We start from the raw sequence: 45,293 nt of genomic DNA on the forward strand, positions 1-45,293 counted from the left end.
AAAATTTTTTGAGCTGTAAGGGCTCAAAATTTTCCAGAATAACTTTTTAACTTACACAGTTAGTGAGACACTACCAAAATTCTTTAAGATTTATTTCCTAAACCGTTTATGAGGTCTAGAATTTACAATCTGCAACCTAATCAACAACAACTACCCTTTCTTCCACATAGGTTCATAATTCAAAACTTCCTGATAAACCGCACAGTTTTCATCATGCGAGCCTTTCAGATAACCGATACTCATAAGGAATTCATTTACAATTTCACCTCCGGTAAATTTGAACGTTTTTTTGAATAATTTCATCCATTCCGGTAAGGTTTTCGGATGATGATGTTCCAGCCATTTTTCAAATGAACCGAATTCTTCCTGTAATCCGATAATGGCCTTTGCATTTTCGATGGCCGCGTTTACTTTTAATTTGTTTCTGATAATCCCCGAATCGGCAAGCAGCCTGTCACGATCAGCTTCGGTATACGCTGCAACTTTTTCAATTTCAAAATTGTCATACGCATTCCGGAAACCTTCTTCTTTCCTTAAAATAGTTTCCCAGCTCAGTCCTGCCTGGTTGATTTCCATAATAAGTCTTCCAAACAGCTCATTGTCATCATGGATCGGGAAACCGTAATAATGATCATGGTATTTTTTGTGAAGTGCTTTCCTGCTTTCAGGCTGCATATTTTCTATGGCTGAACAATAACTCATCCTAACTAATAAATTTACAACAAAGATAAGATGAGTTTGTGACAACTGTCAGTCAGGAGAATAATTAATTTTATTAATTTCGATCAGTTTTACGCAGAATTAACCTGAGCATCTATTAGTCAATAAGAATTTTCTGAGCCTTTCTAGCTAACGCATTTTATAATTTCTCAATATAGTCCAGATATAATGGAATACTTTCTTCAACATAGGCTGCTGAAGGATTTTGTTCCAGTCCATAATATACAAACGGTTCGCAGTAATCTGCTTTTACATATTCAAAAGTAAGCTCAAAGGGTCTCAGCAATTCTTTCAAGGAATATTTATATTTGCTTGTAGCACTGAAATCTTTCTCATCAAGCCCTGCAGATATTGCTAAGGCAATCTTCTTTTCTTTCATTTTATAACCGCTGCGGCTTCCGAAAGCCCAGCCATACAAAAGGACCTCATCAAACCATTTTTTCAGCAATGGCGGACTGCTGAACCAGTACAATGGGAACTGAAATATGATTTTATCATATGACTCAATTAATTTCTGCTCTTTTACCACATCAAATTTCCCATCCGGATAGGTTTTGTATAATTCATGAACTGTATATTTATCCGGAAACTGATTCAATACTTCAACCCATCTTTTATTAATAACAGAAGTTTCCATAGTAGGATGGATAACGATGATTAATGTTTTCATATTTTAAATTCTATTTCAAAAATAATAGATGTAACTTACATTTTCGATATAAGCAACCGATTGTATGGTACTATAAAAAATGTAAGCAATGACTAAAATAAAGGAAACATCGACTAATTTTGCCAACAAGAAAGCCCTTACAGAAGAATGTCCTGAATTGTATGCATCAAAGCTTATTGGTGGGCAGTGGTCACTTGCCATCTGCAGCTATCTTATTAACGGAAAATTGAGATTCGGAGAATTAAGAAAAAATCTGGGAAACATTACCGAGCGAATGCTTACCCTTCAATTGAGAAGGCTGGAAGAAGATAAAATTGTCACACGAACGGTTTATGCTGAAGTGCCTCCCAGAGTGGAATATGAATTAACAGAAATCGGCTATCAATTAAAACCTGTGATAGAAGAACTCGATAAATGGGGAACCATGCATAAGGCCAGTATCAGTAATTCATCCATATAGCAAAACCTCCGAAAATTAATCGGAGATTTTGTTATATGTTTAATAAAATTTAATGTACATTGCTGAGATCTATCTTTTCCTTGCTTTTCCTCTCTTTCACGAAGAGGATAAACGGAATACAGATCAGGAAGACCACTCCGAGATAGAGGAAGACATCCATGTAGGAAAGCACGGTGGCCTGTTTCGTTACGGAGAGATCGAGTATTTTGTAGGCAGCGTTCATCGCGGCGTCAGGCGTCATTCCTTTAGCCATAAAACTTCCTTTCAGGGCCTGCAGCCTTTGCTGCACCGCCAGGTCCGTTTCGTCAAGATGGGAAATCAGGTTGACCCTGTATTTCTGGCTCGCATTTGCAATAAACGTGGTGATCGCTGCGATCCCGAAGGAACCACCCAGCTGCCGCATCATCCCGGTAAAGGCGGCACCCTGTCCGATCTCCTGTCCTTTTAAAGTACTTAAAGAAAGAGAGGTAATCGGGATAAACAATAGTCCAAGACCCGCACCTCTTACAATCAGCATCCAGAAGAAGGCATCTTTTCCGGTATCCGGCGTCAGGATTTTATAGCCCCAGAAACTGTAGATAAAGAAAATAAACAGTCCGAGGGAAACAAGTACCTGTTGTTTTGCCCCTTTAGAAAGCAGCCGCCCGATGATCGGCATCATGAAAGCCGTCGTCAGTGCCGCAGGGATCATCAGAGCTCCCGACTGAAGCGCCGTCCAGCCCAGGATACTCTGCGTGTACAAAGGAACGATAAACGTGGAACCGTATAATCCGAATCCTAAGACAAAGGACATCACGGTACCAATTCTTAAATTGCTGTTTTTTAAAACCCGGAGTTCCACAATCGGATACTTGAAGGTAAGCTCCCTCCAGAGAAATAGGATAAATCCTAACACCGCCGATGTAGTAAGGGCAACGATCCATCCGCTGGCAAACCAGTCTTCTTCGTGTCCTCTTTCAAGAATATACTGCAGCGATCCTACGGTTACCGCAAGTAATGCAATCCCAAGCCAGTCGACGTCGGAAGCCTTCCGTTTTTCGGCATATTTCGGACTTTTTACAAACTGCAGCGTCATTAATGTCGCCGCAATCCCGATCGGGATATTGATGTAGAAAATGTACGGCCAGCTGAAATTATCCACGATGTATCCTCCGAGCGGCGGACCCAATGTAGGACCGATAATTACCCCAAGACCGTAGATGGCCTGTGCCATACTTCTCTTTTCTACCGGATAGGATTCGGTGATAATCGTTTGGGAAGTTACCAAAAGCGCTCCCCCACCTATTCCCTGCATCAGACGGAAAAATACCAGCTCCCAGATATTCGTTGCGTTTCCGCAAAGAAAGGAGAATACGGTAAATATAATGATGGATGCGGCAAAATAATTCCTCCGTCCGAACTGCTGGGAAAGCCAGCTCGTCATCGGTACGATGATGACGTTACCGATCGCATACGCCGTAATCACCCAGCCCACTTCCGAAAGGGTGGCGCCAAGGTTCCCCTTCATTTCATTCAGGGCAACGTTTACAATCGTGGAGTCCACAATTTCCAGCAGCGCACAAAGGATGGCCGTAATCGTAACGATTACCCTTCGGGCTCCATATTCTACTAATGAATCTTGCATAGTTTTTTTGGTATTAAAAAATCAGGAGATCATAAGATCCGGAAATTTCTGATCAGAACAAGCGGCAACGAACTAACTTTATTCTGTTTAAATGAGATTGAATTCAGGGTGAGGTTGATTTTAGAGATATTCCCCTCTTCCTTACTTTAAATCTTAGGTTTAATTTCAGTCATTGAGATCCGGATCTCTTAACCTCTGTCTGTTTTAATGGTATTTTATAAAAGTGAATTGTCAGCATTTCATCCGCATGTTGTCAGTATCTCTTCATCGTTCTTCTACATTCAGACGGAATTCTTTTTCCCGGCCTCTTCATAGCAGCCTGCGCTTCATATTTCTCCTGCATGGCTGATTTTCTTTTCAGACGGTCTCCGCTTCATTCATGTTCCTTCTTCTTCATTTCCAGCAACATAAGGAACCTTCTTCAACAACCGCTTCCCTCTTCATTATCAGTTCTTCGCATCGTTTCCACCTCATCAGCTTATTCTGTTCTCCGACATCTTCATCATCAGTCTGTCTTCTTCAATCATGATCATTCTGACTTTCCTCCGCAAACTGACAATTCACTTATAATGTATTTTATGATAATAAAGGAATTGTCAATGGTTCTTCCATTTCATAGTCAATTTTGCCTCTTCATTTTCTCTTGCGATCAACTTCCTCAGCAGCATTGACAATTCACTTTAAGTTTATTATTTTAAGGAAACTTCTGCTTTCACATTCATTCCTGTTCTTAATCTTTTGGCGACGTTTTTATCAAGATTTACAAAATCGATTTTCACCGGAAGCCGCTGAACTACTTTTACGAAGTTACCGCTGGCATTATCAGGAGGCAGGATAGAGAATGTAGCTCCGGTTGCAGGAGAGAAAGAGCTTACCACTCCGTCAAATTCCTGGTCAGGGAAAGCATCGATTTCTATCTTTACTTTTTGTCCTTCCACCATTTTATCCACCTGGGTTTCCTTGAAGTTGGCCACTACCCATTTCTGGTCGTTTTTTACCAGGGCAAACAGCTGGGAACCGGCCTGTAGAAATTGTCCGGCCTGGATCGGTACTTTTCCGACATATCCGTCTTCAGGAGCTAAAATCACGGTATACGATAAATTTAATCTGGCATTTTCCACATCCACCTCTCTCTGCTTCGCTACGGAACTCGCCACACCGATCTGCTGGGAGCTTGCTGCCGTCTGCGAAGAAGCGATATTCGTCTGCTGGGCGATCTGGTTTCTCTGGTCAATTAAAACCTGCAGCTGTTTGTCGGCCGTCTGTTTTGCAGCCAATGCCTGCTCGTATTGCTGCTCCGTAATAGAATGGTCTTTTACCAGATTTGAATATCTTTTAAGGTCCTGCGACGTTTTCCATACATTTACCCGTGCGGCTTCAATCTGTGCATTGGCCGTAGTAACCGCTGCCTGGGATGAACCGATGTTTTTAGACGTTGCCGTTGTGCTCGCCTGTGCATTGGAAATATTGCTCTTTGCCGTTGCCAAAGCGGCTTCCGCCTGTTCAAGTGCCAGTTTCTGATCTCTGCTGTCCAGAACAATCAGCGTGTCTCCTTTTTTTACAAACTGGTTATCTTTTACCTTCACTTCCGTTACGTATCCGGAAATCTTGGAAATCACCGGGGAAAGGTTGGAGGCAATCTGTGCATCATCGGTTTCTTCGTGAGACTGGCCATAGGTATACGCGTTATATCCGTAGATCCCGCCGCCAATTAAAACAACTGCTAAAATGATAGGAAAGACTAAGCTCTTCTTCTTTTTAGGTTCAGTAGCTGGAGTAGTATTATTTTCCATGTTGGGTATCGTTCTTTATTTATTTAATTGTTAAAGTTCCTGTAGTCTGTAATAGTTTTCGGTAGGCCAGTGCTGCGTCTGCTTTTGCATTGATGACACCCACATTGGCGGCAATCTGTGCGGCATCGGCATCCAGAAGTTCTGTCATGGTGGCCAACCCGTTATCGTATTTGTTTTTTGTAATCCTGTAGTTTTCGTTGGCCTGCTCGGCAGATTTTTCGAAAACGGCAATTCTCTTTTTGGAATAATCGGTATTCTGATACTCCCGGTTCACATCCAACTTGATATTGTCATTCAGCAGTTCATTACTGGCAGCCAGCTGCATTTCTCTCGCCTGCGACTGTTTCAGCGAAGAATTTTCTTTCCATAAATTGGATAAATTATAAGAAATTCCGACACCGACATTCACTGCATTGTAAATGGTTAAAAATTTAGGGATGTCTGCAGCCACATAACCTCCGGTGAAGGCGATCGACGGCAGGTTTTCCGCTTTTGCCGATCTGGTGCCCAAGGCAGCGGCCTGTCTCTGCTTATCCAAAGCCTGAAGATCTTTCCGGTTTTCTCTTGCTTCATTGACGTAAAAATCAACGGGTCTCACTTCGGTACCTTCTTCAATATAATTCTGGTCTACTTCAATTTCCGTACTTTCGGGAAGTCCCAACAGCAGGTCCATATTGATGTTGGCAATATTGTAATTGTTTTTCGCTTCCAGCAATTGCAGCTCGATGTTTGACGTCTGAAGATTGGCCTTCAACCGGTCGTTTCTGGCAATTACCCCATTGTTTTCCAGCTTCAGGAAAGTTTCATCTCTTTTCTGGGAAGCAGAAAGGTTTTCTTCCAATACTTTAATCGACTGGTTGGCTTTGAACAAATTGTTGTATGCCTGGGCGACATTGTAGGCAATCGCCACCTTATCGCTTTCCGTATTTAGTTTTGATGCTTCTACCAGGTATTTGGCCGACTCAATCCCGTACTTTATTCTTCCGCCGCTGTAAATCGGTACACTTAAGTTAGCAGATCCGTAAGCAACCTGATGGATCTCAGGGCCTCCTCCGGCAACGCCCGGTAATTTGATGTTCACATTCGGCTTCAAAGGAAGGTACAGATAACTTCCTGAAACGGAAAGCTCAGGCAGCTGCCTGTTTTTGGCTGCCAGAAGATCTGCCGTTGCTTCTTCTATTTTGGCGGCATCAATTTTCAGGCTTTTGCTGTTTTGGATGCCGAGCTGCACGGCTTCATCCAGGGTGAGGGTTCTTTTTTCCTGGGCATTTGCGTTTGCCATTCCTACAAACAGAGCCAGTGCAAGGATTGAGTTATTTATTTTCTTCATAACCTAAAAGGTCTTTAAGTAAGTATTTAATATGGGTGTTAAGTTCTGTGTAGTATTTTTCATCGAAGACAGCTTCTTCATCGGTATTATTTAGGAACTCCTTATACATTTCCTTGGCATTGAAAGCGTAGAATAAAGTCCCGCTTATAGTTGAATGAAGCAGATAGATCGGAGGGTTTTTGGTAAATATCCCGTTGTTCAGGCCACTTTCCAGTATCTTGGAATACATAGCCAGGAATCCGAGCTTCGCCTGCTTCAGCATATCCACAATATTTGGATTGTCCGTGTGAAGCTGCTCCCGCTGCATGATTCTGTAAAAGCATTTCTGGTGTCGTATCCTTCCTACAAACTGGTCTACGATCTTATTTATTTTTTCCCAATCATTCATGTCGGTTCTTTCCAGAATATCTTTTGAGAAAAATTGTCCTTCATTCATCCTAAACTCCACCAGCTTCTCGTACAGCTTTTCTTTTGAACCGAAATAATAAGAGATCATGGAAATATTTACGTTGGCCGCTTTGGCGATCTCCCGGGTGGAAGTCCCTTCAAAACCTTTTTCTGCAAAAAGCTTTTCGGCGGCAAACAATATATTTTCTTCTTTTGAAATCATCTTAGTTATGTTCTCGTTTTTGACGTTGCAAATTTACGTCCAAATTTGAATAAATCAAACGTTTGATTGAATTTTTAATTTATTTTTAATATTTACTTAAATAAATGACTGGCTTAAAGTAAATTACATATTATTCAAAAAATTAATAAATATGATAGACTACAATTTTCAAGCTCACCTACAGGATTTTTAAGATGGATAAAATAACCAAATCACTAACCTGCTTCATTTAAATTGATCGTGTTAATTATTCCTGATCATAAAATGCTGAAACGTCAATAGATATTACTTAGAAAATAAGGTATATTGAATCGGTTACTTTATGGAAAAATAACGTAAACTCGGAAGAGAAACGGGATTTAAAGGCTGGAAGAGGCAAGCTGAATGCTGGAAGCATCTCCAGTTAAGAAATTTTTGAGAGTGTAAATTCAGGGATATTTTTGTAGAAATGATAGAGGAAAAATCGCTGTCCCCTATTTATCAAAATTTTCCGTTTATGAATTCTTATGAATATATCTTGATAATTTAATCCCTAAGTCTGTCCAGATAATTTTAGGATTGCCATTTCTTGTGAGATGCAGATCAGCCATACTTATTTCTTCAAGAATATTTTCAATATTGGCTCCGCTGATAAATTTTGAAAAGCCGGTCCAGTTGAAGCCGTTGGCATCTATTTTTTTATAGACCAGCCCTTCCGACTGATAATTCTGAAGCAGTGCCAGTCTGAAAATTTCCGAACAGTAATTTAAAAAGTTCTTTTGCTTCTCACGGTTCCAGCCTGCGATTTCCCGTGCCCAAAGAATAATATTCTTCAAAAATTCAGGCTTTTTTTTCACCATAAAAGCATCACGTACCCATTGGATGAAAAGTTTTTCAAATTCATCACTTTTATTTCCGGACTGTAAAAACCGGATGGCATCGTTCAGGTTTCCCTGGGCCTGATGGATAATTTCACCGATGGCATCATCAGAAATAGTAAAATTCTTTTTAAGATACGCTTCTATATCATCATCATTAATCCTGGGAACTTCTACAATCTGGGTTCGGGAAAGAATGGTCGGCAACATATCATTTGTGGATTCTGCCGTTAAAAGAATAACTGTTTTTGCAGGCGGCTCTTCTAAAAATTTCAGGAATTTATTGGAAGCTGCCACGTTCATTTTGTCAGCCCTCCAGACAATCAGAATCTTAGTTCCGCCTTCAAAGCTTTTTAAGGAAAACTTTTGGTTCTGGTCATCAATTTCATCCGCAGATATAAAAAGCTGCTTGTTTTCTGATTCCAAAAAAGCGGTCCAGTCATTATAGCTTGAGTAGGGGAAATTAAGGATCATTTCCCTGAAATCTTCAAATTTATTTTTACTTAAAGAATTTTTGCTATCCGTAAAAACCGGAAAGCTGAAATGCAAATCCAGATGATTGAGGTGCTCTACCTTTGAAGCCGCATGCTCATTTTCAAGGCTCAATACTTCTTTTGCATAAGCTAAGACCATCGGCAGCGTGCCATAGCCTTCTTTTCCTACAAAAAGCTGGGCATGGCTCACCCTGTTTTCGGCAATACTTTCTTTCAGAACTTTTTTCAGGCTTTCCTGTCCGGCGATGTTCTCCCAATTCATGGTTCAAAGATAAAGAAAATTGCGAAAGTTGAAGTTTTCAGAATGTGAATTTTGCGATAGTAGAAATAGCAATTCATTAAATTATCAATTAAAATTAATCGCAGATAAAGAGTTCTTATTTAACAGAATTTATTTTAAAAGACTGGCAGAAAGTCCGATTGGATATGAACTTATTCCTATATTTTCCCCTTAACAAACTTTAACCTCTTATAATTTTTACAATTCATTAATATTTAAGATATTTGCGCATTATTTTAAAAATAAAGAATGAAAAAAATCTTTGTACTATCATTTATATCAGTGGGATATTTCCTAAATGCCCAAAATATAAGTAATTCGCCTTACGCAACTTATGGAATTGGGGATGTAAAGTATGATAATACGATTGAAACCGCCTCAATGGGAGGTATATCAACTGCTTTTATAAGTGATTTTACAAGTAATTTCAACTTTGCAAACCCTGCAAACAATGCTAATTTCGAACTTACCAGTATTAAGCTGGAAGCTACGAATGAGAATAATTACTTTAAAACAGATTATAACAATACGAAGTCTACCAAACATTCTACGTACTTATCCAATATTTCGTTGGCATTCCCTCTTTCTCCAAAACTGAAGATGGGACTTTCCTATCAGCCTTACAGTTCAAAGAGCTACGACATTTTGCATGTCGATGAGCTTAAAAACGGAGATGTAGTATATGCTAATCGATACAACAGATTCAAAGGATCAGGAACATTAAATACCGCCCAGATCGCTTTGGGATATAAAGTGAATGATAAATTCGCATTAGGAGTAAGAGCCAATTATTATTTTGGGAATTTATACGACCTTAATGAACTTGCACAATCCAATGCAGAATTGATTAACGGTTATGAGACCAAAAACAGCATTAAAAATTTCAACTTTACTTTAGGGGCAAGTTACCAGAATCTTAATACAAGTACGGACAGAAAGCTTACCATCGGTGCCACTACTACATTCGGGAATACCAGTAACATGACTACCGATTATGTAAACAGCACTTATTTTTATACTGACGCTTCACAAACGACCAAAGGTAATGAGAGCGTTATAGAGCGTAGAAGCACAAATTCCAAAAACCTTCTGCCGCTACAGGCATCGTTGGGTATAGGATATGGTGAGGAAAACCAGTGGTTCTTATCCGTACAGGGAGATTATAAAAAAGGAGAAAGCATCGCTTATTTCGGTAATTCTCTGGATCTTCAGGATTCTTACAGGATTTCTGCCGGAGGATGGTATTTACCGAATTACAATAACTTCAGAAATTATTTATCAAGAATTGTGTACCGTTATGGTGCGTTCTATGAGAAAGGAAGCTTACAGCTGGCAGGACAAAACATTAATAAGTTTGGTATTTCCGGAGGAGTTCTTCTTCCTTTCAAAAATAGCAGTATTACAAGAATGAGCGGACTTGAAATAGGTGTTGAGCTCGGAAAGAGAGGAACACTTAAAAATAATCTGATCAACCAGAACTATATCAATCTTAAGATCGGTTTCAATTTTGCAGATAAATGGTTCCGAAAGACTTTATATAACTAAAATGTCATTTTTCAGAAACATATCATTATCATATCAAAAAAATATAGCATGCCTTTTTAGTTGTGCTATATTTTTTATCATCACTTCGTGTGAAGAAGATCTTACCAAAAATGCGGATAAGCAGAGCAAGAATTTCCCTTCCCAGATCATCAATAATGCTAATATTATTCAGAGGGATTCAGGTTTTGTAACAATGCGTGCCAAAGCACCGATTATTGAAAAGTATGAGCTGATCGACAGTCCGTATACTGTTGCTAAAAAAGGAATTGACATTCAGTTCTTTGACAAGAAGAAACCGAAAGTCCCCGGAACGATCAAAGCAAAATATGCTAAATTTTACGATTATAAGCAGTTCTATGAAGCCAGAGGCAATGTCAGGATTACCACGAATGAAAATCAAAGGTTTGCCATGCAGAGTGTTTTCTGGGACCAGCGTAAAAAGCGTATTTATACAAAAGACACAGTTTATGTGACTATGGAAGATGGCTCCACGCTGATTGGAGCCCACGGAATGACAGCAAAAGACGATTTCTCAGAATATGTGTTTTACCAGAATTCAGGAGATTTTACAACGTCCAAATTATCCGAAACCAAAAAATAATCCTTCTATGATTTTCCATGCCATCGGCCTGATGTCCGGAACAAGTTTAGACGGTCTGGATATCTGCTTTGCCAGATTTGAAAAACAAGCCGGCTCATGGTATTTTGAGATTATAAAAGCAGAGACCCTTCCTTATCCTGCTCATTGGGAAGAAAAACTCAGGCATGTAATTCATCTTTCTGCTGAAGACCTGCTGGAACTGGATTCAGCGTATGGATTTTATCTGGGAAAAGCCGTACAGCAATTTATTGAAAAACATAATCTTACCCATATCGATGTCATTGCCTCACATGGCCACACCGTTTTTCATCAGCCCCAGAGAAAGTTTACATTGCAGATCGGTGATGGAAGGGCGTTGAAACTGAAAACCGGTTTGCCTGTTATTTATGACTTCCGGAGCCAGGATGTCCTGATGGGCGGGAACGGTGCTCCTCTGGTTCCGATTGGTGATGAATTATTGTTTTCACAGTATGATGCCTGTCTGAATCTCGGAGGCTTCTCCAATATTTCCTTAAAAATAGATAACCAAAGGATTGCTTTTGATATTGCTCCGGTGAATATTGTCCTAAATCACTTGGCCCAAAGACTGGGAAAAGATTTCGACAGCAACGGTAATCTGGCAAGATCCGGTAAAATTAATAAGGAATTATTGTTACAACTCAACAGTATAGCATTTTATCAGCAGCCTCATCCTAAATCCTTAGGCGTTGAATGGTGCAATATGCATATTTTCCCATTATTCGGGACTATTGAAACAGTTGATGCAATAGCCACTTTTACAGAGCATGCCTCGCAGCAGATTGTAAAAATTTTCCATGAAAATAAGTTAAGGAATGTATTCATAACAGGCGGAGGAACCTACAACAGTTTTTTGATTGAGAAAATAAAGTCCCAAAGCAGTACGCAGGTTATTATTCCAGAAAAAGAAATAATAGATTTTAAAGAAGCACTGATTTTTGCATTAATGGGTGCCTTACGCCTTAATGGTGAGATTAATGTACTGGCTTCGGCAACCGGAAGCCTGTATGATCACAGCTCCGGAATTATGGCATAAAAAAAACCTTCAGTGCTGAAGGTTTTTTTTATTATTTATAAGCTTCTATCTTATCCGTCAAAGTATTGATAAAATTCTGAAGCGGCTTCTCCACCATCATTTTAATAAAAGGATTAAACTTTCCTTCAAAAAGCATCTGTACTTCAGTCTGGCTTTCGCTCAGGGGCTTTATGGTTGCTGTTAACGAAAAATCAAGGCTTGAGCTTGCAGATTTCAACACGGCTTTTTCATCAGTCACCTCATCTATTTTTAAAGCAATTTCAGGCATTCCCTGTAATCCGAATTTAAATCCGTCTTCTCTTGTTTCAAACTTCTGAAGACCGTCCGGCATAAAATTTTTATAATTTTCCGGAGATTTCAGGAGCTCTACCAATTCTTTAGATGATTTATTGACAATAATCTTTCGTCCTTCTAAATTCATTTTTTATTTTTGTATTTAAATTCTTAATTATTACAAATGTATAAAGTTTTTGTGAACGAAAAAAAATTATTGCTGTCTAAGCAGTCTGAAAATCTCGAAAAGACGATCGGCTATGAAAATGCCACAACTTTAGAGATTGCACTGGACCTGCTTGAAAATACATCTGTAAAAGAATTAAATGTTTTCGGAGAGAATCTCGATGAAATCTGGAAAGAGTTCAAAGGACTTTTCAGAATTATTGAAGCCGCCGGCGGCGTAGTGAATAATCCTGAAGGTGAAATTCTTTTCATCAGGAGATTAGGGAAATGGGACCTTCCGAAAGGCAAGATGGAAAAAGGGGAATCCCGCGAAGAATCTGCCGTCAGGGAAATTGAAGAAGAAACAGGACTCAGCGATGTAGAACTGGTGCGTTTTATAAATACCACGTTTCACATCTACGTGGAAAGAAATGGTGATAAAGTGTTGAAATGTACCCACTGGTTTGAAATGAATTTCAGCGGTGAGGACACTTCAAAGCCACAGATCGAAGAAGGAATTACCGAAGTAGCCTGGAAAAACACCTCTCAGATCGAGAATGAAGTATTTCCAAGTACGTTCAAAAATATTAAACTGATTATTAAAGAGTTCCGGGATATCAAAACTAAATAAAGTCTATTGATTTTTCCAGAGCAATACCTCTGGAACCCTTCAACAGAACATTTTCAGACCGGATCGCATTCAATTGAATGTATTCTATCAGTTCAGCTGTGTTCTCAAAAGCCGGTGAGATGGAATTGACTTGTTTGAAATTTTCCCCTACCGTGATGATCTGAGTAAAGCCCAGCTCTGCTGCATAGTTAAGGATATTCTGATGCTCTTTTTCACTCTCTTCTCCCAATTCAAGCATATCGCCGATAATGATCGTTGTTGAGCCTTCAAAAGAGATGAAGTTGGCCAGTGAAACAGACATGGAACTCGGGTTGGCGTTATAAGTATCCAGTACTAAAGTTTTGTCTCCTTTTTTCACTATTTGCGAACGCATATTCGTCGGCGTGTAATGTTCAATAGCCTTTTTGATGTTTTCAATATCAATTCCGAAGTGAAGCCCCAGACTTGCCGCTGCACAGAGATTGGTGAAGTTATATTCCCCGGTAAGCTTTGAAATGATTTTTACATTCTGGTATTGTAATCCTACAAAATGGTCTTCCGAAAACAATTCAAATTGGTAATCAGAAGTGTCTTTTCCAAAAGTAATGGTTGGAGAATATCCTTTTGTCTTTTCAACCTGAATAAAATCATTTTCATTAACAAGAACAGTGCGGTGATGAGTAATAAGATAATCATATAATTCAGATTTTCCTTTGATGACTCCCTCAACGCCTCCAAAACCTTCCAAATGTGCTTTTCCGAAATTGGTAATATATCCGAAGTCAGGCTGTGCAATTGTGCAGAGATGTTCTATTTCCTTCTGATGATTGGCACCCATTTCAATTACTGCCATTTCATGTTCTGATCTCACGGAAAGAACGGTTAAGGGGACACCGATATGATTGTTAAGATTTCCCGAGGTATACTGAACATTGAATCTTTCAGACAATACAGCATGGATCAGTTCCTTAGTCGTTGTTTTCCCATTGCTTCCTGTCAATCCAATGATGGGAATCTGAAGCTGTTGCCTGTGGTAAACTGCAAGCTCCTGCAGAAACTCCAATGTAGAAGCAACACAGAAAATATTTTTATCCTGATTTTCAAAATCCTGATTTTCCAGAATAACAGCAAGAGCTCCGCTGTTTATCGCCTGATCAGCCAATGTAGCAGCATCGAAGTTATCTCCGGAAAAAGCAAAAAAGATATCGTTCTTTTCAATTTTTCTGCTGTCAATAGTCACTTTTCCGGACTGTAAAAACAAAGAATAAAACTGTTCTGTATTCATGGTTCAAAAATAGAAAACCTTCCAGAATTCCGGAAGGTTTTTTGAAAATTATTTTGATAATATTATTTATCTTCTTGTTCTATTCTTATCGTTAGCTCTTGCATCCTGGGCAACACGGAATCCAATCCATCCGTATGCTCTGTCCTGGGTTTTATATCTTCTTTGTCCCGGATCTAGCCAATATGCCGTATCCTGCCAAGAACCTCCTTTTACCACTCTGATATCGTTGGAAATCTCAGAAGTTCTTTCTTTCCGGTCTTTCTGCAAGATCACTTTTCCGGCTGCATCTACAATAAATCTTGATTTAGGAGCATTGTACATGTTGTATGAACTCGCAGAGTCAGATGCATTTCTGTAATCCAATGAAGACATTCTGTCACCGTCTCTGTAGTTTCTGTAATCAGCGATGGTTTCTCTTTCAAACTGACCCGGCAGATTTTTATATACCAATCTTCCGTCTGCTAAAGTATCATATTTGATGCTGCCTTCGTCAACCATCTTGTAAGTTCCGTCTCCGTTTCTTACAATAGCTTGAGGCATGTTTCCTCTGTAATAATTGAAGTCACTGAAATCTTCATCAATAATAGGTCTGTAAACATCAGCAGTCCATTCTGAAACATTTCCGTACATTCCGTAGATTCCCAAATCGTTAGAAGGGAACTGTCTTACGTCTGATGTCTGTGCTGCTCCGTCATTCTTCCATCCTGCAATACCAGAATAGTCACCGGCACCCATTTTGAAATTTTCAAGGAACATCCCTCTGCTTTTTCCTTTAGCACCTCTTAATTTTTCAATCTGAGGCTCTTTTCCTAAATATCTGTTATATTCTCTGTTTTTAGCAAGACCTAAAGCTGCATATTCCCATTCCACTTCGGTAGGAAGTCTGAATTTCTGAACCATTGCTGCGTTAGGAGCTCTGTTTGCTGCCAGCAATCTCTGGTTGGTGGTTTTCATACCCGTTTTCTGCTGCATTCTCTTCTCATTGATATAACCCTGCATTTCAGGATCATTCGATTTGAATTTATCCATATTGAACGCAGTTCCACCCTGATTGTTGGATTCATTGATATATAAATCCTTTGCAATGATACCAGCCTGCATTAAGGCTTTCTCATTAGCTCTGTCTGATAACCATTCGCAATATCTGTTAGCCTGAGTCCATGATACTCCCACTACAGGATAATAATCAAATTCAGGAGAACGGAAATACGTCTCGTTGTAATCATTCCTAGATAGTTTGTTGTCCCACAATAAGGTATCCGGCAATGCACCGTTATAGATTTCCTTAAAGCTCGGATCGCTTGGAGGGAATACATACTTCAACCATGTCAGGTATTCGCGGTATTCGTAGTTAGTAATTTCAGTTTCTCCGATGAAGAATGAACTTACCTGCATTCTGCGTGGTGAGTTATTCCAATCGTGCATAACATCATCTTTCACTAATCCCATTGTAAAAGTTCCACCTTCTACATATACCATTCCCGGCCACCCTTTCTGCTTTTGTTGCTTTCCTGCAAAAAACCAACCTTGTTTTTCGTTTGGTTTCCAACCTGTTTTGCTGACAAACTTTTTAGTTCCGCCACCGTTATTGGATCCTCCGCAACTGGTTAATGCAAGTGTAGAACTTAATGCTATTAATGAAAACAACTTTAGTTTTTTCATAGTCGATATAAATATTTTCAAAGTACAAAGAAAAAATAAATTATTCAATAAATCAAGTAAAGAGTTGATTTTTTTGAAAAACGTTAACAAATTAATTTTATTGTATCACAATTTAATTATAAAATTTTCATTTATTTTGTAATTCAGAAATTTCAATCATCAGTATGAAACAAAAAATCTTAATTTTATTCCTAATAAGCTTTGTATCAACACTATGGGCTCAAAGAATCACCATTGAATGGGATGGATCTAAAATTCGAGACTACGGCGACACAAAATTGAATCTTCCCAATTTTAAAAATCAAGGATTTTCATTCAGCCAAAATAATATTTTTATAACAATCAAACAACAAATAGGAGAAAAGCAGGTAAAAGTTTCCAACCCTGTTTGGGAAAATATTTCTTCAAAGGATTTATTTGAAATAAGCAAAGATCTTCTTCCGGATTATGAAATTAAAGATGCGGTATATTATTATCTTGAAGGAGAAAAATATGCAAGCATTAATGTTTCCTTATTTAAGAAAGTAAAGGGACAGATCCAGAGATTGTCTTCATTTGAAATTTCAGAAACCGCTTCAGCAAATAATACAGGAAATTCGTTAAAGGTCGGAACCACTACCAATCCCCTGTCTACCGGGAATTTCTACAAAATAAGAGTAGATAAATCCGGAATATTTAAAATTACCAGACAGTTTCTGCAGGATAACGGCATCAATCCTTCTTCAGTGAACCCTAAAAATTTCAGGATTTACGGAAACGGAGGAATCATGCTTCCGGAATATAACCAGGATGTAAAATACAACGCACTTCAGGAAAATGCCATTCAGGTGGTGGGAGAAGACGACGGTGTATGGAACGACAATGACTATGCGCTTTTCTATGCGCAGGGTCCGAACGGCTATAACCTTTATAATACTTCGAACGGAAACGGTTTTAAAAGGGTTGAGACAAGAACTGATAAAAGTGAGAATGTAAAAAATATTTATGAAGACTATTCTTATTATTATATCAATTTTGATAAAGGTCCGGGGAAAAGAGTTCAACCTGCAGATATAAACCTGCCATCTACTCCACTGATCACAAGATATGATAATTACCAGGTGATTAACAATGACCAGAAAAATCTGATGAAGCTCGGAAGAACCTGGGTGGAAGATGCGCCTTTCATTACAGATAAGACAGTTACCTTTACCACGGCTACGCCGATCCAGAGTGGTGATATTATTAAATACAAAGGCCAGGTGATCGCTTACAAATCCCAGAAGAACACCATAACATTAAATTTCAATAATCAGAATTCTTCTTCACGGTATATTCCGGAGCCCGACCTGAGTTCAACATATGAATTCTATCCGGTCAATTATTTCGGCACAGTTACAGGAGTATCCGGAAACCAGCTTACTTTTAATCTTAAACCTGATATTACAGTAAACCCTAACGGAACATTTTATCCGGATTATTTTGAAGTACAGTATAAAGACAACCTGACTTTTAACGGGTCCCAAATGAATTTCAGGGATTTTTCATTAGTAAGCGGAAGCAATACCACATACGGTTTCAGCCTGTCTAATGCAGCATCTGCAGAACAGATCTGGGATGTTACGGATATTACCAATGCCAGCAGAAGAGTAAATAAAGCGGCAGGAAATACAACTTTTAATTTTGCCTATACAGCTTCCGACCAAAATTTCAATAATGAATTTGTAGCTTTCAGAGCAGATGCAGCTTTCAGTCCTCAGTTTTTAGGAAGAATTAACAATCAGAACCTTTCTGCATTACAGAATGTGGATTACCTTATCATTACGGTTCCTGAAATGATGGGACAGGCACAACGACTGGCCAGTTACCACCAGACAAAAAACAATTATAATGTACAGATTGTAGATACGGATAAAATCTATAATGAATTCGGAAGCGGAAGCAAAGACCTTACAGCGATAAGGGATTTTGTCACAAAGCTGAATACGCCGCTGGGAACTCTGAAATACGTGTTTATTTTAGGAGATACTTCTTTTGATTTTAAAAACAGAATCTCCAATAATTCAAATGTAGTCACCAGCTACCAGAGTGAAAATTCTATGGATGTGGTGAGATCTTTTGTTACGGATGACTATATCGTAATGACAAAACCACAGACCAACCAATACATTGAATCTAATTTACCCGATCTTCCCGTAGGAAGGCTTCCTGCAGCCAATGTAACGGAAGCATCCAATATGATTGATAAGACACTTGCATACTATAACAGTTTAGCGGGACAGTCTACCCCTTTCGGAGAATGGAAGATGAAACTGGATTTTGTAGTGGATGACGATAATGATACCGGGACACCATTCCATACGATCATGAACAATTCTCTGGTCAATGTATTTGAGCAAAATAATCAGAATCTGAAAGAATACAATGTAAGAAAACTTTACCTTGATGCCTTTCCGGCACAAAGTACCGCAGGAGGAAAGAGATATCCACAGGTCAATCAGGCAATTTCCAATGATATTGGGAACAGCCTTTATTTATTTTACTTCGGACACGGAGGGATCAACGGATGGGCACAGGAAAGAGTTTTAACATTATCTGAAGTTCAAAATGCCAATAACTTCACCAATGTATACAGCAGATTCCCGTTTGTATCGACCATTACCTGTGAATTTACCCTTTGGGACGAACCGGGTACTTCTTCAGCAGGGGAACAGTTTATCAAGCTGAAACAGGGAGGCCCTGCAACCATGATTACTTCAAGCCGTGCCATTGATGTAGGTTACGGTATTGATTTTACCAATACATATACCCAGAATATCTTTAAACTTACCAGTGATGATTTTGAAACCTTAGGATATGCTCACCTGAATGCAAAAAAACAAAGAGGGGCTTCCTCGGAACATTTAAAAGTAAACTTCCTGGGAGATCCTGCCATGAAGCTAAGCCGACCTAAACGATTACTGATAATCGATGGGATTGAAAGCCCCGTGCCGGGACTGATCAGAGGATTGGATTTCGTAAAGGTGAAAGGCCATATTAACAATCCGAACGGAACCGTTAACACCACCTTCAACGGGAGAGTTGTTATTAATATTTTCGATAAAAGGTTTAATAAAAATACTTTGAATAATGACGGAGACCTGACTCCGGTTCTTCAATACACTGAAGAAGGAAGTGCCATTGTAAAGGCATCGGGAACTGCCGTAAATGGTGTATTTACTGTAGAATTCTATGTTCCTAAAGATATTAATTATGCGGTTGGAACAGGAAGGATTTTAGGATATGCGGATAATAAAGCGACCGACGTATTTAATAATCAGGCCGTACAGGTAGGCGATATTAATCCTAACGGGATTAATGACAATGAGCCGCCGAAAGTAAAATTATATATGAATAATACCAACTTTGCAGAAGGCGGTATTACGGATCAGAATCCGATGCTGCTGGCTTGTGTTACGGATGATACGGGAATTAATTCTACAGGATCAGGTATCGGTCATGATATCACAGTATATTTAGACGGACAGATTATCAACACTGTTGTCCTGAATGATTTTTATTCATCGGGTGAAGGAAACGGATGCCTGAGCCCGAGTCTGGCAGACTATCAGAAAGGGAATGTAACCTACCCTTTCAGGAATCTGGCAGTCGGTCAGCACCAGTTAACATTTAAAGTTTGGGATATAAACAATAATTCCACGACTGCTACGTTAAACTTTGAAGTTAAGGATGAAGCCGATCAGCATCTGGTTATCAATAGACCCCTTAACTGGCCAAATCCTTTCACTAATAAAACATATGTTCAGTTTGAGCATAATTGTGATGATATTCTTGATGTGAATGTTCAGATTTATACGCTAACAGGAAAACTGGTAAGAACTTTATCTCAGCCGGTAGTTGCAGAACCGTTCCTACAGGGCTTCAGAACGCCACGCCAGGCTATAGAATGGGACGGAAGAGATGATTTTGGGTCTACTGTTGCAAAAGGTACGTATATTTTTAAGATATTTGCAAAAAGTCAGAATCAAGAAAAATGCAAAGGAAGCGCTACAGCTGTAGAAAAAATGGTACTTTTGAAATAATTTTAAAACAATAACAATAATAATATCAACAAAAAACTGATAATATATAAAAGACAACATATGAATTTAACTACTAAACTGCTTTTAGGGATTGGGTTAGGTGCTGGTTTTTTAGGCTATTCTCAAGATTTAGGCCTTGTGAGACCGGTATTGACCGGAGCCCCTTTCTTAAGAATCGCACCGGATGCCAGAGCCGGAGGTATGGGTGACCAGGGTGTCGTTACCTCTCCTGATGCTTTTTCACAATTCTGGAATGCTGCGAAATATCCTTTTAGCAGAACAAGTTCTTCCGTGGGGTTAAACTACACTCCATACATGGGAAAACTTACCAATGATGTATTTTTACTATATGGAGCGTTCCATAAATTTTTAGGGCAGGAAGAAAGATCCACCATCTCTGCGAGTATCTATTACTTCAATATGGGTGAAGTGGACTTAACTCAGTTAGTAGGAAATGAAGTAGCTTCCATGGGTACTTCAAAGCCAAATGAATTCTCCATTGACGTTGCTTATGGTCTTAAGCTTTCAGATTCTTATTCCATGGCGGTTACCGGTAGATTTATCCGTTCGGATTTAGCCGGCGGGTTCAATACAGATACTACATTAAAGCCCGCCAATTCTTTCGCAGTAGATGTTTCAGGATATTACACATCTCCTAAATTTTCCAGCTTCGGAAATATGGACGGTAAACTGAATGCCGGTTTCGCTATTCAAAACCTTGGTCCTAAACTGGACTATACCGGAAATGAAGAATCAAGATCCTATCTTCCAACGATGGCAAGATTAGGGGTTGGATATGATATGTATCTTGATGATATGAACAAAGTAGGTTTAAGTGTTGAAGGTTCTAAAATTTTGGTTCCAGGATCTGAATTTATAGGAAATGATCCTAATACAAGACAACCTATGTATGCAATACCTAATGTGGGTCCTATCGCAGGAATAGGAAAATCATTCAAGAATCCGAATTCCATTATGTACAGCGGTGCTCTTGAATATTCTTATGACAATGCATTTGCAGTAAGAGGAGGTTATTTCCATGAAAGTGAAGAGCAGGGCGCAAGACAGTTTGCAACGGCTGGTATCGGATTGAAATACCGTTCATTCGGACTTGACATTTCTTATCTGATCAATATGTCTAAAATCAATACGGCTTTGGATAACACCTTACGTTTCGGTCTTACATGGAACATCGGTGATGAAACCTCTAACGTAGATTATTAAAACTATTGTGAGCACCAGCTTGCAATAAAAAATTATAAGGTAAATTATATTACCGTTAAAAAGTCTCATTTTTATGGGACTTTTTATTTTTGTAACTTACATCCTAGCCCCGATAGTAATGGAAATCCTTTTGTTTGCAAAACAAAAGATTGTAATGGATAGCGGGAAACAGCTTCATAAAATCAACGTCTATGACTATCATTTTTACCATATAATATATTCATAAATTATTTAAAAATAGATACGGCATTTTCATTTATCAATAATTATTTTTGTACAATGAACTATTCTGCAGAGCTTAAAAAATTCGTGACCAGCCAGTATGTATATTCTGCCATCAGGATTACGCTGGCCACCGTTCTGCCATGTCTTGTTCTCGCCCATTTCGGCATTCTTAAAGAATATTTTCTTTTCCCCCTCGGTACCAGCTTCGTGGCGCTGACCGACCAACCGGGCCCTTTCATCAGGAGAAGAAATGCCCTGACTTTTGCCATTATCTGCTTTGTCTTTGTTGCGACGATTGCCAGCCTGGTGATGCACCTGAAAATACTTGTCTTTGCTGAAATCATCGTCTTCGGGATGTTTTTTTCTTTGATAGGAGTGTACGGACAGAGGCTGGCGGCTGTAGGCTCACTGTCTCTGGTGGTTATGGCGATCTTTATTGACGGACACCTTACAGGAGCCGATATCTTCAAAAGCCTTCTGATTTTTGCTTCCGGCTGCATCTGGTTTCTGCTGATCTTTTTAATTGTCACAACCATTCAGCCTTATAAGCTGGCCAGCCAGATGATCGGTGAAAATTATCTTCAGCTGGCAGAATTTTTAAAAATAAAAGCCAATCATTACCAGAAAAACCCTGATTTTGATAAACTGACCACACAGGTTATTGCCAAGCAGATCGAAATAAAAAACCTTCAGGAAGAAACCCGGGAAACTGTATTTAAAACCCGGACGATCGTTAATGAATCAACCACGACCAGCCGATTACTGATGCTGATGTTTCTGAATTCACTGGATCTTCATGAGAAGCTGATGACCTCGGAAAGTGATTATCAGAAATTACAGCAAAGCTTCGGAGATACCATGATCCTGGTAACGGTTCATGACTACCTGAATCTGCTGGCTGAAGAAATCACCAACATCGGTATTTCTCTTCAGATAGGAACAAGAGCAAAGCCGCTTTTTGATCTCGAAAATGAACTGGGAAATCTCAACCGACATTATTTCGATCTCAGAAACAAGCATATTTCTCCTGATACCTTAGAGGACTTTATGGTTCTTCGACAGATCCTGATGCGCATCAATGAAATCACTAAAGAAATCAATGAAATTTACAAGGTCTTCTCACAAAATATAAAGTTGGCAAAAAGCCTTTCTACAGGACTGGATCTGAAGAAATTCATGCCGAATGAAGAAAAGCTGAATTTCGGAGTTTTGAGAAATAACATTTCTTTTTCCTCCTCTCATTTCCGGCATGCTTTACGGATTACCATTGCACTGCTTATCGGGTATACGTTTTCCTTATTCCAGCTTTTGGGTATTGGGCATACCTATTGGATTTTAATTACCATTGTTGCCATTTTAAAGCCCGCCTACTCCATTACTAAGAAAAGGAACCTGCTGAGGCTGTACGGAACCATTGCCGGAGCGGTGATTGCCTATGGAATTTTACATTATATCCATGTCAATGAAGCCTTGTTCACCATTCTCCTGTTAAGCATGATTATGTGTTTCAGCTTTCTGAAAGGAAAATATTTCTGGGCCGTCCTCTTTATGACCATTTATGTATTCCTGAGCTTTAATTTCCTGAGCCCCGGAAAAGTAAATATCATCTTCAGGGACAGAATTGTCGATACGGCCATAGCTGCCGTGCTCACATCAGTAGTAGCTTATATCGTACTTCCGGTCTGGGAGCACACCCAGAATCTGGACCTGATGAAAAAATCTGCGGAATCGAACTTAATATATTTTCAAAGCGTGATTTCCAAATTTCTGGAGGAACATTTCGACCTTGAGGAATATAAGGTGAAGCGGAAAAATGCCATTATATCATTAGCCAATCTTTCGGATAATTTTCAGAGAATGATTTCCGAACCTAAAAACCAGCAGAAAAAACTGGAAGTGGTACACCAGTTTGTGGCTACTTCCCACCTGATGACAGCCTATACTGCTTCTCTTTCCCAATATGTGAAAGATGATGAAAAATATCCTGAAATTGATGCCGAAGGCTGGAGCCGGAAAATTGAGGCAGAAATGCAGAAGGTTGTCAATCTTCTGAACGGTGATAAAATTACGGAAACATTAAATATGGAAAGCCGTATCGAGCCGGAAGATTCTTCTCTTGATGATCTTATTTTAAAAAGAAAGACAGAGCTGATCGAAAATGAAGGCTATGATGTAAGAGATCCTGATAAAATTTCACACGTTACCGAACTTAAAAATATCCATGACGTGCTGGAACTGATTTATGATGTGGCCAAAGAGCAGAGAAAAGTAATCGAAAAATACAAAAGCGAATCAAAGAGCCAGGAAATCATGGAACCTACTCCTCAACAATCGTAAAACAGAAATCATCGAAAAACTCCACTCTTGCTTTAAATTCATCAGAAATATGATCATCATGGACTCTGCATTTGATATGATGCAGATGTTTAAGTTCAAAAGGCTTTACCTCGTAATGCTTTTTAAGAGACCAGTGCTTGGAATGGTGAATTTTATACATACTTTCCTTTACGCTCCAGATAATTGTATAGAATGTCACTTCATTATCAAAGGGGATAAAACCTCTTTCGTTCTCATAGGTGAATTTGTCGATTACCCTTAAGATTTTAGGACTGAACTTTTCAAGATCGATCCCTATCTTATTTTTAGAAACGGCTATGGCAGCAAAAGGAAAAGAATGGGTTATGGAAATTTCCGCATCTCTGGGCGAAAGAAAGGGTTCCCGTTCTTTATATAAAATTTTTGCATGAGGCTTCAGTCCTTTCAGAAGTTTGCGCACCATCAATACTTCCAGCAGCTTTTTCGGATGATAGTCTTTTACCTTTTCGGCATTCTCGGGCTCTAAAAGCTGGTGAATATCCAGATCTTCCGTTTCATCATATTTCCATATGAGAATTGTGGCATTGTCATCCGAAAAGTCTCTGTACAGTGGCATTGATTAATTTATTGGATAAAATTAGTGAAAAAAAATTGGCTGAAAGCTGAAAGTGTGAAGATACGTATGTGGTCGTTTATTTTTATTCTCTTACTTAAAAACTTCATTAATGTATATAAAATTATGGAAATTATTGTAAATAAAAATTCACTTAAATGCCACGGATCTAAGTGAATTATGATATAACATAAATAATTGAACGATGTCAGATTTTTATTATTGCTTTACTCAAAAATTATTTCGCTTGGTGATTCTGGTCATTTCTATGCTCAAGAACCTCTAAGTCTTCATTCACAAAATAAGCACTTCCGAAACCATTTACATAAGAACCTTTCATGGGATTCAGACCGATCAGAATAAAATCTTTCATTTCTGCGATCACCTCTATGACTTTGCCATGGGCTTGTTTTAACAAAGGAATTACGTGATTCCAGATTTCGGAATCTCTTTCTATCTGTGATGCTGAAGCTTCAAAAGTTAATCTTTCACGTGCGTAAATCTGCTTTGTGGCAGATTCATCTTCGATAAGCATTACGGACGTTTTTCTTCCGTCAGCCAGATTCCGTGTATGTTTTGCCATAAAGGAAACCAGAATATAGAAGGTCTTGTCGATATATACAAATGGCGCATAGCTGGAATTTGGAGTCTCTTCAGCATCCAGGGTTGCCAGAATTATACTTTTGCTTCTTTCGATCAGTTCGTTTATTTTCGGGGTCAATGGTTTTGCAGCTTTTTTAGCTTCTTCTGTCCTATGATTCATAATAGATTTATTTTTCCCGTTAAAAATAATCTATTTAGAATAAATAAAAATAATTTTATTTTATGTAAAATATCATTAATCCGATATGGCTTAACTGTTTTTATATCTTAATTATTAATTGTAATTTTGCATTCTTACTATCATTGAATTTAAACCTATTCATTTACATATGAGTACTACAACACAATACGTTCCTTATAAAGTTAAGGACATTACCCTTGCAGAATGGGGAAGAAAAGAGATTACTCTTGCAGAAGCGGAAATGCCCGGTTTGATGGCAATCCGAGAAGAATACGGACCGTCTCAGCCGTTAAAAGGGGCAAGAATCGCAGGATGCCTTCACATGACCATCCAGACTGCCGTACTTATTGAGACTTTAGTCGCTTTGGGTGCTGAAGTTACCTGGTCTTCTTGTAATATTTTCTCTACCCAGGACCATGCTGCCGCTGCCATTGCTGCTGCCGGAATTCCTGTTTATGCATGGAAGGGTCTTAACGAAGAAGAATTCGACTGGTGTATCGAGCAGACTTTATTTTTCGGAGAAGACCGAAAGCCGTTAAATATGATTCTGGATGACGGAGGAGATTTAACGAACATGGTTTTTGATAAATACCCTGAATTTACAAAAGATATCAAAGGACTTTCTGAGGAGACTACTACCGGAGTTCACAGATTGTACGAGAGAATGAAGAACGGAACTTTGGTAATGCCTGCCATCAACGTTAACGATTCCGTAACCAAATCTAAATTTGACAACAAATACGGATGTAAGGAATCTGCAGTGGATGCGGTAAGAAGAGCGACAGACGTTATGTTAGCCGGAAAAAGAGTGGTGGTTTGCGGATACGGAGACGTAGGTAAAGGTACTGCAGCCTCTTTCAGAGGAGCCGGTTCTATCGTTACCGTAACTGAAATTGATCCGATCTGTGCTTTACAGGCTGCTATGGACGGTTACGAAGTGAAAAGATTGGATACGGTAGTTGATAATGCTGATATCGTAATCACGACCACAGGTAACTTCAACATTGTAAGAAAAGAGCATTTCTTAAAATTAAAAGACAAAGCGATCGTTTGTAACATCGGTCACTTCGACAACGAAATCGATATGGCATGGCTGAACGAAAACTATGGTCATACTAAATCTGAAGTAAAACCACAGGTTGATATTTATACCATTGAAGGTAAAGAAGTAATCATCCTTGCAGAAGGAAGACTGGTAAATTTAGGATGTGCAACAGGTCACCCAAGTTTCGTAATGTCTAACTCTTTCTCAAACCAGACGTTAGCCCAGATCGAATTGTGGACCAATTCTGAAGCGTACGGAAACGAAGTTTATATGCTTCCTAAGCATCTGGATGAAAAAGTGGCTGCCCTTCACCTTAAAAAATTAAGCGTTGAGCTGGAAACCCTTTCTCCGGAACAGGCTGACTATATTGGTGTCGATGTAAAAGGTCCGTTTAAACCTGAATACTACAGATATTAATTAGCAATTAGCAAAAATCTAAGCTCTCCGGTTTTTCCGGGGAGCTTTTTGTTTAGAGATCTTAATATTGCTTATTTTTGCAGACGAAAATCAATCAAATGAAAAAATGTTTCCTGCTGGGTGTATTGAGCTCAGCAATCTTCTTTACAGGATGTAGCAGCAATGTTGACAATGATATGCTTATCACTGATCCTTTAGCCGGACCTCCGGCGTTGTTAAGTAAAATTACAACGGTTTATTATGATAATCCTACAAGTCCTGAGACCAATGTGGCAACGTTAGAATATAACAGCCAGAAGCAGGTAATCAAAACGATATCAGAAGGAAGAACTGCCGTCTTTGAATATGATACAGCAGGGAAACCGGTTAAGACAAATTATTATAACCCTAATGGTACTCTGGACTACTATTCAACCTATACGTATAACGGTGAGCAGCTGACAACATTGAAATCCGTTTACAGCAACCCAAATTATAACAGGACGATAACATATTCCTACAGCAGCGGTAAAGTGACTGGTCACACCCTATGCCAGTCGGCGGATTGCACGAATCCAAGTACTTCTTCATACACGTACAACGGAGAAAATATTTCATCAGAAACTTCTGTAAACGGAGGTGCATTCTCTTTCGCTACCAAAAGTGAATATTCTTACGATAATAAACTGAATCCTTTTTCTTACATTAATAAATACATCAGAACGACCATGGGTGGAGCGTATGTTCTAAGTCCCAATAACTACACTACAGAGAAAATAAGCTATAAAGATAACGAAGGAAACTGGATTCCAAGTCAAAATATCACTTTTGAAATCCAGTACAACAACTTACAATTGCCAACTCAGGTAATCGGAAAAGAAGCCGACGGCAGTATATCTGTTAAATACAATTATGAATACATAACCCAATAATGATAAAACTCTCCAATTTTGGGGAGTTTTTTTGTTTTAAGGAGCTTGTTCCGGCTATCCGCTCATACTCCTCATGCCTTTGCTTATCCTTTCCATTGCGGGATAACCGCTGCTATCCGGGCTGGGAAACTGTACGGTTTTTCATCAATGAATGTGTATTGTTTTAGATTCTTTTAAAGATGCAATTTTTGAATCTAGTAACCCATTTAACCCTATTTTAAATATTCGCTCGCAGATTTAAGAGATTGCGCAGATTTTTATCTGAATTTGTATCATCACAGTCTGTGAGAGATAACTTTCATGCTAATTTATTCCGCTCCTGTACATCATTACATCAGATCCTGAAGCCTTTAATTATTGTGATGAAACTTTTCTTTTACAATATGTACAATAGCGAATTCGCAAAAAATCATACGGCACAATAAAATATCAGGATTTCAGTTGCTACAGACATTGAAATAAAAATGATATATTTAATGTCTTTAACAAAAACATTATTAATCAATGAAAAAACAAAATGTATCTAATGCATTTATCGCAGCATCTTGGGTGGCATTGGGAGCAGGAATGATCGGCTTTATAGTAGGCCTTGCCAGAGCGGAAATGCAGCTTAATGAAAAAGGATATTATTTCACTATTCTTTTATACGGTTTATTTGCAGTGGTTTCTCTCCAGAAAGCAGTCCGTGACCGATTGGAAAATATTAAAGTTACCGATATATACTATGGGATCTGCTGGTTTGCTACCCTGTCATCAATCGTTTTACTTGCGATCGGATTATGGAATGCGACGATTCTGCCCAGTGAGAAAGGTTTTTACGGATTCGCTTTTTTACTCGCACTTTTCGGAGCCATAGCCGTTCAGAAAAATACCCGGGACAATATGATGAACCAGGAATAAAAAATAAACTCTCCCGATCAGGAGAGTTTATTTTTTTATTATCGGATTTATTTCAGCTTATAGGCGTTTCCGTCCCAAAGATAGGTTTTTGAAGATTTTTTCTTCTTCTCCCTCTCCTGATCATCCTTCTCCATTTCTTCCATTTTCAACATAAAAGCATTAGGCATTCCGCCTTTGTCATTTGGGAAAATAAATTTCTCATTATGATAATAGACATCAGCATCCCCGACATTCATCAGCTGCGGAAGTGCAATGAGTTTTTTATTCCTGAACAGAATATACTGATCATAACCTGCGATTCCGCAAGCTTCCCCTGAAACCGATGCTTTTAAAGTACACTCCACATTTTTTAACTGATGGTTACTTTCTATGGTGAAGGTTGCATAACTGAGGCTTTCCTGAGAACCGGTATCGAAAGACATTTCATCAATCAGCTGATTCCCTGCCAAAACTTTAACCGCAGCAATATTCTGTGGATAGACCTGATTAAATTCTTTATCCTTTCGGTCAATGGTTTTAGAAAGGCCGAAAAGAAAATCATAGCCGTTTTTATTCCGGTACCCGATTGCAAGATTTCCGCCCCAGATATAGCCTTCTTTTGTTTCACTTTCTTTCTGATATGATATTTTGTACCAATGGGCCGCTCTTTCCCCTAATTTTAAAATGGCATTTCCTTTTTTGAGAATCACAACCTGCTGATTGGTATGTAAAGAATCTGCAATCCGGCTGTGGGGATCAGGTGAATTTCTGATCCTTGCCAAATCGGTAAATACCTTTTGTGTTTTATTTTCTTCAAAATCAAAAATACCGTTTGTGTAAACATATTCTTCTTGCTGCGCAGCAAAAAGCTGAAGAATGCATACCAATAAGAAAGTGAATAAAGGTTTCATATTATAATCATCCTAAATTATTATTTTTCAAGCAATAAGATTACCCATTCTTCCCGCTGAAGCTGTTTTTTCAATGCAAGCCCGCTTTCTTTGCAGACTTCCAGAATATCGTCCACATCAAAGAAGCACAATCCTGAAAGCAGCAATTGTCCGCCCTCATTTAATACGTTGACGTACGTCGGAATATCGGAAATCAGAATATTCCTGTTGATATTGGCTAAGATGACATCATACTTTTCTTCACCCAAATTTTCAGCGGTTCCCTGCTCGATGTCCAGCTCTACTCCGTTTCTTTCTGCATTCTCTTTGGAGTTTTCAACCGACCATTCATCAATGTCAATAGCCTTGGTTTCGCCGGCTCCCCGCTGTTTTGCGTAAATTGCCAATACAGAAGTCCCACAGCCCATATCAAGAACTTTTTTATCAGTAAAATCAATATCCATCATCTGTTGGATCATGAGATGGGTCGTTGGATGATGTCCTGTCCCGAAAGACATTTTCGGCTGGATGATGATTTCATGCATTCCCGGAACAGATTCATGGAATTCTGCCCTGATCATGACTTTATCATCAATATTAATAGGTTCAAAATTCTTTTCCCACTCTTCATTCCAGTTGATGTTCGGCATTTCATGGAATGTATATTCAATCTTTACATTCTCATTCGCGAAAAGCGGAAGGGTTTTTAATCGCTCTTCGTCCAATAAATCTTTCTGAATATATCCTAAAATCCCATCGATTTCTTCTGTAAAGCTGTCGAAACCAATTTCGATGAGCTCGGCCATTAATATTTCGTTCCATGGCTGAAGCGGAGATATTTTAAAATTGAATTCTAAATAATGTTGCATGTGAATAATTTACTGCAAAAATAAATAATAAACCTGTCTAAAAGTAAAATATGTTTGTTAATGCCCAAGAAATCCGGTCGGTTTATTAACCATAATCACCTTTTGTAAATAAGAAATGTCTTATTTACTCCTGAATGATGTTCTTTTAATGGACATTCTATCAATGCAATTTTTTCACTACAATTCATATTAATAGGGTTAAGAATTTTATATGAAGACAGATGCTTTATAATAAAGCATCTGTCTATATCTTATGATTAAAATGTTTTCACGGAGAAAAAACTTTACTATATCTATTATTACTATAAAAAGTTGATTCAAAAATAAAAATCAGCATTTTACAAATGGGCTCAAAATTCTAATAGTAAAATTCAGAATATTGATTATCAAATAGATAAATTGAATTTATTTTATTTTCCTAAAAAAATTAAAATACTTATAAATGATTGTATTCGTACGTAGTGATTTCTGTAGAATATAAAGTCCCGTTTTGGTCTTTGTATTTTTTTGTTTCTTTTGTAGGGTAATCAGAAGAATTATATTCAAAAGTAGAAGAAAAAATTGTTGTTTCCCAGTCCCCATTTGTAAAGCCAACTTTATCACTGTAATTTACAAGATTGTGGGTAGAGCCGGTCATACCTTCAGCATCAATGATTTTTTGATATCCTGTTACATTTTTAAACGGAGAATTAGAAGAGTCATAAGCAACTCCAATTAGTGTACCTGTTCCTGTATTTGTTCCTGATGGCTGAGTTTCTGTGACAGTGGCTGTCCAGCCTTTTAAGGAGTTATCAGTATTTAACAAAGCATCTCTGGTATGGGTTTTTGTATAGCTATATGATGGGTTTACTGTTGTTTCTACAATTTTTACATTATTATTGGTAATATAAGTATAGTTAATTGTTGTAGTGTAGGTAGAGCTGCCTGTGTGGTTGATAACTTGCTTACTTAATCTGCTACTGGTATCATACGTTAATACAGCGGTCTCTAAAACACTTCCACCTTCAGTATCAGTAATTTGCGTAATGAGGTTGCCCGTATATATATACTTTCTTGTATCTCCTCCTGTATATTTTATTTCAGTGATTTTTGTGCCATCGTAAGAGATAGTCGCTGTTTCTCCTCCAGATACAATTTTAGTAACCAGAACAGGAGTATTCCCATTATTATTTTCGTTTTGGTTAATGTCATCATCACCATTTGAACATGATGCAAAGAAGAATAGAATTGGAACTAATAAATAATTTTTTTTCATAAATATTTTTTAAAATGGGCACAAAAATATACAAAAAAGATTACAATTAATAAAAAACTCGTTAAAATTTCAATTTCTCAAATATAAATCTAGCTTTTACCATATTATAAGATCATAATACTTTCTACTTAGAGATTATTATAAAAATCATTTATCCCTTAGTATTATCATAAATAAATGCTTAGCAGTTTAAAATGAAAGCGGGCTAAAGCCCGCCTTATGGATTAAGTTCTGAAATATTAGACATTGACGTTTACGGATTCGTAGAGAAAATAGAACCGTTGGCAATTAATGCTCTTCTGTTCATTTTGAGGATATCACGTACCCATTCTGCAAAATCTTCCGGCTGGAGAACCGTTTCAGGATTTCCATCGGTCAGCCCTCCCTGGATTGACATATCTGATGCAATAGTGCTTGGCGTAAGGGTAACAACGCGGATATTCTGCTTTCTCCATTCTGCCATCATGGACTGAGATAGTGAAACCACGGCCGCTTTTGAAGCCGCATACGCTGACATATTCGGACCTCCTTTAAGTCCGGCTGTTGAAGCGACATTGATGACATCACCTTCTCCTTTTGCCTTCAGGAACGGATGCGCAGCCTTAGAGGCATAATATACTCCGAAAAGATTCGTCTTAATGACCTGTTCCCAGGTTTCGGAAGGCATTTCTTCAATGGATCCGAAATCACCGATGCCCGCATTATTAATTAAAATATCAATTCCTCCCAATTGCTCTGCAAGGGATTCAATTCCGGCTTTTACATGGATTTCGTTATCAATGCTGAAAACTGCATATGTTGCATTGACACCTAACTTCCGGATTTCATCAACGGTCATTTTAAGATTCTCTTCATTTCTGCCTGTAATTCCGATATGTACCCCTTCATTAGCCAGCGCTAAGGCAACTGCTTTACCCAATCCTCTTCCACCACCGGTAATTACGGCACTCTTTCCGTTTATATTCATTTTACTATTGTTTTATATGGTACAAATTTACAAAAGGTAATTTTTTAATGCGAATGAATACGAATGTTTTTAGTAAAGATCCCTATTCAAAGAGTCTATTTCATTAAATATGTCACATGAATAAAACCGGCTTAAAAAGAACCGGTTTTAATTGAAAGTATAGTAAAAAATAAAAAAATTAAGGAATGAGAACCGGGTTCTGAACCTCAAATTCTTCTGAAGTGCTGAATTGATTGCCGTACATATCTGAAGCCTTTACCTCTACTTTATGTTTTCCCAATGATAATTTTTTAGGAAATCCAGCTGTCCAGATATGCTTTGACATTTCGGGGTTGGATGGCCTTCTTCCCGGAAAAATAGATTGCGTAGCATCCCATTTAAAGACTGAAAGGGCAAAGTTCGGATCTATGGTTTCGTCATATTCCATAATTTCCCAAGCACCGTTATCAATCCTGTATTCTACTTTATCTTTTCGGCTTCCCATAAAGAAATTGGCCATTATTTTAGCTGAGGTTTTGGATGGGAAAGGAATAACTTTCGGCATATACATTTTAATCTGGTAGTCTTCAGGCTTTCCGGCAGTTCTGTATTTAACCTTATACTGATTATCATTAAAACTGATGAATGAATATCCTTTGGCCGTTCCGTCACGCATGGTGGAAGTTGGCAGTCCCATCTCATCAGCCGTTCCGGAATACCAGTCGCCGCAGGTAGTTCCTACATTGTACTCATGAAGGTCTTTATTTCCTTTCCATCCGGCCTGCTTTCCGTAAAAGATCTGCTGCTGAATATGCGTATGGGCTGACAGAAGCAATGCATTTTGAAACGGAGCAAGGTAATCGAATAATTTCTGACGGTCAGAATTCCTGAAATTATCTTCATTAGTATGTTCTAAAGGAATATGGAATGATACAACAATCAGTTTATTTTTATCAACCAGTTTTAAATCATTTTCGATAAACTTCAGCTGGTCTTCACGGAATCCTCCCCAATACCCTTTGCCGTCTCTCGGGTCAGGATATAAAATATCGTCCAGAATAATGAAATGTACATTTCCGTAATTGAAGGAATAGTTGGCAGGACCGAAATTGGATTCAAAGGTCTCATCTGAAAGCAGGTCTTCTTTGGCATCATAATTCATATCGTGGTTCCCCATCACATTATACCAAGGCAATCCTATTTCTTTCATGACATCCGCATAAGGTTTCTGCAGGCTCAGATTATCTCCCACCAAATCTCCGAGGCTGATCCCCAGCAACGCATTCTTTTTGGTATTTTTTACCTCGTTTACAATTCCTCTTTTGAAATAATCAAGTTCTTTTTCGGTGTATGGCTGCGGATCTCCGAATACCAGGATATCAAAGTTCTTATTTTCATTTTGCTTATGTAGGGCAAAGTTCACTTCTTTAGGAAGTTCCCCCGTAGGAGCTGTCCCTTTATACTTAAAATCAGCCGGAGAACCTTTCGGCTTATATTGGTAATAATACTGAGGAAGATTATTTCCGTTAACCGGTGTCATATATCCAGAAGGCTTAATGACGAAGACCGTCTGGCCTTCCTGTACCGGAAGGCTGTATCTGCCGTTTTTATCCGTCAGAACTACCTGGACTCCATTAGAAACCGCTACTCCTTCAATTCCCTTTTCGCGGTTTTCTTTTTTTTGGTTGCTGTTGCCGTCTTCATACACATATCCTGAAACGGAAGCCTGTGAGAAAGCCATTGCTGAAATCAGGAGGCAAGGCATTAAAAATTTCATTTTCATTATATTTCTACTTTTTATTGATTATTTATTCCACCAGACTTTTACATTGATATTATCACCACCCATCTGCTGGACCGCTGCCTGGTAATTGTTTGTATTTAAAACTCTTGGATTGGGAGGATACATCAGCCTTGAAGGCATGATCCCATTGTTTAAAAGACCTCCGTTATTAGGAAGTACAGGGAATCCCGTTCTTCTTTTTTCAAACCACTGCTGCTGGTCTACAAAGAATAAAGCCACATATTTCTGGAGCATAATTCTCTCCAGCGTTCCATTATAAGCCACATTGGGATTGGTAAAATAGTTAGCAGGCACCGTGGCCCCCCATTGTTCTATGGTTGCCTTTACTCCATTTTCGTAATATGCCTGTGCGCTGCCCGGAATAATTCCTTTAAATGCCAGCTCCGAAAGAATAAACTGCAGCTCAGCATAAGGATATACCAGAATATTCAAAGGGGCTTTCGCTAGGTTCTGGTTCATGTTGGAAGGCTGGTAATCAAACGTTGTTCCGTAAGCATAGCCTGAAGGAGCTCCTTTATATCCGATATTCGCATTGCCCGGAATACTTTTTGCCTGGCCGAAAAACAAAGCGAGTCTCGGGTCATTGTTGGATTTTAAAGTTTCTACAAAAAATGTGGAAGCAGCTCTTCCCGTTGTAAAATCCTGAGGTCTTGCAATCGGCGGAAGAAGCGGTGCCACTCCTGTTACATTCACTTTTGCCGTTTCTGCATTACTTTGAAAAACAGGATATTTGGCTGGGTCATTTATAATTTCAAGAATCCTTTCTTTAACATTAACTTCCCCGTCTTTATTTAAAATCCTGGTCAGCAGCCTTAAAGAAAGTGAATTACAGAACTTCTTCCAGTTAACTATTCCGTTGGCATCGCTTTCGGCTTTGTAGAAAATATCAGATCCGGTAAGCATTTTCGTAGTAACAAATAATGAATTTGCCGTTCTCAGATCATTTAACAATTTAACATAGATCTCTTTCTGCTGATCAAATTTCGGCTGCGAAACTCCTTCGTCCAAATTTGAAGCCTCAGAAAACGGAACATCTCCATAGGTGTCGGTAAGATTGGAATAAATCCACGCATTCAGCACCATGGAAATGGCAATATAGTTAGGATCGTTATCCCGTTCTGCGGCGAGCTTCATGTCTTTTACCTGCTTAAGCCATTTGTAGCTGTTGTTCCAGAAACCAGCACCTGTATTTTCCGTAATGTTATATCGGCTTAACGTATTGCCTTCGTTCGGGAAATCAAGAGACACCTGCATGATATCAAATGTGAAATCATTGGCCCTCATATAATTCACTGCAGACATGTTATACTGAACCGGAACCAGTAGTTTTGAAGCGACAGGCTCGCTGATCCTGCTGTTGTCAATATTTACCTCATCTAAGTTCCTGCTGCATGAAACCGGTATATATCCTAGCCCTGCGATTAGTAATGTATGTAAAAATAATTTTTTCATGTTTTTAACTTTTAAAATTTAACATTAAGCTGAATTCCTACCGTTCTTGCTGTCGGCAGCTGGCCCATTTCAACTCCCGGGGTGATTTGGTTATCGTTCAGTGTTGCTGCTTCCGGGTCAAATAGCGGAAACTTGGTCCACATCCAGAGATTTCTTCCGAATAAAGCCAGCGTCAGATCTGTAATTTTAAGCTGCTCAGTAATACTTCTCGGGAAAGTATAGGAAATTCTGGCATCTCTTAATTTAATGAAGGAAGTATCGAAGGTATTGGTCTCCACGTTTGCTCTTCTGTAATAATCCCCATAATAGGCGGACAGTAAAATTGCTTTTGTGTTAGGAGAAAATGAACCGTCAGGATTCTGAACGACACCTTCACCAACAATTAAACCTCCCGGGTTTTCCCTTCCGATTAATGTATGTCCAAGTTTCCCCTGTTCGGTCATTTTATGGTGCGACTGGGAATAAGCCATTCCTTTATACTGCCCGTCAAAGGAGAAACTTACGGTAATCCCTTTGTATCTGAATTCGTTCTGGATCCCGGCCCGCCATTCCGGATAAGCATTTCCAATTTTCTTCATCTCAGTTGGTTTTGCGGTAAGCCCGTCATTGGCATTGAAAATAACTTGTCCGTCCGGAGAGTACATCAATCCGTACCCATACATATCACCCAGTGAACCCCCTACAAAAGCATTGTAATAAACCACTCCGCCGACACTGCCCATGGTATAAGGATTGCCGTTAAATTCTTCAGGCAGAGAAAGGATTTTATTCCTGTTCAGTGACCAATTGGCATTTACACTCCACGAGAAGTTCTTATTTCTAACGGGGTACGTATTCAGCGTCATTTCCAATCCTCTGTTTCTTACTTCCCCGGTATTGATAACCCTTGTGCTGTAACCTGTTTCCCACAGTACAGGTATTCTTACAATCTGGTCTTTGGAATTGTTCTGATACGCTGTGATGGTATAATTCATCCTGTTTTTAAGAATACTGAATTCCATCCCTCCTTCCATAGTGGTAATCATATTAGGTCTTAGATTCGGGTTCGGATATAATGACGGAGATTCTACAGAACCGTTAAAATCACTGTTATTATAATATTTAATCAACTGATATGGGTCCGTATCATTCCCCACTCTTGACCATGAAGCTCTCAGTTTCCAATAGTTAAACTTATCCGAAGTCAGCTTGAAAATATCCGAAAGAATAAAGGAGGCTGCCGCCGAAGGATAGAAATATGATCGGTTTTCCTGCGGAAGTGTACTGCTCCAGTCATTTCTTGCGGTAAGATCCAAAAATATTTTATTCTGATAAGCCAGAGTTGCTAAAGCGTAAGTACTGTTTACCTGCTTATCATTAGGTCTGGCAAATTTTGTAATGGTAGAAATTCCGTTCGGCATCGTATATACGCCTGGTTTTAATAATCCTTCTGCCAGATAATCATTCATTGTATATTCCGTATAGCGGATATTTCCTCCGACCGATGCACTGAAATCAAATTCATTAAAGGTATTTTTATAGCTGAACAATACATCATTATTTAAATCCATCAGTCTCACATGCTGTTCCCTGTACATTCCCTGAAGATAGTTGGCAGAGCTCCAAGGCCTTTTCTGAGTACGCAATTCATTATTCAATTCCAACCCCGATCTCACTAAAACATCAAGATTTTTGGTAATTTTATAATTAAGATTTATATTTCCGGTGATGAAGTTTTTATCCACGCCGTTCAGCATTTCATAAGCGATCAGATAGGGATTATCAATGAATGAACTGAACGGATGGATCTGATCTACCTGGTCTTTTCCGGCTTTCCAGACCGGCCTGTACCATGAAAGATCCACATTCGGGTTCTGGAAGATCATGAAGTAGGAAATAGACTGGTTGCTGTATCCTGTTGCAGGCAGATTGTCGCTTTTTGTTTTGCTGTAGTTGAATTTAATTCCGATCTTTAATTTTTCACTCAATTTATGATCTACTGAAAAAGCTGCGGTGAATCTGTTGAATCCTGTGTTTGGCATCATCCATTCATTATTCAGATACGTCAATGATGATCTGAAAGCTGTATTCTCGTTAGACGATTCTACTGAAACATTGTTGGAGAAAGTAGTTCCTGTTTCCCAAAACCCTTTAATATTATCCTTATACGGCCGCCACAATTGTCTTGTTGCGCTCTGCCCTTCAACTGTGGGATCATACTGGAAATAATATTGCCCTGCGAACTTCGGTCCGAACGCGCTGCTGGTAGAACCTGTATTGACACCATCCGCAGAAGCTCCGTATGAATAATAAAACTCTCCTGCCGTATTTTTCTGCAGGGTTCCCTGCCCGTATTCGTATTGGTAATCCGGCCATTTCAACACCGTATCATAGCTGGAATAGGAGTTCAGGCTCACCTGTACTTTACCGTTTCTGCTCTTTCCTGATTTTGTAGTAATCATAATGGCGCCGGCTGCACCTCGGGAACCATATAGGGCTGATGCCGTAGCTCCTTTCAACACTGTTATCGATTCAATATCGTCCGGATTGATGGTATTAATGCCATTTCCGTAATCGATGGGCAAGTCTGCTTTTGCCCCTGCTCCATAAGATGAGAAGCCGGTTCCTGTGGTATTATTGTTCAACGGTACGCCGTCTACTACGATAAGGGCATTATTCTCGCTGGGATTCATAGAAATATCACCCCGCAGTTTAATGATGGAACTTCCCAAAGGTCCGGCTCCGGCAGTCTGAATTTTTAAGCCTGCCACCTTTCCTTCCAGTGCCTGCGACCAGTTATTGTTCTGCGTTCTAAGTAATTCCTCAGACTTAATGGTTTCTGCCACATACCCTAAAGATCTGTCCTGCCTTTTGATTCCCAAAGCTGTTACTACAACTTCATCAATATTTTTAATAGTGTCCCGCTTTGGTTTTTCCTGAGCTGCAAGATTAATGCTTACCAATCCTAGCAGCGAAAGAACAAACAGCTTCTGTGTCTCTTTACGCATATCCTTTTTTGTTTGCGCAAAATTAGAATGTAATTATGAGTACTGGTTTAACATCATTTTAACATTTATTAAATAATTATTAAACACAATATTAATTTATGATTAACAAAAATTATAGGCTTTTGACTCATAATAAGTTAAAACCATTACCTATTTTTAATATGCAGAGTCCATTTTTAATCCCTATTTTTATTGTCTTTTTTAGAGAAAATAATAAATACCACACAAATACCACCATTTATCAAAAATCATGTATTAATTCGTATTTAAACCAAAAAAGCCTGCCCTTAAAAAGGCAGACTTTTATAAGTTATGAGGTATAAATTCTATTTATTCATCAGCTGATCAGGAATATTAGTCGTTACAAAAGCGACGTTCTGTTTTTTCAGTTCCTCGTATATAGTAACATTATTCACTGTCCAGGAATTGGTAATGAGTCCTAACGCATTTGCTTCTGAAATCCATGTCGGATTTTTCTGAAAAACACTGTAATGATAATCCAGTCCGTCCAATCCTTCTTCTTTGATCTGCTGAGGTGATAATTCTCCGTTCAAATACTGTACTTTAAATGCCGGTTCAAGCCGTTTGATTTCCTTACAGATATTCAGGCTGAAAGAAATAAATTCACTCTGAGAATCAAGTTTCATATCCTTGATCATTTTAACTGTTTTTGCAGTCAGCTCATCTTCTTTCTCTTTTGTTTTATCCGGTTTGATTTCTACAATCAGCTTCAAGGATTTGTCTTTCTTACCTTGCTTTAAATAATCTTTCAGGGTCGGAAAACTTTCCCCGTTTGATAGCTCTACTTTTTTGAGGTCTTTAAAACCGGTTTCAGAAATTTCCATTTTTGAATGGTGCTCATCGTGATTTACTACCAAAACACCGTCCTTCGTCATTCTGACATCGAACTCAGAACCGTAAATTTTCAGTTTTTGTGCATTCTCTAGTGATTTAAGGGAATTTTCAGTGGTTGGAGGCTGTGTCTGCCAATATCCTCTATGTGCGATAATCCGGGTTTGTGCCTTCATGACCATTGTGCTTACAATTGCTAACCCTAAGATAACTTTTTTCATAATATAATTCTGATAATTAATTAAAGTCCTTCGATCTTTTGATAAAGATAGTACTTAATTGCTGAAATCTTTTTTAATGATTGTAAATACAAAGATATTATTAGTTTTTTCTTTCCGGTTCATATTAGTTTTAACAGTATTTTAATTCGACTTCATATTTTTGGTTCCGTTATTCTTTTAATGATATGAGTTTAATTATTTTTGCTGAAAAGACAGAAACCCCATGCCTGAAAATATCCAACAAAAAATAGAAGACCTGCGTAAAGAGCTGCATCAGCATAACGAAAATTATTATCTTCTGGATGCGCCCTCCATTTCCGATTATGATTTTGACATGCTGCTCGAAGAATTGCGTGACCTGGAAGCAAAACATCCGGAATTTTATGATGAGAATTCACCGACCGTACGTGTCGGCGGCGGGGTTACAAAGGTTTTCCCAACTATTCAGCACAAATTCAGGATGTACTCCCTGGATAATTCTTATGATTTTGATGATCTTGAGGACTGGGAAAAGAGAATCATTAAGACGGTTAATGACCCTGTAGAATTTGTGGCAGAACTAAAATATGACGGTGCCTCCATTTCCATCCGTTACGAAAACGGGAAACTGGCACAGGCTGTCACACGGGGAGACGGATTCCAGGGAGATGAAATTACTTCTAATGTGCGTACGATTTCTGACATTCCTTTGAAACTGAAAGGCGATTTCCCGGAAAACTTTTTTATGCGGGGCGAAATTTACCTGACCCGTAAAAACTTTGATAAGATCAATCAGCAGCGTGAAGAAGACGGTCTGGATCCTTTTATGAATCCCCGGAATACCGCAAGTGGAAGCTTAAAAATGCAGGACAGCGGCGAAGTACGGAAACGCGGACTTTCTTCGGTATTATATCAGTTTGTCTCCGAAGAAATCCCGGCAGAAACCCACTGGGAAGTCCTGGAAAAAGCAAAAGCATGGGGTTTTAAAACCTCTCAGCAGGCTAAACTGTGCAAGACCATGAATGAGGTAAAGGAATTTATCAGTTACTGGGATATTGAACGCCATAATCTGCCTTTCGAAATTGACGGTATCGTTCTTAAGGTCAATTCCATAAAGCAACAGCGGCAGCTGGGCTATACGGCAAAGTCACCACGCTGGGCAATGGCCTATAAATTCAAGGCGGAAAAAGTGGAAACCGAGCTCATCAGTGTTTCCTATCAGGTGGGAAGAACCGGAGCCATTACGCCTGTTGCCAACCTGAGACCCGTTTTATTGGCAGGAACGATTGTAAAAAGGGCATCACTGCATAACGAAGATATCATTAAAAAGCTCGGACTTCATGAGCATGATTTTGTCTATGTGGAAAAAGGTGGTGAGATCATCCCGAAGATCATCGCTGTAAACCTTGAGAAAAGAAATCCTGAAAATAAAGAAATCGAGTACGTTAAAAACTGCCCGGAATGCGGTACGGAACTGGTAAAAATTGAAGACCAGGCCATTCATTTCTGTCCCAACGATCTTCATTGTCCTCCGCAGGTTGTTGGAAGAATGATCCATTACGTATCCAGAAAGGCTCTGAATATTGAAAACCTGGGAAGCGAAACCATTGAACAGCTGTACAGGGAGCGGCTGATTGAAAATCCTGCTGATTTTTATGTATTAACGAAGGAACAAATCCTGCCTCTGGAGAGAATGGCTGAAAAATCTGCCCAGAATATTATTTCAGGAATTGAAAAATCAAAGGAGATCCCATTTGAAAAAGTATTGTACGGAATCGGGATCAAACATGTCGGGGAAACCGTTGCCAAAAAACTGGTGAAGAATTTCCCAACCATTGATGAACTTATTCAAGCTACGGAGGAAGAACTTTGCCAGGTGGAAGACATCGGGACAAAAATCGCAGTAAGTATTGTTGATTTCTTTAATAATTCCGAAAATATTTTAATGATCGAACGCTTAAAATCCTATGGTGTCAAGCTTGAAAGAGGTGAAAGCACCAATGAACTCATTTCCAATATCCTGGATGGAAAAACCTTTCTTTTCACCGGTAAGCTTTCTCTATTTACCCGTGAAGCCGCCGAAGACATGGTGGAAAAACACGGCGGGAAAAACATCTCAGCTGTTTCCAAGAACCTGAACTACTTGGTTGTCGGCGAAAAAGCCGGCAGCAAACTGAAAAAAGCACAAACCATCGGAACCATAGAAATTCTGGATGAGCAGCAGTTTCTGGATTTGATAGAGAAGCAATGAAATTCTATTAAAGACTGTCTGCGGACAGTCTTTTTGTTTTTATTTCCTATGAATAAATGATTTCGGGCATAAACGGTAAAACTTATTTTTTCTTACATTTATTCTGAGAAACTTAAATGGTAATAATGGAATTTTTAAAAGATCATTCTATTCAAAATGAACTGCTGCTGATTTTAATTTCCGTAATTCTGGGAATACTGATCGGAGCAGAACGGGAATACCGAAACAAATCTGCCGGTTTACGTACTTTCATTTTAATATGTTTCCGATCCTGCCTGTTTACGATTCTTTCCATTAAGATTGGAGTTGATGATCCGGACCGGATCGCAGCCAATATCATTACGGGGATTGGCTTTCTGGGAGCTGGGGTTATTTTTAAAGGAGACAGTAAGATTGACGGAATTACCACTGCTACTACTATCTGGGCAACGGCTTCCATCGGTATGGCTGTAGGTTCAGGGTATGTTTATCTGGCTGTTCTGGGAACGCTTCTGGTCTTATTAATTTTAAGTTCCCTCACCTCTTTCGAAGGCTGATTGATAAGGAGCATAAGATCAGAGAATACAGAATAACCGTCATTGATTATCATGATATGGCATACTGCCAGAAACTTTTTGAAAAACATCGTTTAAAATTCATCATTTCAAAACAGCAGTATACAGATGGGCATCTTACTACTTCATGGATCGTTACGGGGAAAAGTGTTCGTCATGAAGCATTAATGAAAGACCTGATGGAAGATGAAAAAATAACAGGTTATCAGTTTTAATGATTCACTTAGCTTTCAATAGCCGGCTTATTCAAATTAAGCTGTAATCATATTTTCTTCAGTTTTGTATCAATACTGGAATGTTTACCATGCAATATAATTACTTTGCCGGCATCATTCAGACATATATGTTTGGTGATCCTAATTTTGTCAAAAATTTGATTTGAAGCAATTTACAATCAATTCAAAATGTAAAATATAAAGACCGGACCCCGAAACTCACATTTTCTTTGTAAATTAGGCCAAAATTTAATTATGACGAAAAAGATACTTCTATCGGTGTTCCTTTTACCGGCTGTAATGACCTTTGCACAGCAGTACGGCGGAATGTGGATCCCAACAGAACTCAATGAAAAGGAAATGAAAGAACTGGGTATGAAAATCTCTGCCAAAGATATCTTTAATACCCAAAAGCCCAGCATTAAGGATGCTGTGGTACAGTTCAACGGCGGATGCACGGCTGAGATTATTTCTCCGAAAGGGCTTCTGCTTACCAATCACCATTGCGGATACGGACAAATACAGAACCACTCCACCGTCCAGAATGACCTTCTGACCAATGGTTTCTGGGCAAAAAATATGACCGGCGAGCTACCGAACCCGGGGGTAACCGTCGATTTTATTGTCGATATCAAAGAAGTGACACCACAAATCCTGGAAGGTACTGACAACCTTACCGAGCCTGAACTTTCAAAGAAAATCGCCAATAATATAGAGATCTATAAAAACGCTCAGAAAGTACAGACCTACCAATCAGTTTCCGTAAAATCCATGTATTACGGGAACAAATTCTATGCTTTTACGATTGAAACCTATAAAGATATTCGTCTGGTAGGGGCACCGCCGCAAAGCATCGGAAAATTCGGTTCAGATACGGATAACTGGGTATGGCCAAGACATACGGGGGATTTTTCCATGTTCAGAATTTATGCTGATAAAAATAACAAGCCGGCAGAATATTCAAAAGACAATGTGCCATATATTCCAAAGCATTATCTCCCGGTTTCCATCAAGGATAAAAATGAAAATGATTTCACTTTCGTATTTGGTTTCCCGGGAAGGACAACGGAATATCTTCCGGCCATTGCCGTCGAAAAAATCATGAAAGAGATCGATCCGGCCAGAATTGCTGTGAGAGATGTTGCCTTAAAAACCCTTGACGAAAAAATGCGTGCGGATGATGCCACACGAATCCAATATGCATCCAAATATGCTTCCGTAGCCAATTACTGGAAAAAATGGATCGGAGAAGTGGAAGGTCTGAAAAAATCAAACGCAGTAGCTAAAAAGACCACTTATGAGAATTCTTTAGCTGCCAAAAACACACAGGTTAAAATTACGCTGGATCAGCTGAACAAATTGTATAATGACCAGGCGCCGTATGCTCTGAATAATGCCTATTATACGGAAGTACTCCGAAATGCGGAAACACTTACTCTGGCCAATTTATATTCCAATTATATTACTGCCATAGAAGCAGGGAGAATGGATGAAAAAGGCACAAATTCTTTAAAAAGCAGACTGACTTCATTCTATAAAGATTATAATCCTGAGCTCGATGCGAAAGTAACCGCAAAGCTTCTGGCTTTATATGCCAACAAAACAGCCCCTCAGTTTTTGCCGGCAGGTTTCGATCAGTATAAAGATGAAGCAAAAAATATTCAGACTATTGAGAATGCTTCTAAAAATTCCATTATCACAGGCAGGTCTGAAGTAAACGGCGCTTCATTAAGCAAAGATATTGACAAAGCGTTCTCCAATCCGGACAAGCTTATTAAAACCTTAAAAAAGGATCCTGTGTATCAGCTGTTGATGACGATGAAAGAGACGTATATGACGAAGGCAGATCCTCAGTTCTCTGGTTTGCAGACAAAAATCGATGCTTTGCAGAAAACCTACATGGCACAGCAGATGGCCACGGATAAGAACCGGAAGTTCTTCCCGGACGCCAATTCCACCTTGCGTGTAACCTATGGAAAAGTAAAAGGCTCTTCACCGAGGGATGCCGTATCTTACAGCTATCAGACGCACTTAGCCGGGGTGATGGAGAAATATGTTCCGGGAGATTATGAATTTGATGTTCCCAAAAAGCTGATTGATCTTTACCAAACAAAAGATTTTGGAAATTATAAGGATAAATCCGGTGATGTTCCGGTAGGATTTACGGCGACCAACCATACTACAGGAGGGAATTCGGGCAGTCCGGCACTGGATGCCAACGGAAACCTTGTCGGACTAAATTTCGACAGACAATGGGAAGGAACCATGAGTGATATTAATTATGATCCTCGTTTCAGCAGAAATATTATGGTGGACACGAAATATATCCTTTTCATCATTGATAAATTTGCCGATTCCAAATGGTTGATCGATGAAATGAAAGTCGTGAAATAAAAGTTTCTCTTACCCTGTAAAAGAGTTTCGGGGGGGGGGGGGGGGGGGGGGGGAGGGGGAAAAAAAAAAAAAAAAAAAAAAAAAGAAAAAAAAAAAAAAAAAAAAAAAAAAAAAAA

General features: G+C 38.9%; 35 protein-coding genes. 15 read left to right on the forward strand and 20 right to left on the reverse strand.

All coding sequences use genetic code 11. The features are described 5' to 3' along the window. Positions 1-150: 150 nt before the first annotated feature. A complete protein-coding gene (locus MKJ01_RS16390; RefSeq protein ID WP_241615250.1) occupies positions 151-702 on the reverse strand; it encodes a DNA-3-methyladenine glycosylase I in 552 nt (183 codons plus the stop codon). Between the two features lie 157 nt (positions 703-859). Next, complete coding sequence (locus tag MKJ01_RS16395; RefSeq protein ID WP_241615251.1) at positions 860-1,390, reverse strand: NAD(P)H-dependent oxidoreductase; 531 nt, start codon at positions 1,388-1,390, stop codon at positions 860-862. An 88-nt stretch (positions 1,391-1,478) separates the two neighbouring features. Between MKJ01_RS16395 and MKJ01_RS16400 the strand changes: the two genes are divergently transcribed. Then, positions 1,479-1,850: a helix-turn-helix domain-containing protein gene (locus MKJ01_RS16400; RefSeq protein WP_241615252.1), complete on the forward strand. Its 372-nt coding sequence runs from the start codon at positions 1,479-1,481 to the stop codon at positions 1,848-1,850. Between the two features lie 49 nt (positions 1,851-1,899). Here the strand turns inward: MKJ01_RS16400 and MKJ01_RS16405 are convergent, their stop codons facing one another. The 5 genes from MKJ01_RS16405 to MKJ01_RS16425 all read right to left on the reverse strand — a co-directional run bounded on the left by MKJ01_RS16405 (position 1,900) and on the right by MKJ01_RS16425 (position 8,820). Further along, positions 1,900-3,474 (reverse strand): DHA2 family efflux MFS transporter permease subunit, encoded by a 1,575-nt coding sequence (locus MKJ01_RS16405; RefSeq protein ID WP_241615253.1) that lies wholly within the window; start codon positions 3,472-3,474, stop codon positions 1,900-1,902. A gap of 689 nt (positions 3,475-4,163) precedes the next feature. Further along, positions 4,164-5,267, reverse strand: coding sequence for an HlyD family secretion protein (locus tag MKJ01_RS16410; RefSeq protein ID WP_241615254.1), 1,104 nt, complete (start codon positions 5,265-5,267; stop codon positions 4,164-4,166). A 19-nt stretch (positions 5,268-5,286) separates the two neighbouring features. Next, entirely contained in the window at positions 5,287-6,597 is a 1,311-nt protein-coding gene (locus tag MKJ01_RS16415; RefSeq protein WP_241615255.1) for a TolC family protein, read from the reverse strand. After that, complete coding sequence (locus tag MKJ01_RS16420; protein WP_241615256.1) at positions 6,581-7,207, reverse strand: TetR/AcrR family transcriptional regulator; 627 nt, start codon at positions 7,205-7,207, stop codon at positions 6,581-6,583. The genes MKJ01_RS16415 and MKJ01_RS16420 overlap by 17 nt, the downstream gene beginning before the upstream one ends. Positions 7,208-7,701: 494 nt before the next feature. Continuing rightward, positions 7,702-8,820 (reverse strand): hypothetical protein, encoded by a 1,119-nt coding sequence (locus tag MKJ01_RS16425; protein ID WP_241615257.1) that lies wholly within the window; start codon positions 8,818-8,820, stop codon positions 7,702-7,704. A gap of 267 nt (positions 8,821-9,087) precedes the next feature. On the opposite strand from MKJ01_RS16425, the gene MKJ01_RS16430 reads away from it, so the two are divergent. Genes MKJ01_RS16430 through MKJ01_RS16440 form a run of 3 tightly spaced genes read left to right on the forward strand, consistent with a single transcriptional unit; the run spans position 9,088 to position 12,038 of the window. Continuing rightward, the gene (locus tag MKJ01_RS16430) at positions 9,088-10,383 is read left to right on the forward strand and encodes a hypothetical protein (RefSeq protein WP_241615258.1); all 1,296 of its coding nucleotides are present in this window, start codon (positions 9,088-9,090) and stop codon (positions 10,381-10,383) included. 1 nt (position 10,384) lies between these two features. Beyond that, positions 10,385-10,984 (forward strand): LPS export ABC transporter periplasmic protein LptC, encoded by a 600-nt coding sequence (lptC, locus tag MKJ01_RS16435; protein WP_241615259.1) that lies wholly within the window; start codon positions 10,385-10,387, stop codon positions 10,982-10,984. 7 nt (positions 10,985-10,991) lie between these two features. Continuing rightward, on the forward strand, positions 10,992-12,038 hold the full coding sequence (locus MKJ01_RS16440; protein ID WP_241615260.1) for an anhydro-N-acetylmuramic acid kinase: 1,047 nt from the start codon (positions 10,992-10,994) through the stop codon (positions 12,036-12,038). Positions 12,039-12,069: 31 nt separating this feature from the next. Here MKJ01_RS16440 and MKJ01_RS16445 read toward each other — a convergent pair whose 3' ends face one another. Then, positions 12,070-12,459: a hypothetical protein gene (locus MKJ01_RS16445; protein WP_241615261.1), complete on the reverse strand. Its 390-nt coding sequence runs from the start codon at positions 12,457-12,459 to the stop codon at positions 12,070-12,072. A gap of 36 nt (positions 12,460-12,495) precedes the next feature. Between MKJ01_RS16445 and MKJ01_RS16450 the strand changes: the two genes are divergently transcribed. Further along, a complete protein-coding gene (locus tag MKJ01_RS16450; protein WP_241615263.1) occupies positions 12,496-13,107 on the forward strand; it encodes an NUDIX hydrolase in 612 nt (203 codons plus the stop codon). Here MKJ01_RS16450 and murF read toward each other — a convergent pair. Next, positions 13,100-14,371, reverse strand: a complete 1,272-nt coding sequence (gene murF, locus MKJ01_RS16455; protein WP_241615264.1) for a UDP-N-acetylmuramoyl-tripeptide--D-alanyl-D-alanine ligase — start codon at positions 14,369-14,371, stop codon at positions 13,100-13,102. The two genes, MKJ01_RS16450 and murF, sit on opposite strands and share 8 nt — an antisense overlap. Positions 14,372-14,437: 66 nt before the next feature. Next, positions 14,438-16,033 carry a gliding motility lipoprotein GldJ gene (gldJ, locus tag MKJ01_RS16460; RefSeq protein WP_241615266.1) on the reverse strand — a complete coding sequence of 532 codons (1,596 nt, stop codon included), beginning with the start codon at positions 16,031-16,033 and terminating at the stop codon, positions 14,438-14,440. Between the two features lie 164 nt (positions 16,034-16,197). On the opposite strand from gldJ, the gene porU reads away from it, so the two are divergent. The 3 genes from porU (at position 16,198) to MKJ01_RS16475 (ending at position 23,880) form a co-directional block, all read left to right on the forward strand. Beyond that, positions 16,198-20,094, forward strand: coding sequence for a type IX secretion system sortase PorU (gene porU, locus MKJ01_RS16465; RefSeq protein ID WP_241615267.1), 3,897 nt, complete (start codon positions 16,198-16,200; stop codon positions 20,092-20,094). A gap of 60 nt (positions 20,095-20,154) precedes the next feature. After that, on the forward strand, positions 20,155-21,318 hold the full coding sequence (porV, locus tag MKJ01_RS16470) for a type IX secretion system outer membrane channel protein PorV (RefSeq protein WP_241615268.1): 1,164 nt from the start codon (positions 20,155-20,157) through the stop codon (positions 21,316-21,318). Positions 21,319-21,597: 279 nt separating this feature from the next. After that, positions 21,598-23,880 carry an FUSC family membrane protein gene (locus MKJ01_RS16475; RefSeq protein WP_241615269.1) on the forward strand — a complete coding sequence of 761 codons (2,283 nt, stop codon included), beginning with the start codon at positions 21,598-21,600 and terminating at the stop codon, positions 23,878-23,880. Here the strand turns inward: MKJ01_RS16475 and MKJ01_RS16480 are convergent. Both MKJ01_RS16480 and MKJ01_RS16485 read right to left on the reverse strand, forming a co-directional pair. Next, on the reverse strand, positions 23,861-24,475 hold the full coding sequence (locus MKJ01_RS16480) for a 4'-phosphopantetheinyl transferase superfamily protein (protein WP_241615270.1): 615 nt from the start codon (positions 24,473-24,475) through the stop codon (positions 23,861-23,863). The two genes, MKJ01_RS16475 and MKJ01_RS16480, sit on opposite strands and share 20 nt — an antisense overlap. 235 nt (positions 24,476-24,710) lie before the next feature. Further along, on the reverse strand, positions 24,711-25,235 hold the full coding sequence (locus tag MKJ01_RS16485; RefSeq protein ID WP_241615271.1) for a HugZ family protein: 525 nt from the start codon (positions 25,233-25,235) through the stop codon (positions 24,711-24,713). Positions 25,236-25,404: 169 nt separating this feature from the next. On the opposite strand from MKJ01_RS16485, the gene ahcY reads away from it, so the two are divergent. From ahcY to yiaA, 3 genes are all read left to right on the forward strand, one after another. Next, the gene (gene ahcY, locus MKJ01_RS16490) at positions 25,405-26,718 is read left to right on the forward strand and encodes an adenosylhomocysteinase (RefSeq protein ID WP_241615272.1); all 1,314 of its coding nucleotides are present in this window, start codon (positions 25,405-25,407) and stop codon (positions 26,716-26,718) included. A 98-nt stretch (positions 26,719-26,816) separates the two neighbouring features. Then, positions 26,817-27,629, forward strand: coding sequence for a hypothetical protein (locus MKJ01_RS16495; protein ID WP_241615273.1), 813 nt, complete (start codon positions 26,817-26,819; stop codon positions 27,627-27,629). Positions 27,630-28,133: 504 nt separating this feature from the next. Further along, entirely contained in the window at positions 28,134-28,529 is a 396-nt protein-coding gene (yiaA, locus tag MKJ01_RS16500) for an inner membrane protein YiaA (protein WP_241615274.1), read from the forward strand. 47 nt (positions 28,530-28,576) lie between these two features. Here yiaA and MKJ01_RS16505 read toward each other — a convergent pair whose 3' ends face one another. The 8 genes from MKJ01_RS16505 to MKJ01_RS16540 form a co-directional block, all read right to left on the reverse strand. Beyond that, the gene (locus MKJ01_RS16505; RefSeq protein ID WP_241615275.1) at positions 28,577-29,419 is read right to left on the reverse strand and encodes an SH3 domain-containing protein; all 843 of its coding nucleotides are present in this window, start codon (positions 29,417-29,419) and stop codon (positions 28,577-28,579) included. Positions 29,420-29,439: 20 nt separating this feature from the next. Next, entirely contained in the window at positions 29,440-30,267 is an 828-nt protein-coding gene (gene prmA / locus MKJ01_RS16510; RefSeq protein WP_241615276.1) for a 50S ribosomal protein L11 methyltransferase, read from the reverse strand. Positions 30,268-30,703: 436 nt separating this feature from the next. Continuing rightward, complete coding sequence (locus MKJ01_RS16515) at positions 30,704-31,522, reverse strand: hypothetical protein (RefSeq protein ID WP_241615277.1); 819 nt, start codon at positions 31,520-31,522, stop codon at positions 30,704-30,706. 253 nt (positions 31,523-31,775) lie between these two features. Continuing rightward, on the reverse strand, positions 31,776-32,489 hold the full coding sequence (locus MKJ01_RS16520) for a 3-ketoacyl-ACP reductase (protein ID WP_241615278.1): 714 nt from the start codon (positions 32,487-32,489) through the stop codon (positions 31,776-31,778). 178 nt (positions 32,490-32,667) lie between these two features. Beyond that, positions 32,668-34,251: a calcineurin-like phosphoesterase C-terminal domain-containing protein gene (locus MKJ01_RS16525; protein WP_241632700.1), complete on the reverse strand. Its 1,584-nt coding sequence runs from the start codon at positions 34,249-34,251 to the stop codon at positions 32,668-32,670. A 21-nt stretch (positions 34,252-34,272) separates the two neighbouring features. Then, positions 34,273-35,724, reverse strand: coding sequence for a SusD/RagB family nutrient-binding outer membrane lipoprotein (locus MKJ01_RS16530; protein ID WP_241615280.1), 1,452 nt, complete (start codon positions 35,722-35,724; stop codon positions 34,273-34,275). Positions 35,725-35,735: 11 nt separating this feature from the next. Then, the gene (locus MKJ01_RS16535) at positions 35,736-38,711 is read right to left on the reverse strand and encodes a SusC/RagA family TonB-linked outer membrane protein (protein WP_241615281.1); all 2,976 of its coding nucleotides are present in this window, start codon (positions 38,709-38,711) and stop codon (positions 35,736-35,738) included. Between the two features lie 326 nt (positions 38,712-39,037). Next, the gene (locus tag MKJ01_RS16540; protein WP_241615282.1) at positions 39,038-39,784 is read right to left on the reverse strand and encodes a glycerophosphodiester phosphodiesterase family protein; all 747 of its coding nucleotides are present in this window, start codon (positions 39,782-39,784) and stop codon (positions 39,038-39,040) included. 223 nt (positions 39,785-40,007) lie between these two features. On the opposite strand from MKJ01_RS16540, the gene ligA reads away from it, so the two are divergent. From ligA to MKJ01_RS16560, 4 genes are all read left to right on the forward strand, one after another. Further along, complete coding sequence (gene ligA / locus MKJ01_RS16545) at positions 40,008-42,014, forward strand: NAD-dependent DNA ligase LigA (RefSeq protein WP_241615283.1); 2,007 nt, start codon at positions 40,008-40,010, stop codon at positions 42,012-42,014. A gap of 125 nt (positions 42,015-42,139) precedes the next feature. Beyond that, the gene (locus tag MKJ01_RS16550; protein WP_241615284.1) at positions 42,140-42,550 is read left to right on the forward strand and encodes an MgtC/SapB family protein; all 411 of its coding nucleotides are present in this window, start codon (positions 42,140-42,142) and stop codon (positions 42,548-42,550) included. Between the two features lie 56 nt (positions 42,551-42,606). Next, the gene (locus tag MKJ01_RS16555) at positions 42,607-42,783 is read left to right on the forward strand and encodes a hypothetical protein (protein ID WP_241615285.1); all 177 of its coding nucleotides are present in this window, start codon (positions 42,607-42,609) and stop codon (positions 42,781-42,783) included. 255 nt (positions 42,784-43,038) lie between these two features. After that, positions 43,039-45,177: a S46 family peptidase gene (locus tag MKJ01_RS16560; RefSeq protein ID WP_241615286.1), complete on the forward strand. Its 2,139-nt coding sequence runs from the start codon at positions 43,039-43,041 to the stop codon at positions 45,175-45,177. The last annotated feature ends 116 nt before the right edge of the window (positions 45,178-45,293 follow it).

Origin of the sequence: Chryseobacterium sp. SSA4.19, assembly GCF_022601875.1 — a bacterium.
GTDB lineage: Bacteria > Bacteroidota > Bacteroidia > Flavobacteriales > Weeksellaceae > Chryseobacterium.

Excerpts from the sequence above, each read along its gene's own strand:
- MKJ01_RS16555 (WP_241615285.1), top strand. The coding sequence starts at position 42,607 with ATGGCATACTGCCAGAAACTTTTTGAAAAACATCGTTTAAAATTCATC.
- MKJ01_RS16400 (WP_241615252.1), top strand. The coding sequence starts at position 1,479 with ATGACTAAAATAAAGGAAACATCGACTAATTTTGCCAACAAGAAAGCC.
- MKJ01_RS16405 (WP_241615253.1), bottom strand. The coding sequence starts at position 3,474 with ATGCAAGATTCATTAGTAGAATATGGAGCCCGAAGGGTAATCGTTACG.
- MKJ01_RS16395 (WP_241615251.1), bottom strand. The coding sequence starts at position 1,390 with ATGAAAACATTAATCATCGTTATCCATCCTACTATGGAAACTTCTGTT.
- MKJ01_RS16415 (WP_241615255.1), bottom strand. The coding sequence starts at position 6,597 with ATGAAGAAAATAAATAACTCAATCCTTGCACTGGCTCTGTTTGTAGGA.
- lptC (WP_241615259.1), top strand. The coding sequence starts at position 10,385 with ATGTCATTTTTCAGAAACATATCATTATCATATCAAAAAAATATAGCA.
- ligA (WP_241615283.1), top strand. The coding sequence starts at position 40,008 with ATGCCTGAAAATATCCAACAAAAAATAGAAGACCTGCGTAAAGAGCTG.
- prmA (WP_241615276.1), bottom strand. The coding sequence starts at position 30,267 with ATGCAACATTATTTAGAATTCAATTTTAAAATATCTCCGCTTCAGCCA.
- MKJ01_RS16420 (WP_241615256.1), bottom strand. The coding sequence starts at position 7,207 with ATGATTTCAAAAGAAGAAAATATATTGTTTGCCGCCGAAAAGCTTTTT.
- porU (WP_241615267.1), top strand. The coding sequence starts at position 16,198 with ATGAAACAAAAAATCTTAATTTTATTCCTAATAAGCTTTGTATCAACA.
- yiaA (WP_241615274.1), top strand. The coding sequence starts at position 28,134 with ATGAAAAAACAAAATGTATCTAATGCATTTATCGCAGCATCTTGGGTG.
- MKJ01_RS16390 (WP_241615250.1), bottom strand. The coding sequence starts at position 702 with ATGAGTTATTGTTCAGCCATAGAAAATATGCAGCCTGAAAGCAGGAAA.
- MKJ01_RS16450 (WP_241615263.1), top strand. The coding sequence starts at position 12,496 with ATGTATAAAGTTTTTGTGAACGAAAAAAAATTATTGCTGTCTAAGCAG.
- MKJ01_RS16425 (WP_241615257.1), bottom strand. The coding sequence starts at position 8,820 with ATGAATTGGGAGAACATCGCCGGACAGGAAAGCCTGAAAAAAGTTCTG.
- gldJ (WP_241615266.1), bottom strand. The coding sequence starts at position 16,033 with ATGAAAAAACTAAAGTTGTTTTCATTAATAGCATTAAGTTCTACACTT.
- MKJ01_RS16505 (WP_241615275.1), bottom strand. The coding sequence starts at position 29,419 with ATGAAACCTTTATTCACTTTCTTATTGGTATGCATTCTTCAGCTTTTT.
- MKJ01_RS16515 (WP_241615277.1), bottom strand. The coding sequence starts at position 31,522 with ATGAAAAAAAATTATTTATTAGTTCCAATTCTATTCTTCTTTGCATCA.
- porV (WP_241615268.1), top strand. The coding sequence starts at position 20,155 with ATGAATTTAACTACTAAACTGCTTTTAGGGATTGGGTTAGGTGCTGGT.
- MKJ01_RS16410 (WP_241615254.1), bottom strand. The coding sequence starts at position 5,267 with ATGGAAAATAATACTACTCCAGCTACTGAACCTAAAAAGAAGAAGAGC.
- MKJ01_RS16480 (WP_241615270.1), bottom strand. The coding sequence starts at position 24,475 with ATGCCACTGTACAGAGACTTTTCGGATGACAATGCCACAATTCTCATA.
- ahcY (WP_241615272.1), top strand. The coding sequence starts at position 25,405 with ATGAGTACTACAACACAATACGTTCCTTATAAAGTTAAGGACATTACC.
- murF (WP_241615264.1), bottom strand. The coding sequence starts at position 14,371 with ATGAATACAGAACAGTTTTATTCTTTGTTTTTACAGTCCGGAAAAGTG.
- MKJ01_RS16495 (WP_241615273.1), top strand. The coding sequence starts at position 26,817 with ATGAAAAAATGTTTCCTGCTGGGTGTATTGAGCTCAGCAATCTTCTTT.
- MKJ01_RS16525 (WP_241632700.1), bottom strand. The coding sequence starts at position 34,251 with ATGAAAATGAAATTTTTAATGCCTTGCCTCCTGATTTCAGCAATGGCT.
- MKJ01_RS16430 (WP_241615258.1), top strand. The coding sequence starts at position 9,088 with ATGAAAAAAATCTTTGTACTATCATTTATATCAGTGGGATATTTCCTA.
- MKJ01_RS16520 (WP_241615278.1), bottom strand. The coding sequence starts at position 32,489 with ATGAATATAAACGGAAAGAGTGCCGTAATTACCGGTGGTGGAAGAGGA.
- MKJ01_RS16550 (WP_241615284.1), top strand. The coding sequence starts at position 42,140 with ATGGAATTTTTAAAAGATCATTCTATTCAAAATGAACTGCTGCTGATT.
- MKJ01_RS16535 (WP_241615281.1), bottom strand. The coding sequence starts at position 38,711 with ATGCGTAAAGAGACACAGAAGCTGTTTGTTCTTTCGCTGCTAGGATTG.
- MKJ01_RS16440 (WP_241615260.1), top strand. The coding sequence starts at position 10,992 with ATGATTTTCCATGCCATCGGCCTGATGTCCGGAACAAGTTTAGACGGT.
- MKJ01_RS16485 (WP_241615271.1), bottom strand. The coding sequence starts at position 25,235 with ATGAATCATAGGACAGAAGAAGCTAAAAAAGCTGCAAAACCATTGACC.
- MKJ01_RS16475 (WP_241615269.1), top strand. The coding sequence starts at position 21,598 with ATGAACTATTCTGCAGAGCTTAAAAAATTCGTGACCAGCCAGTATGTA.
- MKJ01_RS16445 (WP_241615261.1), bottom strand. The coding sequence starts at position 12,459 with ATGAATTTAGAAGGACGAAAGATTATTGTCAATAAATCATCTAAAGAA.
- MKJ01_RS16540 (WP_241615282.1), bottom strand. The coding sequence starts at position 39,784 with ATGAAAAAAGTTATCTTAGGGTTAGCAATTGTAAGCACAATGGTCATG.
- MKJ01_RS16530 (WP_241615280.1), bottom strand. The coding sequence starts at position 35,724 with ATGAAAAAATTATTTTTACATACATTACTAATCGCAGGGCTAGGATAT.
- MKJ01_RS16560 (WP_241615286.1), top strand. The coding sequence starts at position 43,039 with ATGACGAAAAAGATACTTCTATCGGTGTTCCTTTTACCGGCTGTAATG.